This is a genomic window from Marinobacter sp. SS5-14b (assembly GCF_030541005.1).
Lineage (GTDB): Bacteria > Pseudomonadota > Gammaproteobacteria > Pseudomonadales > Oleiphilaceae > Marinobacter.
Genome location: NZ_JASSVM010000012.1, coordinates 1 through 48798, shown reverse-complemented (window position 1 = coordinate 48798; position 48798 = coordinate 1). Strand labels below are relative to the sequence as shown.

The 48798-nt window shown below is 52.7% G+C and carries 37 protein-coding genes and 1 pseudogene; 30 read left to right on the top strand and 8 right to left on the bottom strand.

What is annotated here, in order from left to right; all coding sequences use genetic code 11:
• The first annotated feature begins 100 nt into the window (after nt 1-100).
• Nucleotides 101-424, top strand: coding sequence for an oxidoreductase C-terminal domain-containing protein (locus tag QPL95_RS17510; protein ID WP_368389765.1), 324 nt, complete (start codon nt 101-103; stop codon nt 422-424).
• 133 nt (nt 425-557) lie between these two features.
• Nucleotides 558-824: an EAL domain-containing protein gene (locus QPL95_RS17505; RefSeq protein ID WP_081496573.1), complete on the top strand. Its 267-nt coding sequence runs from the start codon at nt 558-560 to the stop codon at nt 822-824.
• Nucleotides 825-981: 157 nt separating this feature from the next.
• Here the strand turns inward: QPL95_RS17505 and QPL95_RS17500 are convergent, their stop codons facing one another.
• On the bottom strand, nt 982-2133 hold the full coding sequence (locus QPL95_RS17500) for a PcfJ domain-containing protein (RefSeq protein WP_303292213.1): 1152 nt from the start codon (nt 2131-2133) through the stop codon (nt 982-984).
• A gap of 640 nt (nt 2134-2773) precedes the next feature.
• On the opposite strand from QPL95_RS17500, the gene QPL95_RS17495 reads away from it, so the two are divergent.
• Both QPL95_RS17495 and QPL95_RS17490 read left to right on the top strand, forming a co-directional pair.
• Nucleotides 2774-3457, top strand: coding sequence for a hypothetical protein (locus tag QPL95_RS17495; RefSeq protein ID WP_303292212.1), 684 nt, complete (start codon nt 2774-2776; stop codon nt 3455-3457).
• Nucleotides 3458-3487: 30 nt separating this feature from the next.
• Nucleotides 3488-4156: an SOS response-associated peptidase gene (locus QPL95_RS17490; RefSeq protein ID WP_303292211.1), complete on the top strand. Its 669-nt coding sequence runs from the start codon at nt 3488-3490 to the stop codon at nt 4154-4156.
• A 6-nt stretch (nt 4157-4162) separates the two neighbouring features.
• Here the strand turns inward: QPL95_RS17490 and QPL95_RS17485 are convergent, their stop codons facing one another.
• Together QPL95_RS17485 and QPL95_RS17480 are read right to left on the bottom strand one after the other, a co-directional pair.
• Nucleotides 4163-4342 (bottom strand): hypothetical protein, encoded by a 180-nt coding sequence (locus QPL95_RS17485; protein WP_278351268.1) that lies wholly within the window; start codon nt 4340-4342, stop codon nt 4163-4165.
• Complete coding sequence (locus tag QPL95_RS17480) at nt 4342-4767, bottom strand: hypothetical protein (protein WP_303292210.1); 426 nt, start codon at nt 4765-4767, stop codon at nt 4342-4344. The genes QPL95_RS17485 and QPL95_RS17480 overlap by 1 nt, the downstream gene beginning before the upstream one ends.
• A gap of 94 nt (nt 4768-4861) precedes the next feature.
• Between QPL95_RS17480 and QPL95_RS17475 the strand changes: the two genes are divergently transcribed.
• Entirely contained in the window at nt 4862-5869 is a 1008-nt protein-coding gene (locus tag QPL95_RS17475) for a YafY family protein (RefSeq protein ID WP_303292209.1), read from the top strand.
• 1 nt (nt 5870) lies between these two features.
• Here QPL95_RS17475 and QPL95_RS17470 read toward each other — a convergent pair whose 3' ends face one another.
• Genes QPL95_RS17470 through QPL95_RS17460 form a run of 3 tightly spaced genes read right to left on the bottom strand, consistent with a single transcriptional unit; the run spans nt 5871 to nt 7557 of the window.
• On the bottom strand, nt 5871-6215 hold the full coding sequence (locus QPL95_RS17470) for an SLOG family protein (protein WP_303292208.1): 345 nt from the start codon (nt 6213-6215) through the stop codon (nt 5871-5873).
• 46 nt (nt 6216-6261) lie between these two features.
• Nucleotides 6262-7209: a 5'-nucleotidase gene (locus QPL95_RS17465; protein ID WP_303292207.1), complete on the bottom strand. Its 948-nt coding sequence runs from the start codon at nt 7207-7209 to the stop codon at nt 6262-6264.
• Between the two features lie 15 nt (nt 7210-7224).
• Entirely contained in the window at nt 7225-7557 is a 333-nt protein-coding gene (locus QPL95_RS17460; RefSeq protein WP_303292206.1) for a hypothetical protein, read from the bottom strand.
• Nucleotides 7558-7662: 105 nt separating this feature from the next.
• Between QPL95_RS17460 and QPL95_RS17455 the strand changes: the two genes are divergently transcribed.
• The 19 genes from QPL95_RS17455 to QPL95_RS17365 all read left to right on the top strand — a co-directional run bounded on the left by QPL95_RS17455 (nt 7663) and on the right by QPL95_RS17365 (nt 43808).
• Nucleotides 7663-7935, top strand: coding sequence for a hypothetical protein (locus QPL95_RS17455; RefSeq protein ID WP_303292205.1), 273 nt, complete (start codon nt 7663-7665; stop codon nt 7933-7935).
• Nucleotides 7928-8515, top strand: a complete 588-nt coding sequence (locus tag QPL95_RS17450) for a hypothetical protein (protein WP_303292204.1) — start codon at nt 7928-7930, stop codon at nt 8513-8515. The genes QPL95_RS17455 and QPL95_RS17450 overlap by 8 nt, the downstream gene beginning before the upstream one ends.
• 125 nt (nt 8516-8640) lie before the next feature.
• The gene (locus QPL95_RS17445; RefSeq protein ID WP_303292203.1) at nt 8641-9573 is read left to right on the top strand and encodes a metallophosphoesterase; all 933 of its coding nucleotides are present in this window, start codon (nt 8641-8643) and stop codon (nt 9571-9573) included.
• A 43-nt stretch (nt 9574-9616) separates the two neighbouring features.
• Entirely contained in the window at nt 9617-10309 is a 693-nt protein-coding gene (locus QPL95_RS17440) for a hypothetical protein (protein WP_303292202.1), read from the top strand.
• A gap of 43 nt (nt 10310-10352) precedes the next feature.
• A complete protein-coding gene (locus QPL95_RS17435) occupies nt 10353-13493 on the top strand; it encodes an SNF2-related protein (RefSeq protein ID WP_303292201.1) in 3141 nt (1046 codons plus the stop codon).
• A 366-nt stretch (nt 13494-13859) separates the two neighbouring features.
• A complete protein-coding gene (locus QPL95_RS17430) occupies nt 13860-15152 on the top strand; it encodes a hypothetical protein (protein WP_303292200.1) in 1293 nt (430 codons plus the stop codon).
• A 151-nt stretch (nt 15153-15303) separates the two neighbouring features.
• The gene (locus QPL95_RS17425) at nt 15304-18273 is read left to right on the top strand and encodes a DEAD/DEAH box helicase (RefSeq protein WP_303292199.1); all 2970 of its coding nucleotides are present in this window, start codon (nt 15304-15306) and stop codon (nt 18271-18273) included.
• Nucleotides 18273-23513 (top strand): hypothetical protein, encoded by a 5241-nt coding sequence (locus QPL95_RS17420; RefSeq protein ID WP_303292198.1) that lies wholly within the window; start codon nt 18273-18275, stop codon nt 23511-23513. Before QPL95_RS17425 ends, QPL95_RS17420 begins: the two co-directional genes overlap by 1 nt.
• Nucleotides 23513-25438 (top strand): DUF262 domain-containing protein, encoded by a 1926-nt coding sequence (locus tag QPL95_RS17415; protein ID WP_303292197.1) that lies wholly within the window; start codon nt 23513-23515, stop codon nt 25436-25438. Before QPL95_RS17420 ends, QPL95_RS17415 begins: the two co-directional genes overlap by 1 nt.
• A gap of 57 nt (nt 25439-25495) precedes the next feature.
• Entirely contained in the window at nt 25496-26662 is a 1167-nt protein-coding gene (locus tag QPL95_RS17410; RefSeq protein WP_303292196.1) for an AAA family ATPase, read from the top strand.
• Entirely contained in the window at nt 26659-27102 is a 444-nt protein-coding gene (locus QPL95_RS17405; RefSeq protein WP_303292195.1) for a hypothetical protein, read from the top strand. The genes QPL95_RS17410 and QPL95_RS17405 overlap by 4 nt, the downstream gene beginning before the upstream one ends.
• 32 nt (nt 27103-27134) lie before the next feature.
• Nucleotides 27135-33776, top strand: coding sequence for a DEAD/DEAH box helicase (locus QPL95_RS17400; protein WP_303292194.1), 6642 nt, complete (start codon nt 27135-27137; stop codon nt 33774-33776).
• A 2-nt stretch (nt 33777-33778) separates the two neighbouring features.
• Nucleotides 33779-35836 carry a UvrD-helicase domain-containing protein gene (locus QPL95_RS17395; protein WP_303292193.1) on the top strand — a complete coding sequence of 686 codons (2058 nt, stop codon included), beginning with the start codon at nt 33779-33781 and terminating at the stop codon, nt 35834-35836.
• Complete coding sequence (locus QPL95_RS17390; RefSeq protein ID WP_303292192.1) at nt 35833-37050, top strand: lysozyme inhibitor LprI family protein; 1218 nt, start codon at nt 35833-35835, stop codon at nt 37048-37050. Before QPL95_RS17395 ends, QPL95_RS17390 begins: the two co-directional genes overlap by 4 nt.
• Before the next feature lie 140 nt (nt 37051-37190).
• A complete protein-coding gene (locus QPL95_RS17385) occupies nt 37191-38951 on the top strand; it encodes a DUF262 domain-containing protein (RefSeq protein ID WP_303292191.1) in 1761 nt (586 codons plus the stop codon).
• The gene (locus tag QPL95_RS17380; protein ID WP_303292190.1) at nt 38944-41454 is read left to right on the top strand and encodes a DUF262 domain-containing protein; all 2511 of its coding nucleotides are present in this window, start codon (nt 38944-38946) and stop codon (nt 41452-41454) included. The genes QPL95_RS17385 and QPL95_RS17380 overlap by 8 nt, the downstream gene beginning before the upstream one ends.
• Nucleotides 41455-41587: 133 nt before the next feature.
• Nucleotides 41588-41935 (top strand): hypothetical protein, encoded by a 348-nt coding sequence (locus QPL95_RS17375; RefSeq protein ID WP_303292189.1) that lies wholly within the window; start codon nt 41588-41590, stop codon nt 41933-41935.
• Nucleotides 41932-42699, top strand: a complete 768-nt coding sequence (locus tag QPL95_RS17370; RefSeq protein ID WP_303292187.1) for a hypothetical protein — start codon at nt 41932-41934, stop codon at nt 42697-42699. The genes QPL95_RS17375 and QPL95_RS17370 overlap by 4 nt, the downstream gene beginning before the upstream one ends.
• Nucleotides 42696-43808, top strand: a complete 1113-nt coding sequence (locus QPL95_RS17365; protein WP_303292186.1) for an ADP-ribosylglycohydrolase family protein — start codon at nt 42696-42698, stop codon at nt 43806-43808. The genes QPL95_RS17370 and QPL95_RS17365 overlap by 4 nt, the downstream gene beginning before the upstream one ends.
• Nucleotides 43809-44043: 235 nt before the next feature.
• Here QPL95_RS17365 and QPL95_RS17360 read toward each other — a convergent pair whose 3' ends face one another.
• Both QPL95_RS17360 and QPL95_RS17355 read right to left on the bottom strand, forming a co-directional pair.
• On the bottom strand, nt 44044-44628 hold the full coding sequence (locus QPL95_RS17360) for a metal-dependent hydrolase (RefSeq protein WP_303292185.1): 585 nt from the start codon (nt 44626-44628) through the stop codon (nt 44044-44046).
• Nucleotides 44629-44642: 14 nt separating this feature from the next.
• A complete protein-coding gene (locus QPL95_RS17355) occupies nt 44643-44786 on the bottom strand; it encodes a hypothetical protein (protein WP_291949127.1) in 144 nt (47 codons plus the stop codon).
• 286 nt (nt 44787-45072) lie between these two features.
• Here QPL95_RS17355 and QPL95_RS17350 point away from each other — a divergent pair, with 286 nt between their 5' ends.
• The 6 genes and pseudogenes from QPL95_RS17350 to QPL95_RS18565 form a co-directional block, all read left to right on the top strand.
• A complete protein-coding gene (locus QPL95_RS17350; RefSeq protein ID WP_303292184.1) occupies nt 45073-45312 on the top strand; it encodes a hypothetical protein in 240 nt (79 codons plus the stop codon).
• A 498-nt stretch (nt 45313-45810) separates the two neighbouring features.
• Nucleotides 45811-46497, top strand: a complete 687-nt coding sequence (locus tag QPL95_RS17345; protein ID WP_303292183.1) for a 3'-5' exonuclease — start codon at nt 45811-45813, stop codon at nt 46495-46497.
• A 24-nt stretch (nt 46498-46521) separates the two neighbouring features.
• Complete coding sequence (locus QPL95_RS17340; protein WP_291949133.1) at nt 46522-47154, top strand: metallophosphatase domain-containing protein; 633 nt, start codon at nt 46522-46524, stop codon at nt 47152-47154.
• A gap of 28 nt (nt 47155-47182) precedes the next feature.
• Nucleotides 47183-47422, top strand: coding sequence for a hypothetical protein (locus QPL95_RS17335; protein ID WP_273209217.1), 240 nt, complete (start codon nt 47183-47185; stop codon nt 47420-47422).
• A 4-nt stretch (nt 47423-47426) separates the two neighbouring features.
• A complete protein-coding gene (locus tag QPL95_RS17330) occupies nt 47427-47603 on the top strand; it encodes a hypothetical protein (RefSeq protein WP_303292182.1) in 177 nt (58 codons plus the stop codon).
• A 21-nt stretch (nt 47604-47624) separates the two neighbouring features.
• Nucleotides 47625-47741, top strand: a pseudogene (locus QPL95_RS18565) (antitoxin Xre/MbcA/ParS toxin-binding domain-containing protein); the annotation flags it as partial.
• Nucleotides 47742-48798 lie beyond the last annotated feature (1057 nt).

Here is a 48798-nt window from a genome sequence, read left to right as displayed (position 1 = left end):
GCGGCGTTGGTAGGGCTTGGTTACGCTTAAGTCGTTCATGTTAAGTGTCCACTAGAAAATAAGTGGACACTATCCTGACGGCGGCAGCGCCTGGCTCAAGATGGGATTACCGGACGCTTACACCAATACACCCATCCGAATAGAAACTATTCACAATGCCATGCTTCAAGCACAAATTGCGGCGGCTCATATTTGTGGTAAACCGTCTCCGCCTGCCTCTCCTCCTCGTTTTTGGTCAGATCTCAACGGCATGAAAGTCCAGTGTATTGGAATCGCCACTGGATACGACCGAATTCAGCGGCGTCCCACAGAGAGTGACAATGCCTGTGAATTCTGGCTCTTTTCCGGAGACCGGATGATCGCAGCTGAAACGGTCAATCTTCCCACCCGGCAAGCCAAGCTATCTAAAGCTCTCTCCGGGTAAGTGTAAGCGAGATGGGATGCAACTCATTCTCATCTCTGAGATTTCTATGTGTCGAGCCTCGTGACTGAGCATATCCAGCTGCAGGGGGATTCTGGCCCTCCCACAAGCTCTGCTGTAGAGCAGGAGATACAGAATCGCCCAGCCCAGCTGTGATGGCCACAGTGACCAGTCATTCACCCGGGGCTTACCTAACGACCAGGAAAGTGGAGCAATTGCCAAAGCGATTATTCAGATGGGACATAGCCTAGGACTCGATGTACTGGCCGAGGGAATTGAGACCAAAGAGCAAGAAAACCATCTCCGAATCCTTGGCTGTGATGCGGGACAAGGCTATCTATATGCTAAGCCGCTCTCAGTCAAAAGGTGCGAGGAGTACCTACAAGTTACTGACTGGGTTTAATTGGCCCGATGGTGGTCATCGAATCAATTTGGGATCACCGAACGCTTAGTGTGCGCCGGCGTTATCGCACCATCTGAACGTTCGCTTTGCGACCACGCTGTACATTGAATTTTTTCGCATCATTCAGGCTGCACACTGCAGATCTGGTCTGTGTTTCCTAACTTCTGCGATCAGTATTCACCCACCGCCGAATCCAATCCAAAGCACCTTCCGAAGGGCTGGAATTACACACCCCACGAACCTCGCCAAGCACCCACGTCTTGTTGTGGCACTCAAGCGATATGGTCAAGCGCTCCGGGTGGACCATCCGGTAAATGAACACTTCCCCGAGTGCGACCGGCACGTCATAGCTGCCTACGCAATGGCGCATGGTTGCCCCTTCTTCCAGAAGCTCCAGCCAGGAGCCCAACGGCTCTATAACATCGATTGGGGCAAGGGGCGGTTTCGGATAGTCGCCGTGCTTCTCAGAAAGCTCCTTCGCCAGGTCTTGGCGCTTCTCTTCGGAGTTTCGGTTGTTTGCCCGGTTAAAACGTTCAACTAAGCGGTCATGTTGGTCCTGAAGGGTTTCTCGGGAATGGATTGCTGCAAGGGCCTGTTCGTTACCGCCGGCCATGGCGAGCGAATCCCGAATCATCCGGCATAGCCAGGACAACTCCACTGCCGAGGTATGTTCATCCACCAGATTCAGCAATCCGGGCCATAACGGTTGTCGAATGCGATTCAGCAAACGAAGGTGGTTCACATGGAGGTGAGGGTGGTGCCGCATCAAGGCTAAGTACTCGGGGTTCTTAAGTGCGGCGCGAATATCTTCCAGCTCCCAAGGTAATAGGGGCGACAAGGCCAGGCGACGGACTAATCGAACGAGAGATTTGCTACCTGGCAGCCCAATTGCTTTAAGAATATTGGAACGCTTACCGGCCAGAAACGCGTTAAACCGCTCGAGTGACCAGGACTGTTTTCGCGCATGGTCGACCGCCAGGATAAACAGTAGAGGAGCATCCTCGACCAATTCCCGAGCCGCTGCAGAAGCCGCACAGGCCTGTGCGAGCACAAAGTCCATGGCGGGCATCAACGCAGTGACGGCCGATACACCTTTCGGCAGGGCATCACACAGGCGCCTTCCTTTATCATCTTCCAGCGTAAACAGGGGTAACCCGGGCGGCTCCAGGAACTGGCCCGACGCAATCTGACCTTCATCGTTATAGCTGGCCCAATGCAGGGGTTGCTCTGAATCCCAACGATTAACCTCAACCCGGATCGGGTAATTGAGTATCTGGCTCAGGTCGTAAACGATGCCGGGTGATTTCATGCCTACGTGATCCATATCTGTTCGAATAGAGCAAGATAATAAAGTAAAGCGACATACACAGTCGCTCAGTCTATCGATACTAGGTGGGAATGCTGGTTAAACGAGTAAGGCGACATGAATTTTACAAGTACGCTGCTTTTAGTTGCGGCCCCGGATATAGCTTTAACGTTTCCTGAGCCTCGCTTCCTCTTTGTGGATGACAAAAAGGCTAAGGCAATGTCCCACCTGAGTCTCGCTACGCAGTATTTGGCGGGCCCAGATCGCTGGCATGGAGTCGAGAGCTTTCTTTGGGAAGCAATGGGGTGGCTGGATGTTGCGTCGGAGAAACTTAAAGACAAAAGTCTGATCGTCGTCCTCTTGAATGACTCGGACTATGTCCGCGAAGAAAAGTGTGTATGTATGGTCGCTGTAGAGGACTCGCCATATTACTTGCTAACCATCTTTATCTCAGATAGTGCGGGTCAGTGCACTCGCACGGATGCAGCATACATCATAGAGTCTACGAGGTTTGCGAGCCTGAACATGGAGCGAAGCCAGCTGAACAGGTTTATCCAGGCATTGACCGCCGGCAGCTCTTTGACGTCCAATTGGGCTAACTTTCACGCAGTGTCTTCAATACTAGTTGAACAAGGACTGATCAATGGATAAGAACGAACACGAGGTTATAACGCTTAACTACCCAGAGAATCTGTATGGCGGCATAATGGTGTGTGGTTATAACTTTGGTTTTTCTCGAGAAGATGAAGTGAATGAAATGACTGGCATTCAGGAGGAGCGAGAAGAAAAGTCGTTCTTCTCGGATCCGGCAGTTAATGGTACCCGGTTTAGGAACAAATTAGTCGCGCTAATTCAAAGTTGGGGCGTGCCACTTCAGACAGATCCATGTCATGCATCTGGCTTTGAGCGGTCATTCTTCCAGACAAATTGGATTATGACCCAGACTCGTTCAATCACTGGCGCAGAAAAGATCGACATTGAAACGCTAGTCGAGAATTCTGAGAGCATCTTGAAATTGATTGAGCGTCGGGCCCCCCGAGTCATTCTCTTTGTGGGAAGCCAGCTCATCGAAGCGCTTAATGACATAAGGATTCGCGGTGATGTTGAGCGAATTTTGGGAGCTCGGCCGGGTAATGCTGTACATCACGTCTCGGATGTCCCTACGACTGGCCGGCAATTTAAAGTGCTTATCCAACAATTTCCGCATACAACAGTTGTTAGCATTCCCCATGTAACCGGTACCCAAGGCCTAAGGGACGACTACATGGAGGGTTTTGCTCCCTTGATGCGTGAAATATTGCTCGAAGAAAGTGTGGTGGAACAGTAACTGGAGCTGTGTCTCGAAGGGGGGTGATTAATGTGCGGTCGGTACAACGTAACCGACTCTCCGGAAGTCCAAACGCTGATGGAACAATTGGGGCTGCCCGGTGTCGCACCCAGACCCCAGCACAACGTCCCACCAGGCGGAATCGGCGAGTTTGTCATGGAAGCAGCGGATGACCGGTACCTGCTACCAGGGATCTGGTCGGTATTAATTGAGCCGAACCCGAACGGCTATGGTTTCCGGCCCAACCCGAAATTCCACACCTTCAATGCCCGCGGCGATCGGCTGACCAGCAGTCCACTTTGGAAAAAAGTGTATCCGACCAAGCGTTGCATTATTCCAGTCAGCGCATTTCACGAATGGAGAGGTAAGCAGGTCTACAACATTCACCCGCAGAATGAAGCCACGGCACTGGCGGGGCTCTGGCAATCCTGGCATTTCGGGGACGAGCAGGTGAATTCCTTCACCGTCATCACCCTGCCGCCGCACCCGAGGTTCAGCCACATCCACCCGAAAAGCATTCCGCTGATGCTGCGGCCGCAGGAGTTTGATTTGTGGCTGGATCCTGAGTTTCACGCGACGGATGCGTTTCAAGGGCTGATGAGAACCCATATCTCCGCCCCGCTGGTGTGTGAGCCGGTGCGGAGTACCCATATCCTAGAGCCGGTGGGTGATGTGGAGGTTATTCCCGCTGATGGTTAGTTGGTTTTAACGAACCCACCAGGAAATAAAAAACACCGGCGCAACCACCAGGATCGGAATCTTTAACCACACCGGGAAGGCTTCCCATTCCTCCCAACCGACACCGTGGTCATTGAAATAGCTGATGCACAGCATCGACACCACAACCCAGAGCACCGCACCCAACGCAGCTAAAATCAGAATCATCACGCACCTCGCTGGATGTTAAAGACAAACGTCATCGCATTGGCTTTGCTGATGGTTAGCACGTGAATGCTGGCGGCATCTTCGTGCATCTCCAGATTGAGCAACTCCAGCACAGAATTCGAATAGCGAAGCTCCTCAAACCATCGAGCATAGAAATGCTGAACCGCTGCGGAAAGATCATCTGACTGGGTGACGAGCTCACAGCGCAGCAGGGCATCGGGGCAATCGGGCTGCTCGCGAATGAACGATTGCTCGCTGAACAGCGGGTCGTTATGGATCAGGGCATTAAAGATGTCGTGCTGGAACCCCAGCATGGTGGAGTCGAAATCGTAGGTTTTTGGGGTAAACCCATGTTCTAGCAGGAGGGCGGCAAATTTGTGTTTGTTCAGGGCAGGGTTCCTTGTGTCGTTGGCAGAGTTGGCCATTGGCTTTACTTGACCAGCACAAGAATCTAGCATGACGTAGCGTCAGAATGTGTCGCTTAAGCTGTCGACTTCGAGAAAAGACAAGGATCCCGCCATGTCCAGCACTGCCGTTCGCTACCTCACCATGCTCCGGATGGTGCCCCGGTACCCAAGATCCATCACCACCACCGAACTGGCGAGCCGCCTGGAAGAGCAGGGCTTTTCGGTAACCATGCGCTCGATCCAGCGGGATCTGGAAAAGCTGAGTGGGGATTTCCCTTTGTTGGTTGATGAAAACTCCCGGCCTTACCGCTGGTCGTTCGACCGCAATGCGACCATGGACATCATACCGGCGCTGGATCTGCCGGCAGCCCTGACCTTTGAACTGGCGAAGGCCTACCTCTCACCAATGCTGCCGCCAAGGGCACTGTCCCACTTAAAGCCCCACTTCGATGAAGCCCACCGCACGTTGTTGCGTGAAAAGACCCCCCTGGGCCAGTGGCCAGACCGGGTGAGGGTGATCAATCGGGGGTTGGGAGGTGCGCGCCCGCCCGTTGATGCCGATGTTCTGGAAGCGGTCACCGAAGCCTTGCTCCGGGAATACCAGTGCAAACTCACCTACCAGGCTCGCAGCTGGCCGGAACCGGAAGAGATTGTGGTGCATCCGTTCGGGCTCATCTTCCGGGACCCGAATGTGTACCTGATCGGCACCATCGAAGGCAGGGAAGGGGTTCGCCAGCTGGTGCTGCACAGGGCTACGGCCGGTGAAGCAGTGGAAGAGCTCATCGAGCGCCCGGAAGATTTTGATCTGGATTTGTACATCCACTCCGGCGCCATGGGCATTCTGAAATCCGATGAGCCTGTGTATCTGAAGTTACGCTGCGACAAACCGGTGCTGAACCACCTGATCGAATCCCCACTGGGATTTGATCAGATCACCACCGAGATTGATGACCAGACCTTCGAAATGGCCGTCACCGTGGGCGACACCCAGGACCTTCGCTGGTGGCTCACCGCCCAGGCGGTGCATTGCGATATTCTGGAGCCGGCGTGGTTGCGGGAAGAGATTGAAGCCACGCTTAAGCAGGGGCTGAAGCGGACGCGAAGGACCGGTAACGCATGAGTCATTCCCCCACGGCTTCAACAATCACCGTTTTACCTTTGGCCCGTGCATAATTCAGGGCGGACGCGGTACCCCGGGATTTGCCATCCCAGAAGGCGATCACCAAATCAGCCGTATCGACGATGGTACGGTTACGAATCGGGCCGGCCCCACGGCCGTATTGTTTCCAGTCGGGTTTGATCACGGTAATAGGCAGCTTGTGTTCCCGGGCTAGTTGCTCCGCCAGAGCATCCGCGCCTTTTGCGCCGCCAGAGATGATGTGCGCGGGCAACCAGCGTTGGAGTACACGCTCCAGGCGATCGTAGTCATTAAAGTGGCGAGAACCAATAACGGCGATTTTGCGCATAGCGAGCTCCACAGGCTGGTAGACAGGACTGAGAGCTTAGCGCCAGTTAGCGACTATCCTTGTCGCTTTGAGCATGATTCGCCACCCCAAACGGAATATGTACCATCGGAACATTCCCCGCATCCGACTGCAGATGGCTGCGCTGGTCATCAAAGAACATATGGGGCTTCAGCACATTCAGAATGCGGTCTTTCTTCATGCCGCCCAGGAAGAAGACCTCATTGGCATCCACGCCCCAGTGTTCCAGGGTGGTAATCACACGTTCGTGAGCAGGGGCGCTACGAGCGGTGACGATGGCCGTGCGCAGGATGCGCTGGTAATCTGGATTGGCTTTCTGCGCCTCATCCTCCAGTTGCTGCAGCAGTGACAGCTTTCTGAACAGGTCAGCCAGCGGCCCCGGGCTGTGGGGAATGCGGGCCTTAGAGGTTTCGTGGGCGTGGAATGCTTCCAGCTCTCCACCTTTATAAACCCGCTCCGACGCATCATCGGCAATCACCCCATCGAAGTCGAAAGCAATACGCAGCTCGAAATCGTCCTCGTCATCCACCACAGGGGATGGCAGCACCGTGCCTGCCGGGTATTTGTAGTCGATGGCTTTCAGAACATCCTGTTCATTGGACGACAGGAACAGCGACGCATTGAACGCCGGAATGTAGGGGTAGGGCGATTTGCCCTCCAGAAACGCCGCTCGAGAGATATCCAGCCCATGGTGCTCAATCGACCGGAACACCCGTTTGCCAGTAATTGAAGAGTTGCGGGACAAGAGCACCACTTCTACCGGCGCGGTCTCCGGAAACCGTTTGTTGATGTTCAGGAACCGCCGAACAAATGGAAACGCCACCCCCTTGTCCAAGGGGACCTCCAGATGCTCTTCCTGGTAGTCCCGGTAGGCAATGGCACCCTGCTCCTGAAACACCCTGTCAGACTCAGACAGGTCAAACAGGGCGCTGGAGGCTACAGCGATGACGAGCTTTTCTTCTATGGGGTAGGGCAAAGCGAATTCTCCAATTCATCCTAAGCGGCGCGACGCTTCTACACGTGCAACGTCCCAGCTGGAATCGTCGGTAGGCAATCCGTTAACTCCCAGTGGTGGCACCCCGTGCTCTTTCCGTCGGGCGTTTACCTTCTCGGTGTAGTCCACACTCATAGGATTAATACCGCGGCGACGGTCGTTGGCGTCTGCGATGGAGTCCATCATGGCATCGTATTCTTCCGGGAAGAGTTCGTAGTGTACATCGTGGACCAGCTTGTTGAGCTCATCCAGCTTCCGGCACTCCTCCTCGGATAGACCCTCGCGTTCTGCGGTGCGCTTCTTGAGCATTTCTTTTTCGGCACGATTCATCGTTTTCTCCCTGTTCAGTTCAACTGCGATCAGTCTAGGCCAGTTGGGCGACACATATTGTCGCAGCCGTTCCTTAGAATGAACTTATCAACAAAGGAGGGATGAATGAGCACCCACTACACCGCTGAAAGCATCTCCCGTGCATTGTTCCACACAGATCCTATGCACACGTGCTGCGCAGAGAATGACTGCTTCGATGAGTACGACGCGGTGGCCCGGAGTGTCAGTGAGCATCTACAGAATGGTGAAGCCTTGGAACATGCCTTTGCCCGTGCGCTCGGAGCCTGGTTTTACGATGATGAGGGTCTTCCAGTGCAACCCGCTGTGATTAGGCTCGTCATTGAATGGCTTGAGAAAGAGGGACGACACCATGAGTGAACTTAGAACCGACCTGAAAGCCGGATTGAAGGGAAAGTCCCATGCCGCCATTCTGATAGCCATGGGCTACCGAAACCCGACTCCTGCGAACATCAAGCGCCTGGAGAACGTACTGGCCAGTAAACATCTTGGCCTCGAGGGAGGAGGATTTGACCTTAAATACAGTTCGGCAGAGTTTCTGCTGGCACTGAGTAAAGTGGCAGGTCTTAAGGGGCAGGAGGCTCACCATCGGATCAGCCACCTTGAGCAACCCCTCTCTGAAGAGTGGCATGCATTCAAGCCATATCTCTGGGTAGATACCAACTTCAAACGCACCAGCCAGCCGATCTTCGCCCTAGCCGCGTGTGAGTCATTCCGCCACCTGTTCTTTCCGAAGGGTTTCTGGCGGCTACCACTGGAGCAACAATTGGCCAAAGCGGGTGAAAAGATTCGTGAACACGTGCGCGAGACCACCGGCACTCTCGGTATCTGGGGCAAGATTGAAGCTTACTGGTTTGTCCCGGCGCCAGGCCAAGCCTATGTCCTGTCGACTGAAGGTGACGTGATTGGCGAAAAACACTTTGCAACATGTAAACAATAGTTACGTTTGTTGGAATTCGCTCCAACTTCACGCAGTATTGCTTATACTCGGAATGCAACGCAGCCTAACTTTTCTGAACTTGGCGGACCGGCTGCGCAGAGAGATTTACCAAACAAGGACGAAAGATGTACGACCTGATCGGCGATATTCACGGCCACGCCACTGAACTCAAAGCCCTCCTCGCCAAGATGGATTACCGCGAAACAGACGGCGTGTGGCAGCACCCCGAGCGCCAAGTTATTTTCCTGGGTGACTTTGTAGACCGCGGCCCGGAACAGGTAGAAACCGTCACCATTGCCCGAAACATGGTCGAGAATGGCCAAGCACTGGCGGTCATGGGCAACCACGAATTCAACGCAGTAGCCTGGGCTACGGAAGACCCGCAAAACCCTGGCGAATACCTTCGCCCCCATATCGAAAAGAACCTGAAGCAGCACAGAGCCTTTCTGGAGCAAGTAGGTGAGGGCAGCAAACTGCACCACAGCATGATCGAGTGGTTCAAATCCTTACCGGTGTATCTGGACTTGCCGGAATTTCGAGTAGTACACGCCTGCTGGCACCCGGAGCATCTTGCGGCCATAGCCAAGTACACCAATAAAGAAAATCGGTTACTTCCGACCGCTTGGGAGGAGGCAAGTCGAAAGGGCTCAGAGGCGTACGAGGCTGTTGAGACCCTGCTTAAAGGCTTGGAAATCCGGTTACCACCCGGACACCATTTCCACGACAAGGATGGTAATCCGAGATATGACATTCGAACTCGCTGGTGGCAGCAAGAGCAATTAACTTACCGAGATCTCGCCATGGTACCTGGGTCGGAGATCGCCAAGATTCCACATACTCCGGTTGAATCCGATGTACTACCGGGCTATGACGGTGAAAAACCGGTTTTTGTGGGGCATTACTGGATGTCTGGAACTCCAGAGCCTTTGAGTGAGCATGTTGTTTGCCTTGACTACAGCATTGCTGGAGAAGGTAAGGGGAAGCTCTGCGCATACCAGGTTAATGGAGAAGTGCAACTCGACGCAGATAGCTTTGTCTGGGTCGAAAGTAGCCGTTAAGAGATACTCTCAGATAACAGTTAGCCAATTGGCATAGGTGGACATGCAGACCTATCGTGAGTTGTTGAAAAGCCTTCGGCGATTACAGTCGTTACAGCAAGATAGCAATCGGATTAATAGGAAGGCGGAAGAAAAGCGGGAAGAACTGGCAGCGATCAGAAAAGAAGCTCGGGCCGTAACAAAACAGGCCGCCGAGCTCCACAGGGAAATTACAGCAGAGGTTTGTCAGCAAGCTCTGAATCGTCGTGAAGGGATTCCGGACGACCTGGACGAGTTCTGTTATGAAGTTGAAAAATGGATTAAAAGGGCTAAGCGGATCAGGAAGGAACAAAAGGTGGTTTATTTGGATGGCCGGGACCTGGACATACCGGATATGGACGTTCCTGGCGAGATAGAACCGCCAAAAGCTTGTTACCCCTGTAACGTTTTTCAGGCTGTGAGCTTAGCCATCGGAAACATGCGCCCGGAGTTAGAGGATGTAATCCGTGCCCGGTATGGCATCCACAGGAATGAGCGCCAAGGCCAAACGCCGGGGCTTATTACCTACCATTGGTACATTGCGCAGCAGCTAAATATCAGCCCAAGCACTGTAAGCCGGCGCCTTCGTGAAGCCAAAAGGTTCCTGTGCCATCCCTGCCGGTCGGATCCGCTTCGAGCGGCCATGGAAGCGAGGCCCCATAGAACAATATGTTGTGCCTCAGAATACCTTGTAAGGTCAGTTTTGGGAGCGGATTAACATGTTCGGGAATCTGGGTCCTGCATCTAAAAGGAGATAGCGCGTGATAGCTGAGTGGCCATCAGAAATAATAAAACCTGGTGATTCAGTTCGCCTGAAGAATGCCCCTGATCGCACCGGAACTGTTACCAGCCAGTTAGACGGTTCACCTCGCAGGCCCAGAGTCTATGTGAATTTCGACGGTGAAGGCTCGGAACCAGTTCTGTTCTCGAACCTTGAGCCAGTTGATGATAGGCCCATTGGTGAATACGAGCGTTTTCAACGAGGTTTGTTCGGGGGAGTGCGCCACCTTCGAAAAGAGATTACCTACCGCAGGCTAAGTGGAAAGCTCGCCAACCTGATATATAGCCTTAATACAACTAACACTCAGTTTTTCCCCTATCAGTTCAAACCAGTACTCCAGTTTCTTGACTCACCCAGCAACGGCCTGTTGATTGCCGACGAAGTTGGTCTCGGTAAAACGATCGAAGCCGGCCTGATCTGGACTGAATTAAGGGCGCGAGAGGATGCTCGGCGGTTACTCGTGGTTTGTCCTGCCATGCTCAGGGAGAAATGGGTAGAAGAGTTGGCGAACCGCTTTGGTGTAATGGCCCAATGTGTAGATGCAGGCGAATTGCTGACAAAACTCGAGTCAGTCAAGGCCCGACCCCACCAGGATTTTGCGTTGGTTGCTAGCATGCAAGGGCTAAGACCCCCTCGCGGGTTTGCGCAAGGTAACTCCAAGAACGGTGCTGCAAAACTTGGGCGCTACCTTGACGGTCTGGACGGAGATGACCCGCTTCTTGATTTAGTCATAATCGATGAAGCGCACTACCTTCGTAACGAATCTTCCCAGACAAACAAACTCGGCCAGCTTTTGCGGCCCGTCGCGTCTAACCTTGTACTTCTCTCAGCCACACCGATTCAGCTCAGAAATAAAGACCTGTTCAACCTGTTGAAGCTGCTTGATGAAGACTCATTCCCTTATGAGCATTCCTTCGAGGATACCCTGTACGCCAATGCACCGCTCAAGGACCTTCGTGAGAAAGTCCTTACGGGGGTAGCAACAACAGAGGACTTTGAGGAGGCGCTGAACCAAGCGCAATGGCGCTCTATGTTCGGTGAGAGCCTTCAACTTGAGCACCTCATAGAAAATCCTCCGACGGCCGATCAGCTTAAAGATCCCAGGTCCCGTTCAGAGTTGGCAGACCAGCTCGACAGAATCAATCCGCTCGGTAAAGTCATTACCCGAACACTTAAGCGAGAAGTTAACGAAAACCGAGTTATCAGAATGCCTCGCGCCGTTGTGGCACCAATGAGCTCGGTGGAGCGTGATTTCTACCAACAGGTAACCGAGGTTGTTCGGGAATACTGTGCAGACAATCAGCTGTCTACGGGCTTTATACTGACTACTCCTCAGAGGCAGATGACAAGCTGTATGGCAGCAGCTTGTCGAGGTTGGCAGGCCAACTTCGATAGCATGTTCGGGGACGATCTTGACGAGCTGCTATACGAACTTGATGGAGAAACAGAAGGTAGTAACGAGCCGCCGGCCTCAATGGGAGAGCTTGTTAAAACCCTTGCCTTGGTAGGAAAGAGTATTGGTAGTTATGAATCACTCAAAGCCTCGGATACCAAATACAATCAACTAATCAGTGCCTTGAAAGACTACTGGGCGCAGTACCCGGGCAAGAAAATTATATTGTTTGCATTCTACAAAGGCACTTTGAGATACCTTCACGAAAGATTATCTGAGGAAGGTATTGGCTCGCTGGTGCTTCATGGCGGCATGGACAAGAACGAAGTGATACGCCAGTTCCGTGGAGACGCGCAATACAACATCCTATTGTCATCTGAGGTTGCGGCCGAGGGTGTTGACCTTCAGTTCTCAAGTGTTCTGATCAACTACGACCTTCCCTGGAACCCGATGCGGATCGAGCAGCGAATCGGCCGTATCGACCGGATTGGCCAGGAAGAGGATCGTATACATATATGGAACATGATCTATGAGGACACTATAGATCAGCGTGTGTATGACCGGTTATTGGATCGGCTCGATATTTTCCGAAATGCTATGGGAAGTATGGAAACTATCCTTGGAGACCAGGTGCAGGCGCTAACCAAAGAGTTGTTGGGCCACAAGCTTACGCCGGAGCAAGAAGCCGAAAGGATTGAGCAAACGGCTGTTGCATTAGAAAAAAATCGGCAGGACCAGGAACGCCTGGAACGGGAAGCTGATCAGCTGATAGCCCATGGCGACTTTATCCAAAAAAAGGTTCGCGCTGCCAGAGAGCTTGGGCGTTATATCTCGGGAGAAGATCTCTACATCTATACCCGTGATTTCCTGAATGAGCGATACCCCGGGTCTTTCCTGATCCAGTCAGAAAACAATCCAGACTGGTACAGGTGTGAACTTTCCACCCAGGCCCGCGCAGAGTTTGGTGTCTTCCTCAAAAACCATCACCTTCAGGGTAAAACGCGGCTTCTGGAGCATAGCCCGCCGGAGTTGTTCTTCGACAACCAGCAGGCGCGGCCGATTAGCTCTGTTGAGCGTGTTACCCAAGATCATCCGCTGATTCGTTTCGTTACGAAGACGATTGAGCATGAAGGGGATGCTGCATCTGAATATCCCGCACATGCTATTTCAATTCCGTCTCTGGCTGTGCCAGGCGTAGAGCCGGGTATTTATGTTTATACCGTTGCTCGCTGGTCAGTGGGCGGTGCAATTGACACTGAAAAACTGGCCTATGTAGTTAAAGGGCTGGATGGCGAAACCCTGGATGAGGAGAGTGCAGAACTTCTGGTCAATACCTCCGCACTCAAAGGTGACGACTGGCGCTCTGTGAAGAATGAAATAGATACAGAAGAGGTGGCTGAACTCTTTGACGTTGCGAGAGTGGGGCTTGAGCACAGCTTCAGCGAATACCGGCAGCAGATGATTCGGGCCAACACAGACAGGGTCAGGATGATGGTAGCGAGCCTGGAAAAAGAACTAAAAACAAAAACAGCCAGAAGCCAGGAGCGGATAAACGACTACCGCCAAAGTGGAGATCCTAAAAAAATGAAAATGATTCGTCCGGAGGAAGGCAAGAAGGCGAAACTCAAGACCCGCCTGACTGACCGCATCAAAGAAATTCAGCTTCGGGAGAAGCTAACCGTGGGTAAAAAATCCATTGCAGCCGGAGTAGTCAAAGTCTCCGCATAAGGATGTGTTATGAGCATGAAAGACGCAATGGCGAAGGCCTACGAAAAAGCAGGAAAGAAACTGCCGGTCTCGCATAAAAAAAGAAACAAAAAAAGGCGTCCTTCCAAGGTGCGTGATCACAAACGCCCCGTTGAGGTTAAGCAGGAATGGAGCAAGGATTCAAAACCCGTTGTTCGCAGGCAACGGATATCCGAGGAAGGTCTAGATAGCCGCGCGCCAAAAGCTCCCCCGCAGCCCGCGAAGCCTGCCACCTACGAGGTAGATATCGCCCCGGATGCAGCCGCGACTTTCAGTGCCAATGATAACCGCTCAAGTCATTGCCTACTTGTGGAGAGTACCGAGAATCTGAGCGGAATGCTCGGAGTCATGAATGCAGCGGCACCGGAAGAGGAGTTATTTCTGGGCTTTGATTTGGGAACCTCATCCCTCAAGGCCGTCGTTGGTGATCGAAACCGTCGCGTGCACTACGCTGTTCCGTTCCGGGATGCCGTGGGAATTGATCAGTATCTGTTGCCCACTCGGCTTTATCAAACCAGTGGCGTCTATACGTTGGAGGGTGTGTCACAGCCCGACAACCAGAATCTCAAGTTGGATTTAATGGAAGATCCCACAAATAACCAGGCCCGACAGCGGCTGGTTGCATTCATAGCCCTTTCGCTACGCCAGATCAGCGCGTGGTTTCAGACAGCTCATGGTAAAACCTACGGTAGTTCGAATCTTTTGTGGTCTTTGAATTTGGGAGTGCCTGCAGCTGAGTCTGGCCGGCTTTCAGATGTGATGGAATTACTGGGGTGGGCTGGCTGGATCGCCGCGACATCAGAAGCTCCAATTGATGACGGGCTCATTGGTGATGCCATGGAGCGTGCGGAACAGCTGCTTAATGGGGAAGCAGATCCAGCACAGACAGAGGATGTAGAGGTCGGTACCGTTCCGGAAATTGCCGCCCAGATATACGGCTATGTTCGCTCCGATGCCTTTGACCGCAACGCTCAAAACCTGTTCATTCTGGCAGACGTCGGCGCCGGCACCGTAGATTGTGCCATGTTTAAAGTCCGGCCGGATAAACACAGCGAGGAATTCTTGTTCTACGAGAAATCGGTAGAGCCTTTGGGTGTAACCAGTCTCCACATACACAGATTGGAGTGGTGGCAGCAGGTATTCACTGAAGTGGAGCACGCGCCAGATAAGCTGGTGGATGCCATTGATGCAGAGCTGAAACAGATAGACGCAACCCGCCCGGTACCGGATAAGTTCAGTAAGTATTTTAACGGTGTTACCGTTAAGTCCTCTCCCAAAGGCCCACTTGGGCTTCACAACCCGGACGCGGAATTCGATCAACGCCTGAGGGCGCAGGTTCAGGACGGCACCTTGGAGAAAGGCAGGCAGACCGGCGGATGGCATGTAGAGGCCCTGAAAGACACGCCGTTTCTGCTTTCGGGTGGCGGTTCTCGTAACAAGTTCTACGAGCGAATCAAAGAGGGCCTTCGCCATCATCCTAGCCTTGGCTATCTGCGCTTGAACCCCAAGCCACTCGTTTTACCATCGAACATCAAGGCTCCCGGCTTGGCCCGGCAGGACTGGGATCGGCTCTCCGTAGCCTACGGTCTGAGTTTTGGCAGTGTGGGAAAAGCTACATTTGTACCAGCGGTTAGCACTTAGGCTCGCGGAGTTCTTCATTATTGGCACCAATGCGCCTAAATATGTCGCATTAGCAGGATATCTTTAGCATACGAAGCTTGGCCCCAAGCCCAAAAAAACGGAAGATGTCCCATAACTCATAAAGTTACGACTCCAGGTAAAGGATCTGACCTTGACAGTTTTCACCCCAGGCATGCGCGTAGAATGCCGAGACGCAGAGTGGCTCGTTACCCGAGTAGACGCAGCCGGCAGTAACCAGCACCAGATCGTATTCTGCACTGGCGTAGACGACCTAAACCGTGGCCACGAGGCTGCGTTCCTCACCCAGTTGGATCGGCTGAAGGAAGTCGACCCGCGCAAAACCGAGCTGGTGCGGGATGAAACCAAAGGCTATTCCACCGCGCGCTTGTTCCTGGAAGCCCAGTTGAGGCAAATGCCGCTGACAGACCCAGAGCCACACTTTGAAGACATGGGTGCGTTCACGCCCATGGATTACCAGAAAGAGGCCGTTTACCGGGCGCTCCAGCAAATGCGACCACGTTTGTTGCTGGCGGATCAGGTGGGCCTGGGTAAAACCATTGAAGTCGGCATGATCCTGAGCGAACTGATTCGCCGTGGGCAAGGGCAGCGCATTCTGGTGCTTGCGAAGAAATCCATGCTAACCCAGTTCCAGGCGGAACTTTGGAACCGCTTCGCGCTCCCGCTGGTGCGGATGGATTCCGATACCCTCTCTAAATTGCAGCTGAAGATCCCCGCGTCCAAGAACCCGTTTGAGGTGTATCACCGAATCATTATTTCTATAGATACCCTCAAAGACATCGGCCGGTACGCGCACTTTCTCGAAAACACCCGCTGGGATGTGGTGGTCATCGACGAAGCCCATAACGTATCCGGCGGCACCAATCCCGAGCGCCATTTGAGCTACCGCCTGGCACGGCGTTTGTCGCGGCGCACCAACAGCATGATTCTCACCACAGCCACCCCCCATAACGGTAAACGCGAAACCTTCGGGCGCCTGATCAGCCTGCTGGACCCGTCAGCGGTGCCAGACCCGAAGCTACAGGAATACGAAGCGGAGGATATCGCTCCCTTCTTCCTGATGCGGTTTAAGGAAGATGTGAAGGAAGAGGCCGGCAGTAACTTCTCCGAGCGGGAGGTTATTCCCTTGCCCCAAACCACGGTTCAGGCAAGTGAAGCTGAGGAGGATGTATACCAACAGCTGGCACATATCCGCCAACTGGTACTGGATAAGCAGATTGATGCCCAGGCCATTGTAAGTTGGGGGATGTACAAAAGCTTCCTCTCCAGCCCCGAAGCCTGTCGCTCCACGGCTGAGAAACGATTGGCTTATCTGCAAAAGTCCGATCCGGACAGCCGCGAAATTGAGGAGCTTGAAGAGCTGTTGCGCCGCCTGGAATATTTGAATGTCCAGCAGTCCGCCCGTTTCAAGCTCCTGGTCGAACAGTTGGCCGCCATGGGGTGGGATGGCAGTTCCAAAAGCCCGCGACTGCTGATCTTTACCGAAAGCCGTATAACCCAGGAATACCTTGCTCCAGCCTTGGCAAAGCACTTCGGGCAAAGCTTCAGCCCCAGGCAGGAAAAACAGCCAGAGCAAACGATTGCCGCGATTCACGGCGGCATGTCAGACAACGCACTGGCTGCCGCTGTTGAAGCCTTCGGTACGGGCAACAGCCCGGTTCGGTTGATGTTGGCCACAGATGTGGCATCCGAAGGTGTGAACCTGCACCACCAGTGCCACAACATCATCCATTACGATTTGCCCTGGTCCATCATCACGCTGATCCAGCGAAACGGGCGCATCGACCGTTTTGGTCAGAAGTATCCGCCCATCATTCGCTACCTGATGGTCGAGACCGAATCCGGGTTGCTGGAAGGGGACAGTGAGCTGTTCTCGCGCCTGGTCTCCAAGGTCGAGGAAATCAACCGTTCGACCCGTACCGGCGAAAGCGTATTGAAGCTATACGATGCCCGGAAGGAAGAAGAAACCTTCGGCGACAGCCTGGTGAAAGGGGATACCGATCTGCTGGATCGCGAAACCGGCGAAGCAGAAACCGGTGATCTCGAATCCACCCTGAAAGCCGCCAACGAGCTGGCCCATCAGGATTACGCCGACTTCCTGAGCCGTATGCTGGGTGGTGGTGAACCCGACGAGGATGAAGTCGAAGAGGCGGCCGCAAACACCGATAATTCCCGCATCCGGCTCCTCGACAACGGGCAATTCTTCGAACAGGGCTACCGTGTACTGAAAGAACAGATCGGTGGCCCGGACTGGCACCCTCTGGAACACACCGGGCAACAGATCATCTTCACACCACCAAAGGAGCTGGCCAAGCGTTTGGGTGCCCCATGGGTAGATTCAGAAATGGTCTACGGTGCCTCGGCCATGCCGGAAGAAGCCTGGCCAGATGACCAGCAGCTGTTCTTTACGGATAAACCCGAGCGGGTAGACCTGGCCATCAAGGCAGCCCTTGCCCAGAAAGGCCAGTGGTCCAAAGAACTGCTGCTTACCGAGCAGCACCCCGTTATGCAGTGGCTGGCGGAAAAACTGATGATGCTGCAGAAGCGCGGCGAAGCACCGTTGATTGCGTCCCCATTTTTGGAACCGGGCGAATTGCTGTTCTGCTTCATAGGGCAGGTCAGTTCCCGCGCCGGCACACCACTGATTGTTGATCCCCATGCGGTTTCATTCCGCAAGGGTGGCCAGTTCCAGATCCGGCCACTCAAAGAGGCGTTGGATGAAGTCAATTTCGAACAGCTGGCGAATACCGGTAAAACCGGCACCCTGCCAGACCACCTTCTGAAAAGCTTCCTGGGATCGGCGGTGGACCAGAGCGTTACCCACCTCAAGAAGCTAAAAGACCAGCGCAGAGCCCAGATCCGCCCAAGGCTGGATGAAGAGAACGCCCGCCTCAAACACTGGTTTGAACGCTGGGCCGAGCGCATTGATGCCCAGCTGGCCAACCTGCCGCCCGAAGGGCGTCGCGCCACACAGTTACGCCAGAAGCGCGAAGAAATGGAAAAGTACCTGGAAGACCGGCGCGAAAACTGGGAACAAACCCACTACCGCGCCACTGATGAAGCCACCACCCGCCTGGTACTGGTAGTAGAGGGAGTGAAGTAATGTCGTTGGATACCGCGATCAAGAACGTAGGCGACTACTACGCCGCCCATTACCTGGCAGATAAAAACGGCTTCAGCAAAGACATTGCTGACAAGGTCAAAGGCTGGAAAGAGCAGGGTAGCCAGTCTGCCCCGAGAAAACTGGCAGGCCTGAGCGAAACCTACTTCAAAGCCAAAACCGAAGCCCTCAATTACGACGACCCCCTGCTGCGGGTCCGGGCAGAGAACGACATCATCAATCGCTGGCACCCGGCTCTGCTGGAGGCCCTTGGCTACCAGCCCGAACCCTTCGGCCTGGTGCTGGAAAGCGAGCAGAAACAAATTCCTGTACTGCACCGCCTCAACCGCCACAACCAGCCCTGGTTGGTGATTGCAGAAGCCCCGTTCTGCCTGACCGACGGCGACAGTGATGAAGAACCGCTGGAACAGGATGTTATTGCCAGAACCCAGTATGTTGATGGCCTGCCCACGTTCCAGGGCAGCTGGGAAAAAGCCATTGCCCTGCTGCACAAGCAGGAAGATGCTCCGCGCTGGGTCATGCTGCTGGCAGGTGGTCGCATATACCTGTTCGATGCCCACACCTTTGCCCAGGGCCGTTACCTCTGGACTGACCTGGACGAGGCCTACGGCCGGCGCCAGGCAGCCACTTTCGAGGCCATTGCTGCGCTGCTGTCTGACGAAGCACTGGTGCCTCAGGGTGAAAGCGACGAAGTGCTGCATGAACGCCTGCGTGAAGGCAGCCTCAAAAGCACCCACGGAGTATCCGAGAAACTGCAGGGTGCCGTGCGCGATGCCATTGAGGCCATTGCCAATGGTTGGGTGGAAGCTCGCCGGCAGAACAACCTGGGTTATCGCCAGCTCAGTGAGCGGGAAGAACCGCTACCCAATGGCAGCCGGGAAATTACCGCCGAGCAGTTACGCCATGATGCATTGATTTATGTGTACCGCCTGCTTTTCTGCTTTTACGCCGAAGCCCGTGGCGGGGAACTGGGCATACTGCCCATCAATGACGATGTGTACCGCCTGGGCTACAGCCTGGAGTCCCTGCGCGACCTGGTGGATGCCAACGAACCCGGCACCACCACCGAGAACGGCACCTACATTGCTGAACACCTGCAGTGCCTGTTCCAGCTGATTTACGACGGCTTCGATCCGCAGCGGGACGGTACGGAAGAGGAAACCGATGAAAACCTTTTTGGCCAGGCCCCGAGGCAGGAAAGTCTGTTTGGTGCCCCTGCCGGTGAGCAGCTGTCGCTGACCGGCAACGGTGGCCGCCGATCCAAATATACCCCGGGCAAAGTCTTTGCCATCCAGCCACTGACAGCCACGCTGTTTGACCCTCAGGCAACGCCACTGCTAAGCCGGGTGAAACTACCAAACCGCATTCTGCACAAGGTCGTGCGCTGTCTCAGCCTCGGCACCTCTCAGCAAAGCAAACGCATCGGCCGCATTAACTATGCTGAGCTGGGCATTGTCCAGCTGGGCTCGGTCTATGAAGGGCTGCTGTCGTATAAGGGCTTCTTCGCCACAGAAGACCTGATCCAGGTGCACCAGAAGGCGAAGAATGGCAAACCCATGCTTGATAACGCCATCGATGCCAAGGTACCTACCTGGTTCGTTCCGGCCACGCGGGAAAGCGAATTCAAAGCCGGGGAAATTGTGCTGGAACACCGCACCGAGAAAACCCGAATCTACCGCACCGGCGAATTCATTCTGCACCTGAACGGCGTAGACCGGGTAAACAGCGCCTCTTACTACACCCCGGAAGTGCTTACCCGAACCCTGGTAGAAGAAGCCCTGAAAGAGCGACTGAAAGACTTCGGCCCAGAGCAAGCTGACGACATCCTCAGCCTGAAAATCTGCGAGCCGGCCATGGGGTCTGCCGCCTTCCTGGTGGAAGCCATCGATCAGCTGGCTCATCACTATCTGGAGCTGAAGCAGAAACAGCTGGGTAAAAACATCGACCCCAGCAACTACGAAGACGAACTGCGCCGGGTACGTCACTACATCGCTGTTCACAATGTCTATGGGGTCGATTTGAACCCGGTCGCAGTTGAGTTAGGGGCTCTGTCTCTCTGGCTCTCCACCATTCACCGCCTGAAAGTGGCCGATGGCGATGAAGACAGCCAGCCCCTGTTCCAGCCCGCCGCTACACCTTGGTTTGGCTTGCGCCTGCGAGCTGGTAACAGCCTGATCGGTGCCCGCCGCAGCGTCTGGAAAAAAGACCAGCTGTTGCGGGGCAAACACTACGGCAAGAATGCCGAGATCCCGCGTCAGCTCAAGCCCGGTGAAGGCCGCCAATCCGGCGAGATTTACCATTTCCTCGTGTGGGATGAAGACATGGCTCCGGCGGCCAGCGACAAGCTCATGAAGGAGCACTGGCCGGATGAATGTGACGCGATCAAGACATGGCGAAACAAACAGGTCAAAACCAAACTGTCAGTGGAGGAAGTGACTCGCCTAGAGCGCCTGAGCGAGCGCATCGATGAGCTCTGGAAAGACTACAGCATCGACCGCGAGCGGGCGCTAGCGGACACGGCCTGCACCTCCAGTGTATGGCCAACGCCCCAGAACAGTCTGGAATCCCTGCATAATGGCCCAACGCTCCGCCGCCAGGAAGGAATTAAAGCCAGCCTGGAAGCCGAAAGCGGAGCCTTCCAGCGCCTGAAGCTACTGATGGACAGCTGGTGCAGCTTCTACTTCTGGCCTCTGGACCAAAGCGACAATCTACCCTCCCGAGAGGCTTGGCTGGCGGCCGCCGAAGTTCTACTCGGCATTGGAACGGATGATCTGGCCACACGTGCCATGCTGGATATTCAACTGGGTGAGGAAATTGAGTTGGAGGCGCTGTTTCAGGCCAGCGAGCAGAAGCTGCCAGATGCGGAGCATCTGAGTGAGCTGGTGCCCTGGTTTGGGGTAGGGCGCACTGCTACGGCAGAGCAGAACTTTCATCACTGGGAGCTGATTTTTACTGAGGTTCTGGGGCCAAAGGTTCAGGAGGACGTGGCTCCGAATGGCTTTGATCTGATGTTTGGTAATCCGCCTTGGCTGAAGGTTAGCTGGAAAGACTCGCCGTTGCTGAGTGAGTTTGAGCCGCTGTTGGGTGTACGGGACGCTAAGTCCGCCACTTACAATCGCGAGCGTTCCAAGCTTCTCTTGAATGAAAGGCGTCTATTTACCTATCGCTCTGCTTTCGAAAGGGAGGAAGGCAGCAACGTATTTCTCAATGATATTACTCTCTATCCAGCCCTATCTGGAATTCAGACTAATCTCTACAAGAACTTTATTGAGCGAAGTTGGGAATTGCTTGGCGGGCAAGGTATTGCGGGATTGCTACATCCGGAAGGCGTCTTTGATGACGCGACAGGGGGTAGGTTTAGGGACTCGTATTACAAGCGGTTGAAAGCTCACTTCCAATTAAAGAATGAGTTGATCCTTTTTGATGAGGTTCACCACGTCCTAGCGTTCAGTATCAATATATATTCTGGAAGCGAAGGCGAAGTAGATTTTATTGCTATTTTCAATCTATTTGACCCGAAAACGATCATGCAATCCATGAAGGGAACGAAGGAGCTGGACCCCGTTCCTGGTATCAAAAATACGGAGGGAGGTTGGGAAACCCGGGGTCATCCGGAGCGAATTCTTAGGATTACAAAAAAAGAGCTTTTACTCTTTGCAGAACTCTTTGAAGAGCCCGGAACCTGTTGGAAGGAAGCAGGTCTCCCTCAGGTTCATAGTTCTCACCTATTAAAGGTCCTAGAAAAATTTTCTCTGGCACCACAGAGGTTGGGGCACTTAAAGGGCCAGTATATTGCGCTAGAAATGTTTCATGAAGCCAATGCCCAGCGTGACGGCATCATCACTCGCAAAGAGAATCCTAGCTTTCATCCTTCCAAAGCTGATGAATGGGTTATCTCTGGGCCCCATCTTTATGCAGGCACTCCATTCAACAAAACTCCAAGAACCGTTTGCACTGCCAATGGTCATTACGATGCTATCGATTTGGAAAATATTCCAAGCGATTATCTGCCCCGTGCGGTTTACCGTCCTGGAGATGAGAAAGGCGACCTTAGCTCGTTTCATAGCGCCATAGTGGAGTGGCCAAAGCCACGCAAACCAAGTAGCAACCACAACGGCCGGCAGCCTGGTTTTTGGCCCGTCGCTGATGACGAGGTCATCGCCTTTGAAGCCCTGCTGGGAGAGCCGCTAAAGCGCTATGGCGTCTCGACGAATCGCTCAGGCGCGCGTACAGCCCGCCAGTTTGGTTTTTTCTCCCGTTGGGAAGGGGATGTTGGAGGAGCAATTTCCTGGTTGAAGCATCAGAGCCCAGAAGACAACGCTCCAGAGTATCTGCGCCGCTTTGGTTCGATTCGTTTGGAGCAAACACTTCCAAACAAAGCTCAACTGAAGTATTTGCCCAAACCATTAACAGCATATCCGCGCTTTATGGTGCGGGATATGTGTCAGCCTGCAAACGAGCGTACTTTGATGGGCGCATTAATGCCTGCGGGTGCCACTGCACTTGGTTCGGTTCGTTCTTTAGCGATGTTAGAACGATACGATGTAATTCTTTTCAGTGGTTTCTGTTCCTCCATTGTGGCCGATTTTTTTATAAAGCTTAAGGGGCGCGGTCACGTAAAAAACTCAGACTTGGCTACCCTTGTGTTGCCGGTTAAGCCCGAGATCCGTGATGCAGTTGTGGCCAGAACCTTGGCGCTTCAGTGTCTTTCCAATCAGTTCGATGACTTCTACGAAGGTATCAACCTCAATTCTGCCGAGATGGATATGCTCTTTAGTGTCTTCAGTGGCACCTGCTTTGACATCAAAGAACGTCCGACCTTGCGAAATGACATGCAGCGTCGGTTGGCTCAGATCGAGATCGACACTTTATGCGCATTGGAGCTGAATCTGACTGAGGCTGAACTGATTCAAATTTTCAAGGTCCAGTTCCCAGTCATGAAAGTCTATGAAGAGGTAGACGAATACGATAATCAGGGTCAGCGACTGCCGAACACAGCACGTAAAGACGCAGGAGGCAAAGAAGTCCGCGCCGCTCGCGTAGACCACGACGGAGTTTCGCCGCTGACTGTTACTTGGGAAATCGATAACAGTAACCAAACCGTCACCAAAACCTTCTACCCACCATTTGCCCATGTCGACCGCATCGAGGATTACCGCACCGCTTACCGCGTGTTCTCTGAACGCCTCGGTCTGACTGATAACAACAAGGAGCCTGCCTGATGGATGCCAAGGCTAGAGACCTGAACCAGATTTTTGATGGAACCATTTCGTTCCAGATTCCGCTGTTCCAGCGCCCTTACGTGTGGAACAAAGAGAAGAACTGGGAGCCCCTGTGGGAAGACATACAGGGCTTGCTGGATTACGAGCTGCAATATGGCCGGCACCGCAAGCACTTCCTGGGGGCGGTGGTCCTGGAGCAGCTCAAGAATGTCGCAGGCTCCATTGAAACCCATCAGGTGATCGACGGGCAGCAACGTTTTACCACGCTGCAGCTGATCATGTTGGCTGCCCGGGATCTGGCCAAGGGCCTGGATAACGAGAAGTATTTTGATCGCTTCAATGACCTGGTGACCAACAAGGCTAGCAAGGTCGACTACGAACATGAGAAATACAAGGTGTGGCCTACCAATCGTGACAGGGATTCATTCAAGGCGCTGCATGAGTCGGGCGCGGTTGAGTCAGAACCCTTTGCGGATCTAACCCTGGAAACGCTCTTCTCTGGCAATCCCGTCGAACCTCATGGTAATCGAATGCAGGAAGGGTACCTCTACTTCTGCAAGCAGATTCGTGGTTGGCTATCGGGTGAGTTCGACGAAGCAGATGAGTTGGAGCAGGAGGTTAATCCCCAGGAACGTCTGGATGCACTATGGAAAGTGATCAGTGGTGGCTTGCAGGTTGTTGTCATCAACCTGGATGACGACGACGAATCCCAGGTGATTTTCGAAACCCTGAATGCCCGCGGCACGCAGCTGCTACCCGCGGATCTGGTCAAGAATTACCTTTTCCGCAAAGCTCAGGCGGATGTCCAGGATATCGAGGATTTGTACAAGCGCCACTGGTCGGCTTTCGACGACGATTTCTGGCGCAAGGAAGTGACCCAGGGCCGCGCCAAGCGCCCGCGTATCGATCTTTTCTTGCAACACTACCTCACCTTGATGATGCGTGAAGAAGTGCGCCCTGCGCATTTGTTTGAATCGTTCAAAGAATACGTGGAAAACCAGCAAGCGCTGGCGGACTTGCCAGAGGATAAGCAGCCGTCTAAGCCCAATCTATCCGTTCTGCCGGTAACCACCGAAGAGCAACTCAAAGCGCTTTCTCGCTATTCCCTGGCGTTCAAGACCTTTGCCGAACCACCGGCGAACTCCCGATTGGCCATGTTCCTCAAGCGCCTTGAAGCCGTAGACACGGCCACGGTCTATCCGTTGTTGCTGCTCGCTTGCGACCAACTGCTGCCAGCGCAACAGCTGGAGTTCGACCGATTCCTCACAGTGCTGGAATCCTTCCTGGTGCGCCGCATGGTATGTGGGCTGACTTCCAAGAACTACAACCGTTTGTTCCTGGATGTGATCAAAACCCTGGATAAGGAAGGTTCGCTCACCGCTGGTGCCTTGAAAGCTATCCTTCAGTCCAGCGATGGCGACAGCGTGCGCTTCCCGACGGACGAGGAATTCAAGACTAGCATTCTGAACCGGCCCATCTACCAGGCTCTGGCACAGTACAAAATTCGCGCCGTGCTGGAGGCCATTGATCAGGTACAGGCGGATCGCAAGAGCGAGAACCTGGAGCTGCCCAATGACCTTACCATCGAGCATGTGATGCCGGTGAAATGGGAGCTGAACTGGCCGATACCTGAAGAGCACCAGGCAGACCCGGAAGCCAAATTACAGTTCACCCAGCAACGGGATCAGGTGGTGCATACCCTGGGCAATCTCACCTTGATTACCGGCAGCCTGAATCCGTCGCTCTCCAACGGCAGCTGGCAGAAAAAGCGCCCGGAACTGGCCAAGTACAGCAAGCTGAACCTGAACCGGTATTTCTACCCAGTGCATGAAGGGGATGACCCGCTTGCAGATTGGAGCGAGGATTCCATTCGCGAACGCGGTCGGGTTCTGTTTCAGGCTGCCAGCAGTGTGTGGCCTTATTAATGCCTCAGCGACCTGGGTCGGGTACAGTAACGCTAAAGATTCTTTGGAAAAGTGACCATGAAACAATTACATGTTGAGCAACTGGCGCAGATAAGGAAGGCAAAAGTCGAGTTTGGCGACCTCACCTTGCTCGTTGGCCCCCAGGCCAGTGGTAAAAGTGTGTTTCTCCAGTTGTTCAAGCTGGTGAAGGATCATGGTCCGATCACTAAAACGCTCAAGCGGTATGGCTACAGTTACGAGCCCGGTGCCTCTGAGGGCACCAGCGACCCACTGCTAACCCTTATGTTCGGGGAGGGCATGGGGGCGATTTGGCGCAAGGAGTCGCTAGTGAAGCCGGATGGGAAGCCGGTTGATCTTACCGGGCTGCGTAAGGGCAACGGTAAAGAGCAGGAATCGGTGTTCTTTGTGCCGGCTCAGCGAGTGTTAACGCTGGATCAGGGCCGTCCTCGTAGTTTTGAGAGTTTTGCCGCACTGGATCCGTTTGTGGTGAAAAGTTTCAGTGAGAATTTGCGCAGGCTCATGGAGAAGGGGCTGGGCGGCCAGGACAACCAGCTGTTCCCGATCAAAAGCCGCCTGAAAGAAGTTCTGCGTGATCGCATTGATGACAGTATTTTCCACGGCGCAACCGTCACCCAGGAAGTTCACGACCTGAAAAAGCGCATTGTCATCAACGCGGGCGGTGCTACTTTGCCCTACATGGCATGGTCAGCCGGCCAGCGTGAGTTTATGCCTCTTCTGTTCAGCCTATATTGGCTGATGCCTTCGGCGGGCTCAGCCCGTCGCAAGGGCGTGGATTGGGTGGTGATTGAAGAGCCGGAGATGGGCCTTCACCCGCAGGCTATCCAATCCGTTTTGTTGATTTGCCTGGAGCTGATGCACCGGGGCTACAAGGTGGTGATTTCCACTCACTCCCCGCTGCTGCTTGAGGCGGCCTGGGCAATTCGAACGTTGCAGGACAACAAGGGCACGCCCGAAGCCTTATTTGAGCTGTTCGACCTGTCAAATTCGCCCGGCATGCGAGATGTGTTCAGCGCGGTGCTGTCTGACAAAGTGGTTAAGAGCTTTTACTTTGAGCCGGGTGAGAAGGGCGTCTCCACCCGGGATATTTCCTCTCTGGATCCGTTTTCTGAGGATGACTCCATTGCCGATTGGGGCGGAATAACCCAGTTCAGTAGTCGTGCTTCTGATGTGATCAGCCGGTTGATGCAGGAGGCTGATGAATGACCGTGGAAAAGGAATTTCCGAAGACGATAAAAAAGGATCTTGGAGAGGGAGCATATAAAAAAGGGTTACAGGCGCTGAAGGCTGCGGACCGAGCACTCGTAAAGCCCAGCAATGCGCGCCTTTGCCACGGCAGTGCCGATATCGACTCCAGCCTGGCGGCCCAGCAACCCCAAGCATCACGCTGGGATTATGTGATAGCTCACGATCAGATACTTAACTTTGTTGAAGTGCACCCCGCCCATACCTCGGAAGTGAGCCAGGTAATCAAGAAAAAAGAGTGGCTGATGGCTTGGTTGAAAACTGCCGAAACGGGCAAGCTGGATGCGCCTAGGCATTTTCATTGGGTAGCCAGTGGCAAAGTTGCCATTACTCGCAATAGCAAGCAGGCCCGCGCCGCAGCACAAAAGGGCCTCATGCCTGTTCGTCAGCTCGCTTTGTAAGCCTATAACAATCGATTTCAGGAAGTACGGTTATGTTACCCGCCACCTTGGCATTGGAAGTCAAAAAGCAGGTTCTCCACTATCTGGGTGCCACCTTTCACATTCGCCATTCTGAGACAGAAAGGGCGCTTGAGGCTTTTTTTACGCACCCGGATGAAGGCCTTTTCAAGGGGCCCTGGTTACAGCTGAAGCGGCCATTTCGGCTGGAGAAAGCGGATACCTCCAGCCTGTTTGACTTGCATGTGCCCTGGGTGCCGTTCAAGCATCAGGCCCAGAGTTGGCAGCGCCTGACTACTCGCGGTGGCAAGGTGCCTGCGCCGACCATTGTGACCACCGGAACCGGGTCCGGTAAGACGGAGTGCTTTCTGTATCCGCTGTTGGACCACTGCCTGCGGATGAAACAGGCCGGTAAGGATCAGGGCATTAAAGCGATTGTTCTCTACCCAATGAACGCGCTGGCGGCCGACCAGGCCAACCGTTTTGCTGAGGAGATTCTTACCTCTGACCAGCTGAGTTATGACCACAACGGCGAACGTAAGGCCCGTATTCGTGTGGGCATGTACACCGGGCGTATGACCCAGACTTCCAGCAAGGACGACGGGGCGGAGAAAGATACCTTTCAGGAAATGACGATTATTCCGGACCCTGCAGGTGGCGGAAAAATTGCCTATCGCTCGATAACTAACCGTGCGGCCATGCAGGAAAATCCCCCCGATATTCTGCTGACCAACTACAAGATGCTGGATTACCTGTTGCTGCGACCGAAAGACACCAGCATCTGGCGGTTCAATCAGGATGATCCTGAACTTCTGCAATATCTGGTGTTAGACGAGCTGCACACCTATGACGGTGCCCAAGGGGCCGATGTTGCCTGTTTGATTCGCCGTTTGAAGGAACGGTTCCAGATTCCCCAGGGCAAACTCTGCATGGTAGGCACCAGCGCGACAGTCGCTGGCGGCGATGATGAGCACGACATGGGGCCCATTTACAAACTCTGCGAGTTTGCCAGCACCCTGTTTGAGGAAGTCATTACCCATGATGTGGTGATCAAGGAGGACCGTTATCGCATTGAGGAAGTGGTTCGCACGCCTGTCCGGGATGTCGAAACCTATCCGCTCGCAGAAGATTGTGTGCCAGCACACCGAGAGGATGCCCAGAGCTACGCTCGCAGAGTGGCTGAGCTGTTTGGCGGACCGGCTTATCCGGTAGCGATAGATGACCCCAAGTGGCCTGAGTGGTCAACACAACATGACCAGCTGGCATCTTTCCTACCCAAACTGAAGCCGGAGGATTTGTGGGGCGTTGCGGTTGGGGAGTGGATTCGTAAACACCCGCTGTTTCATTTGTTGCTGAAGGTTACCGAAGCGGGCGCGGTGTCCTGGTTCGACCTGCTCCGCGAGATCAGTAAATCGGACATGACTTTCACGTTCCGTGCTGTGGGTGATACGCAGGCGCGGGGTGAAGTGTTGATGGCCTTTCTTGCCTTGGTAGCCCAGGCCCGTGAATTGCGTAGTGGCAAACCTTTCCCATTGGTACCGACCCAGGTGCAGTTGTGGCTGAGAGAGCTGCGTCGTATTGGCTCGCTGGTTAGCCAGCACCCAATGTTCACCTGGCTGGACAATAAGCTTCAGGAAGGTAAGAAGCAGCTGCCCATCGTACATTGTACTGAGTGTGGCGAGGTGGCCTGGGTGGGGCTGCGGGACCCGGATATGGATTCGGTCATCGGCCAGCATGGTATAAATGGCATGCAACTGCGGGACGATGTTCGGGAAATCTATGAAGCCTGGGGCTTTGAACGCGCACCATCTCCATCGCTGGTAATTCTGAGCCCCTGGCGAGACGGAGATGACCCTATATCAGCGTCCGGACAGCAGCAGTTGGATGCGGTGAAGTGGCATTTGGCCGCCAGTTCGCTGGTGGTTAGGGAAGGTCCGGGGCCGTGCCCCATTACGGACGAGAAAACCTTTCCGGTGAAAATGGTTCATGAACCGTACAGTCTGGAGAACGGTGCTCGCCGTGGTACTCGCCGGTGCCCGCACTGCCACGAAAATGAAAGCCTGATGTTCATCGGTAGCCGTGCGGCGACCATCTCCAGCGTGGCAATCGACGAGGTGTTCGGATCGGTTCTTAACAACGATCCCAAACTGCTGGCATTTACGGACAGTGTTCAGGATGCCAGCCATCGTGCCGGCTTTTTCTCGGCCCGTACCTACCACTTTACTCTGCGTACCGCCTTGCAACATGTGATTGATGAGGCGGGCGATGAGGGTGTTCCCTTGCCAGAGGTCGGCCAGCGTTTGATCGACTACTGGGGTGCCGATAGACCGGGCAGGCCCGGAACCGCCAAGCAGGCTTTGGAAACCCTGATTCCTACGGACTTGCGGGAATATGACGATTACGTGGATTTCCGCAATCGACTTGAAGCCAGAGAGATACCGCCCAAATTGCTGGGAGACATCACCCGGCGGCTGACCTGGGAAGCGACCAGCGAGTTCAGCCTGATGCTGACCCATGGCCGAACCATGGAGTTACATGCCAGTGCAACCCTGGGGTGGGTGCCAGAACTGGTGGAAGAAACGGTTTCACAGCTGAAAGCACGGCTGCCGGCCATCAGCCCCAAGCTGGAGGCTGTGTCGTCCGAAGACATAACACTTTGGGTGCTGGGTATTCTGCACCGGCAACGAGAGCGGGGTGGTTTGTACCACCCGTATCTTGGCAGCTATGCGGCCCAGAGGTTCTGGGGTAAATATCCGTTCGGTAAAACCATTGCTGGCCGGGAAACCTATCCCCCTCAGGGCAAATACAAACCCCGGCTGATGTGCACGCAGCCGAACAAAGATCACGATCATATCCTGGCACCGGCTAAGCCTCACCAGATGTTGCCCTGGCACCTGAAATGGGCTAGGAAGGTTATGGAGTTGCCGGGTATAGACGACGCCACTCTGGTGGATCTTGTTAATGCCTTCCTGAAGACCGGAGACAGCACCGGTTTGCTTCGCGAAGTGCATGCGGATGGCGAACAGCATTTTTACGCCATTAATGATCAGGCGGCTCGCCTGTACCCAAACGGAGAGAAGCTGATTGCGCCCAACCGGGGCTATAAGCTGTTTCGGCCGGAATGGGAGGCGCGCTTATGGACTGGCGCGGCGAGCCTGGCTTATCTCGACGACGAGGGTTACTACGAGCCCGGTGAGCTGACGGACAGGGAAGGTTACTACCGTACTCGTTACCGGAAAGGGGCGTTACGCCGGGTGTTTGCCCACGAGCATACCGGACTTCTTGCAACGGCAGAGCGGGAGGCGCTGGAGTATTCGTTCAACAAGGGAAGCCATGCGGATGATCCCAACGTTCTGACGGCTACATCTACCTTGGAGATGGGTATCGACATTGGTGATTTGTCGACCACGATGTTGTGTTCCATCCCTCCGACTACGGCTAGTTACCTGCAGCGCATCGGGCGGGCGGGGCGTAAAACCGGTACAGCGCTGGTGCTTAGTGTCATTAACCAGAGGCCTCACGATCTTTTCTTTTATTCCAGGCCGGACGCGCTGATTTCAGGGGATATCGAGCCGCCTGGTTGCTGGCTGGATGCCAGCGCCGTTTTGGTTCGCCAGTACTTGGCATTTTGTTTTGATCAGGGGGTTCGGGAAGGAATTCTGGCTGATCTCCCGGCTACCGGTAAACAGCTGATTGATGAGATTATCGAAACCAAGTCGGGCCATATTCCAGAGTTATTGGCCTGGGTTCTCGAAAACGAGCAGACCCTTCAAACCCGATTCCTTGAGCGCTTTAAATCTAATGCCAAGGACGATACTCAGCAGCGATTCCTCGCCGAATCCCGGACGGAGCGCTTACGGGAGCGTATTGAGAAAGCTTCCGCCGAATTCCGTCAGCAGCGGCTGTTGCTTGAGAACGCCAAGCGGCGTTTAAGAGCGCAAAAGGAAAAGCTGGACGGGGCTGTTGATAACGCAGATTTGCTGGAGATTGAGAGAGAGGAACGAATTCTCAATGCTCGTCAGCTGAAGATGAACCAGATAAGTGCGCTGGAAGTGCTGACGGAACATGGGTTGTTGCCCAACTACGCATTCCCGGAGCGCGGCGTACGATTCTCCGGGGCCGTGTTCCATCGCAAGCCTAAGGGTACTGCTGGTGACCACGAATTACGCGTTCGTGAGCCGTTTGAGCTGGTACGCGGCGGCTCCGCTGCGATTCGTGAGCTGGCTCCCTGGAACCATTTCTATACCCATAGCCATCGGTTTGACATTCAGCAGATTGAAATCGGCTCCAAGAGCGAACCCTTGATAACCGAGTGGGGTGTTTGTGGCCAATGTGGCCATATGCGGATGACGGACGATATCAATCGCCCAGAGGCTGTTCCCGCGTGTCCACAATGTGGTTTCGACGGCATTGAAGGGCAAACAGTCAAAGGCCAGCAGGCTAATTTCCTGGAATTCTCGCGTTCCCAGGCGATTTCTTACATGGAGTTTTATGACAGCCTTTCCGGCGACAAAGGCGATGAGCGCGAGAACGAGGTGTACCAGTTGGTCAATTCCTTCGACCAAACGGTCGAGCAGGCTAGCGGGGCTGTTGCAAATGACAAACTGCCCTTTGGTATTGAGTACCGCGCTGCGATGGTGCTGCGCGAGGTCAATGCGGGCTTCAAGGACCAGCACCGTGACCTGGCTTTTGGCAATGATGTAAAAGTGTCCAGCGAAGGTTTCGTCGTCTGTGCGGACTGCGGTGTCGCCGTGAAACCGGGAGAAACCAGAGATAAGGTTAACCACCGCAGAAGCTGCTCCGGCCATCGAGAGACTCAAAAGCGTAAGCGCGAAGGGCGCATGGAGGACGCTTACAGATGGGAAAAAGTTTTTTTGTACAGAGAGTTGCGTTCTGAGGCCATCCGGTTGTTGCTTCCGGATGTGGAGCCTGAAGACCTGTCGACCCTTGAAGCTGCAATTTATCTTGGGATGCGTTTGCGCTTTCAGGGCGACCCTGGGCACCTTCTGGTGAAACAGCAGATAGTTCCGAACCTGAACGACGGAACTACCCAGAACTATCTGGTTTTGATGGATGCCGTGCCGGGTGGTACTGGCTTTCTTAAAGAGCTGTTCCAGACTCGCGATGATGCAGACCGTTCTGGTGAAGGGGTTATGGAAGTGCTGCGGCTTGCTTTGGCAGAGCTGGAGACGTGTCGTTGCCGTGAGTTGCATCAGACCGAAGACGATACGGATGGTTGTTACCGGTGCCTGCGGACCTACCACATGCAGTTCCGTGCCGATGAGATATCCCGTGAGCGAGGCATTCGCCTGCTGAAGAAACTCATTGCTGCCGGTATGGAACGCGAAACAAAGGCAGAGCTGGACGAAGTTAAGCCGAAAGCCCAGTTTGAGAGTGTTCTGGAAAAAAGGTTTGTTACCAAGCTACAGGATTGGGTGCAGGAGAATGGCAAGCCAGACGACTGGCGCGATGAGCTTATCGGTGGCGCAACCGGATTCCGCTTTACATTGGGGGATGGTCGGCTCTGGTCTCTTCAATTGCAGCCACAGTTGGGCAGTCCGCAAGGTGTGGCTGTGCAGTGTCAGCCAGACTTCCTACTGACTGCGGATGATGAAGTTTGCCGACCGGTGGCGATTTTCCTTGATGGTTTCGAGCCTCACGTTAAACCGACTGAGCCGACTTCGGGCTTAGCTGATGATATACGTAAACGACGATCGGTATTGGAGAGCCAGGGGTATTGGGTGTGGTCCATCAGTTGGGACGATCTGAGCGAGGAGAATGGCGAGCGGTTCCGTTATCTTGATAGGCAGGTCACCGATGTTATTTTGCCCAAACGCATTGACGATATTGGAGGTAAGGCGGCTCTTCGCTCTATAAGCGGGCATGCATTCAGCCAATTCAAAGCGTTTCTGCGGGTGCCAAATGATGATACCTGGCGAAAGGTTGGTCAGGAGACATTGGGCTTCACGCTGATGCTGATGGCGGGTCAAGGCATTGGGCAAGATGCCCGGGAAACATCTGAAAAGTTGCAGATGTGGAGGCAGGGATATCCCGTGCCAGCACCCGGAAAAGTTGATAATCCGGAGTGGACGTGGATCGCTCAGAATTTGAGTATCAGCAACGATTTGTTTGCTTACGGGCTTTCGGAGCAGTTGATTCAGTCGGATTACACCAACCTATACAGTGAGCTGCGTCTGGGGGATTCAGAGGCGGAGCGTTCAGGTACCGAAACCTTCAAACTGCGTTGGCGACGCTTCCACGCATTGATGAACTTGTTCCAGTTCATGGGCAATGTGATGTTCTATACCACGTCTGAGGTGGAGGATGGGGTAATCCCAGAGCCTACACTGACGCCTCAGGTAAGTTTGGATGAGCAATGGCAGGAGCTGCTGGACGATGCCATTGTGCCGGTTAAAAAATTGATACCACATCTCGCCGCAGCGAGTGTTGAGCTGCCGGAAAGTGAATACTACAGCGATGATCTGTCTGATATTTATTTTGCAGAACTGGCATGGCCAGAGGCGGCCGTACCCATTGCCATTCTGGCAGGGACTCAGGAAGAGTTCGTTGGTCAGTGGCAAGGAGCCGGATGGCAGGCGATAACTCTGAAAGATATCGAAGAGCGCGGGGAGCAGTGGTGTATTGACCAGCTGCCGAAACAAAAAGGAGGAGAATAAACATGGCCAAGATGATGCTGCACCGGGATGTGCTGAAAAATTTCGGCAAGCTTCCAGCGAAAGTTCAGAAAAAAGTTTACGAGCTCACTTATAAATTCGAGAGTGATAGTACGCAGGCAAGTATTCACCTTGAGCCCATTGAGGCTGCAAAGGATAAGAAAGTACGGAGCGCCAGGGTGGGGTTGGATTACCGGGCCATCGTGATCGCTCCGGAAAAGGGTGATACCTATCTGCTCATGCACATCGACCACCATGATGAAGCCTATCAATGGTGCATGAACAAGCAGTTCGAAGCACACATGGCACTAGGTACTTTTCAAGTGTTCGATGTGGAGCTGGCGGAGCAATCTGTTCACGACGCAGAGACCGCTGAATATGAAGCTGAAACTGAAACAGAGGCCTACGTCCTCCAGAAACTCTCCGATAAAGAACTTTTTCAGGCGGGGGTTCCGGAAGCGTTGATTCCGGCAGTTCGAGCGGTGCGTAACGATGACGATTTTGAACGTCTTTCGGATTACCTGCCTCCGGAGGCTGGGCAGATTCTATTCGGCATTGCCGCCGGAATGACCTTGGATGATGCTCTCAATGAGATGCTCGGCGGCCTGGACGAGATCCAGAAGCCAACTACTCCAGGTGACTTTAGCCATCTGGCTGATATGACCAATATGGATTTGGTGTTGGTCCAAGGCGAGGAGCACCTTCAGGAGATCCTCAGCGAAGACATCGAAGAGTGGCGAATATTTCTGCATCCGTATCAGCGCAAATTGGTGGAGTGGAATACCAAAGGGCCCATGAAGATTTTTGGTGCCGCTGGGACAGGCAAAACGGTTGCGTTGATGCATCGGGCAGCGTGGTTGGCAAATCAATGTGTTGATGATGATAAAGTTTTGATTACCACTTACACCACGAACCTGTCGGTCACCATCAAGGGTCTGATGGAAAAGCTGGCTCCAAGCGTGGTTGAAAAGATTGAGGTAACAAACCTTCACCAACTGGCTCGGACCATTTGTTTCCGTGCCCAGGGTCAAGCAAAGATTGCAGAACCAGATGATTTGAAATCTGTGTGGAAGCAGGTGATGACATCTCCGGTTGCTTCGGGCCTGGAGTTTACTCCTGATTTTGTACGAGAAGAGTTCGAACAAGTAATTGACCCGATGGGGATCACCTCTGAAGACGATTACCTCACGATGGTTCGTTCTGGTCGGCCGGTTCTCAAGCGGAAACAGCGCCGCCAGATCTGGAAGCTGTTTGTTGAGGCCAGACGGCAACTGGAGTACCGCCGACTTGTGACGTTTGACGGTTTGATCCATCAGGCGAGATTGGTAGCCGAGAAAGGCGAATTTCCGGGTTACCGCTATGTGCTCGTAGATGAGACTCAGGACTTTGGACTTGAGGCACTACGTCTCATCGCCGCTATCAGCCCTTTAAAGGAAGGCTTGAACAACCCCTTATGTGTTGTGGGCGATGGTCACCAGAGAATTTACAACACGGTTCCAGTGCCCATGAGCAGAGCTGGGATTGATGTTCGTGGGCGTTCACGGAGATTGAAGATCAACTACCGTACCAGTGAGGAGATCAGGAACTGGGCTCACGGTGTTCTCCAAGGTATGTCGATTGACGATCTGGATGGCGAGGATGTGGCTACTCAGGGTGATCGCTCGGTGTTCCATGGGCCGAAACCCCAGCTGGTCAAATGCGCAAGCGACGGAGAAATGGTCGACGCTGTAGTGACCTGGGTTAAGGGCTTGACTGAGTCCGGTGATATCGCAACCCATGAAATCTGCCTGACCCCACCGAATTCCAAAGTGATTAATGCTCTGGAGAGTAATGGCTTAGGAACCGTTGAATTGAAAGCCCGTCAGGCCGACCCCGGCCAGGAGGAGGGTGGCATCCGGTTTGGTACGAAAAAGAGAATTAAAGGTCTGGAATTTAAGGCAGTCGCGATTCTTGATTTCGGGGATAGCGAAAACGTGCTGGAACGGTTTGAGAACTATGTTGCGGCTACGCGGGCGAGGCAGCAGTTGCTGGTTGTTGCAAAAACTACAGGGGAAAAGGAATGATAAAGCGATTGTTAAGATGCTTTGTCGCTACTGTTTTCTTTATATCGGCGGGCGTGCAGGCTGACTCGCCTATTACATCAATCAGCTTTTCTGAGGGGTATGATCTCAAGGATATATATATCCAAGATCATCAGCTACTTGTCCGGGAGTTGGCACTCGGTGATTCTCCAATAGGGGAAAAATTGGCAGTTATTGCCGGGCATCCAGCGAAAGACGAGTTAGTGAGTAAGTTGAAGGTGTATCTCAGGTCGCTGACTGATGTTCAAGAAAAGCCGGACCTATTACTTACGCTGGCCTATGCCATGATGGTTAACAATCCCAATGATACTGAAACGCCGAGACTGCTGCTCAGCTTGGCGTATCCCGATTATTCAGATAAGCAATCCATGCTGATGTTGGAGTCTTTGGTTCTGGGGCAGAAGTGGTTTAACTCTGATGATTGGGGGAATATTTACCGACTGGTTAGCCAATACCAGAGTTTGGAAGATAGCTTGATCAAAGATGTTAACTCTTCGGTTGCCAACGAGTTTATTCGGTATCTCGGGCTGTACGAAGAATACTGCCAAGACTGTGAGCCTGCTATTGGCCCGTCTTTTTCATGCTCGAACACCTCCAAGCTTTCTCAAGTGGAAAAACAGATTTGTGGCAGTAGTCAATTGTCACGAGCAGATCGCGTTTTGGCTAACATCTATAATTTTGTGCAAGCAGAGATTGAGCATGATGAACTCAGGACCAGTCAATTGAATTGGCTGAATAAACGAGCCAAATGTGACGATGAGCAGTGTATTTATTCTGAATATTCAGAGCGGATTGCAGAGCTTGTCAGCATGGTCACTGTTGAAAAACTTGTATTCTATGCAGATTCTACGCACGAAAATGACCCGCAAACGATGCGCGAGATCCAGCAGGCCGAAAAGACAAAAATGGAAATAGCATCTGAGGAGATGGATGCGTACTTGGCTGAGGCTCTTATTGCAGAGGGAGAGCTGAAGAATGCTATTCAAAATGCACAGAGTCTATGGGAACAGTACGCAAATGCCCATTGTGATGCTGTGTACGAAAGGTGGAGCGGTGGGTCTGTTCGGTTTTTTGAATATTATCGCTGCCATAAAGAATTGATACATGAGAGAACCCATGTAATTTGGAAAGAATTTCTTACATACCCAGATAAAACGCAGCCAGTTCTTCCGGATCCGAAGAAATGGGATGAGTAAGACTTGTGGACCGATTGCCAGCTTCGGGTGAGGTAAGTGGACAATATTTTCTTAAGTAACGATAAGAAATGAAGCAGAGGCTGCGGGTAGAAATTAAATAGGGTAGGCAGCTAAACTAATGGCAAGGGAAATAAGTTGATATGAATGATGTTCTGGTTCAGGAGAAACTCTGCTTAAAGAATATCTACGAACTCTTGGGGGAGCATTTCTACATACCAGCTTATCAGCGTGGTTATCGCTGGTCCGAGATTCAGGTTAAGGAGCTGTTAGACGATATCTGGGAATTCAGTCAGCAAACATCGAGCGAAAAGTCAGCTTTCTACTGCCTGCAACCCATCGTAGTGGTGAAGCGGGACCATCACTGGGAGTTAGTAGATGGCCAGCAGCGCCTGACAACCCTGTACATCATTCTCCATTACCTTGAAAAAGAGCATCTTCGGCGGGAGCTTCAAGAGGCTTACAAAAAGCCTCTGTATACGCTTGAATACGAGACCCGCTCGGAAAGTGCGAGCTTTCTAAAGAACATCCGACCGGCAGAAGAAACCAATAATATTGATTTTTTCCACATAGCCCGCGCCTATGAAGCGGTATCAGAATGGTTCGACGGTAGAGATTTTAACGAAAACAATGCCTTTCTTTCGGTCCTGTTAGCCAAGCCAGAGACAGCTCAGTCGGTTAAAGTAATTTGGTACGACCTGACTGATGAGTGTGTTGGCAATGATTATGCGGTGGATGTGTTTTCCCGCATCAACATTGGAAAAATCCCTCTGACCAATGCGGAGCTGGTCAGGGCCCTTTTCCTACAGCGCCATCACTTTGATGCCGATCAGGCACAACTTAAGCAAATTCAGATTGCATCAGAGTGGGACAGTATAGAGAAACAACTGCAAGCGCCCGATTTCTGGTACTTCATTCACCGCTCAGATTCTGGCGAACGTTACGAAACCCGCATTGAATTCATTTTCGATTTGATGAAAGGAAAAAAGGTTGGCGCCGAGAATTACTTCACCTTCCATAAGTTCAATGCTGATTTTAACGAGGGCAGCGCTGATATCGGTACCCTTTGGAAGGGCATCAAAGATTATTTTCTAACCTTCGACGAGTGGTATCGCGATCGGGAGCTGTTCCACCTAATTGGGTTCTTGGTGGAATGTGGAGAGGATGTTGTCACGCTCAAGAAAGCCTCCGATCAACCAGGCACCTCTAAAACAGCTTTCAAAAACTATCTGAAAGATAGAATCCGCGAGCGGGTGCGCTGTGAATTGACTGAATTGAATTACGGTGATCCGCTCATTAAGAGAGTGCTATTGCTCTTCAATATCCAGACGTTATTGGCGACAAAGGAAGCGGATATCCGCTTTCCGTTTGATCGCTATAAGCGCGAAAATTGGGACATTGAGCATATCCGTTCGCAAACCGATACGGTGCCCATTGGCTCCAGCCGCATTGCCTGGCTTGAAGATATGCTGGGCTACTTCCAGCACGCAAAGCTACCAACTGACACAGACAGGCAAAAGTTCGTAGAGGATATAGAGCGTCTGCTGAAGCAGACAAAGCTGGATGAAGATGATTTTGAAGGCTTGTATGGCGAGATTTGCAATCATTTCGGCCATGACGATGTAGGGTGGGCCGACAGCCTCGGGAATTTAGCCTTGCTGGATGCAAACACCAATCGAAGCTACAAGAACGCTCTGTATCCCGTGAAGCGCACACGCATCATTGAAAACGACATGCGTGGAATATTTGTTCCAATCTGTACCAAGAACGTATTTTTGAAGTTTTATAGCCGTTCGTCTAGCGACCTGCTGTATTGGCAAGAGTCGGATGCTAATGACTACCTAGCAGCTATTGAAGAATCCCTATCCGAATATCTTCCCAAGCAAGGAGGCCTGGATGCCTAGTCAGGATATTGTGCACCAATCGGGAGAGCGTCTTAGCTTTTTTCAGCTTATCAGCAAAAAGCGGCTTCGGGTCGAAATTCCGATAATACAGCGTGACTATGCTCAGGGTCGCCCAAATCAGAAAGCCGTCCGTAAAGCGTTTTTGGACGCACTTTACGGTTATCTGAAAAAAGGGACACCGCTTCGAGACCTCGATTTCGTCTATGGGAGCATCGTGGCCGACGATATTAAACTAGAGAAAACTGAGAAACACCCCGTGGCAGGGCGGTTTGTGCCGCTGGATGGGCAACAGCGACTGACCACTCTCTTTTTACTGCACTGGTATCTTGCACAAATTTCCGGGAGAGCTGAGTTTCTAAGAAGCGCCTTAAGCGTTAAGGGGCGCTCACTGTTCACTTATGAAACTAGGACCAGTTCGAGTGAGTTTTGCGATGCATTGATAGCCAACGATATCCAGATCAAGGATTTGCTCTGTAACGAAACAGGCACTGGGAGCATTGAGGCCACCATTCGGGACACCGGTTGGTTTTATCTTTCGTGGAGCAGTGACCCCACCATTCGATCTATGCTGACAATGCTTGATGCAATACATGACCGCTTTGATGGCTGTACGGAGTTCTTTGATCTACTAGTGGATGATGAGGTCCCGGTGATCACCTTCCTGTTTTTGAACTTGCAGGAGTTTAAACTCACCGATGATCTCTACATCAAGATGAACGCCAGGGGAAAGCCTCTCACCCAGTTCGAAAATTTTAAGGCCCGTCTCGAGAAGAAAGTAAAGTCATTTAGCTCACCATGGCCGGAATACCGGCTCGGATTTCAGGACCGGCCCGTTTCCGGTTACGAGTACTTTATCCACAAGATCGATACCGACTGGGCGGATCTTTTCTGGAGCTACCGTAACGAGGCTTCAACTGACAATACCTACGACGATGAGCTAATGAATTTTATAGCTCTGGTGATCGCGAACTTCCATATTCTTGACCAGAGTCTCGAGAGAGACTTTTTTGGAGTAGGGGGGAGTTTGAAGAGCTGGTCGTTTACGGATTACGACGATCATAACTGCGTTTCGCAGAGACTTATCGTTCACCTGATTGCGATGTTTGACCTCCTGCACCGTGGTAGCCTGAACGAAGGCAAGATAACTCCGTACCTAGAGCCCAATCCGTACTACTCGGAAGAAGAAACCTTTAAAGCTGTTATCAAAAACACCACCAGCTATCCCGAGAAACTGCGTTTTTACGGATTTTATCGTGCAGTGGGGAACGGGCTCCGACAGGACGAATTGTTGTCCTGGATGAGGGTGATCTTTAACTTAACAGAAAACACAATCATCAATACCCTTGATGATTATTACCAGTTGCTGGGTTCCATTCGTGATTTAGCTGAGCAAGATACTCCAATATTGGAGCTATTGTGCCGCGATATTGATGTAGAAGGCTTTCTAGGGGCTCAAGTCACTGAAGAAAAGATAAAAGCGCATTTAATTTCTAAGTCTCCGGAATGGCGTTCGGAGATAGTGGCCATCGAAAACCACCCGTTCTTTCGAGGACAAGTCGGTTTCATCCTGAAATTCTCTGGGATTGTCGATTATTACTCGAAGCATGGTGATACAAATTGGAATGGCTCGGGCCAACAATATTTGGATGAATTCCGCCGGTATGCTAGGTCTGCCTCTGCTGTATTTTCAGCGATCAGAGATAGCTCTGCCAGAATAGACTATTCTTGGGAAAGAGCCGTGCTAACCAAAGGCGTTTATTTTACTACGACTACTGCCGACCGGTTTAATTTGTTAAGCACTCGTTTAGCCAAAAACAACATTGAACGAGACCATAGTTGGAAGAGACTGCTTCGTCTCCCTTATAACGACGGAGATCCTTGGGATCGCAGGCAAAGCTTCGTCAGAGATGTTTTCGATGACCCGAAGTTTGATGCGGATGATGTACAGGGGTCGTTGGAAAAAATTTGCGCTGCTGCAATGGAGGTCTCACCGATTAAGGATTGGCGGAGCTTGCTGATTAGCATGCCGGAACTTTTCAGAATTTGTAATCAAGGATTTATTGTCAGGAACAACAAAGAGGTAGTGCTGTTACACGAGTCGCAGCGAAACCACTACCACACCGAGCTATATTCCAAATTTCTTGAGTTAAAAATTTCGTCTGAGAATCTAGATTTAAGACCGTTTCAGTCGATTGATTATCACGCCGACAGAAGTTCAGAAGCCCTTACTTATATTTTGTTCTCGGGATTCCGACTGGATGGTAAGGATTATCAATTGAAAGTATGGTATCAAGGTCATCAATACCAGTTTCTTTTTTCAGCAATAGGTGATGGCGCCTCTTCTTTGGAGGTCGTTTCTGCAATGAAGCCTCTTGGATTCCATGCCGAAGAGAGTCTAGACGACGCCCCCGTCAAGTATCTGTCTCGCTTTGACTCACCCGGATCTGCCCAGGAAGCGATAATAGAGTTGTGCGCATTGTTGAGGCGCTTAACTGATGGATAACGTTGCCCGTATGTATATTCCTTCAAGCAGGCTATGGCATTAAGCGACATTGGTTGTCGGAAAGCTGATGTAGCGTCTAGCTTCACTACTACTGCGAAACTGACGCTTTTGCACTGTTTGATGAGGATTAGCCATGCCCAATTACGATGGAGATTTTGAACAAACCCGCCTCTCGATGTTGGCGGAACAGCATCGAGACATCGTTGGCTCAAAAGGTGAAGTAATCTTTTGTGCAGATGATGAAAACCGGTTGAGCGGCACGTCATGGACCATAGAGGATGAGATTTTGGATCAGGTCTCAGGCTCTGGTTTCAAAATTCAGCTCATGGAGTTGCTCGATAGCTTCCTGGTTTACCGTGCCGAATGTGAGCAATGCCCGCGCAATGAGGGCATCGTTCGAATTGGCAACGGCGGATTGACTATTGAGTGGTTGCCGGATGGATCGACCCACCTCTCCAGCTACCGGGGTGCTGAGTATTGAAAGAACTGATTAGTGACTATGAAAGAATACTCGCAGGAGTGAAGTCTGAGTATTTTGACCTGACACAAGACAAATACTCGGGTGTGTTTCTACCGCTCCCTTTTGAGGAATATTGGGGAAGTCACCCGAAGGTGATGCTGGTCGGGCGTGAAACCGCAGGTTGGAACACCAAAAACGGTAGAAACACTATTCGACGCGTAATCAAGGCGAATGAGCGTGGGGCCACGAGGGAGATCGTTAGCGAGGCTGTGGATCGATACTCTAATCATCTCGAACTCAGTGCCAGCGGTCGTGTTGTCACCAAGACGAGCAGTCGCTTCAAGCAATATTATTTCCGGTTGGCGAGAGAGCTGGATCTGGATGCCAAAGCTCTGGTGTACGCGAACCTCTTTGCCTGGGATTACGATGGTCGGTCACCGATAGGCCGACCTGCCGGTGAGCTTTCAGAGGTGGTCAGGCTTTCCAATCAGTTGCTTGCGGCGCAGATCAAACAGCTCAAACCGCACTTCATTATTTTTGCCACCGGGTACGATCAGGTTGATCCAATCATTCGAAGCCTATTCAATGATCATTTCGACGGTTATGAAAACGTTGATCCAGTGATACCCAGGAAACTTTGGGGGTTCCACGGCGGCGGTAGTGTTTGTTTTCGGATTGCTCATCCGCGGGCCACGCATGGGCATGGTGAATACAGAGAGGAAGTTATAGCGAGAGTTAAGCGCTCTCTCGAGAATGCTTTACCAACCCAGGATGCAGCAAGATGATGGATCAATCGCAAAGGTCACCTCTTATCGACTGTGATGCGAGCATGAGTGACCACTACATCGCCTGCCTCCTCGGCGGCGCCATAGGCGATGCCCTCGGTGCCGCCGTTGAGTTCATATCCCGCGCTGAAATTCTGAGCCGCTTTGGCCCTGACGGCATAACCGACTACGCCCCGGCCTATGGTGGCAAAGGCAAGATAACCGACGATACCCAAATGACTCTGTTCACCGCAGAAGGCCTGTTGCGGGGGCGAATGCGGGGAATAAGTAAAGGCATTGCAGGTTTCGACCACACAGTTGCCAATGCCTATCTGCGCTGGTTGGTAACACAGGGCCACGAGTGTCGTGCGGTAACCACAGAGAAAGACGGCTGGTTGTTTCAACAGCGAGAGCTGCACAGCCAGCGTGCTCCCGGAATGACGTGCCTGAGTGCGCTGCGGGATTACCCGGGCGTTCCAGAGACCCCCGGCAATGACAGTAAGGGTTGTGGCGGGGTAATGCGGGTGGCTCCGGTAGGGCTTTACTGGCGGACCTTCAACGGTAACTCCGGCCTGGAAAGGGCATTTGAAGATGGGTGTATGTGCGCCGGCCTCACCCACGGCCATCCCAGCGGGTATCTGACCGGTGGCGTACTGGCTGTTTTGATCTTTGAGTTATTGAACGACAAAACTCTGCTGGATGCTCTGGCTGCCGCCAAGACATTACTGGTTGCAGAGCGCGGTCACGAAGAGACATTGGCGGCTCTGGATAAGGCGGTTGAACTGAGCCAATCCGACAAGCCACACCATATCGCTATCCAGGAACTCGGCGAAGGCTGGGTCGCAGAGGAAGCACTGGCGATTTCTGTTTATTGCGCCCTGGTGGCTGAAAGTTTGGAGCAGGGCATTGTGCTGGCGGTGAATCACGATGGGGATTCAGACTCCACGGGGGCTATCACCGGGAATATTCTTGGCGCCATGCACGGCACCGGTGTGATTCCGCATCGGTGGCTGGAGCCGTTGGAGCTTCGGGAGGTTATTGAGCCCGTTGCGTCCGATTTGTGGACGTGCCAGGAGTGGCATTCCTATATGGAGGACGATGGGCTTTGGGAGCGGTATCCGGGAAGTTAACGAGGCCAATATCTATCAATATTGTGAGGCTGTGGTGTCCTGCCACCCAACGATCAGCGATAATGTCAGGGTGATACCTTTCTTCGCTCCACTAAAGCATCAGGGCGCCACCTATAAGTGTGAGTCCCTCCCTGCAATGAATTCAGAGCCTTCCTATACATATATCGACCCCCATCGGCTAATGCGCATCTTTGGAGCTGAGTCTGCGACGCTCCATTTAGCTATCTGTCGTGGTTCACCGATTAAAGCGTCGCCAAAAATGTATAGCAAAAAAAACGGCACCGCCGGCCAGCCCGCTGTAAAAACAGAATTTATGAAGTGCATCGACCGTGATCAACTGCAGGAAAGCGTTATCGGTTGTCACCGGGAGGAAAGGCTGAACGTCAGCGTGCATGATGCTGTCCAGGAGAACATGGCTGAGAGTTCCGATGAAAGCTGAGAAAAATGCAACCGGCCATCTGATGACAACATCTCGCTCCGGATTTAGAGCGAGAACATAAAGCCCTATTTCGGAGAGATATTTACCGGAGAGTGCCGATACAACAGCAAGCAAACTTGCACCGACGTATGTGTGAGAAAAACCATGAAGTGTGCCTTCTCCTGTTATCAGAACAAGTAATGGCTGGATGTCCATGACGATTTGGGCCCAACCAAAAACCATCAAACTGAAACTTCCTTGCAAAAGGGCCTTTGCTGCTATTCCTGGCCCCATGTGGATTGGCGTGAAAGGCACGAATGCTCCCAGTTTTGGAGTTGGTTTTTTGAAGAGGTGATTAGATTTAAGGCAGTCAGCTTCAATTCTCAGAATACTTGCAGACAAATATCCGGTGCCAGTCAGTGGTGGTCTGTGTGCCGATGCTCCAGCTTAGCTTTTGCCCAGGCTTCTAAGGACTCTGCTTTCCAGTAACCAATAATTCCGATGGCCAAGAGCGACAATACAAAGCTTCCATAGCCGATGAGGGCGGCTGCCATGTTCATACTGCCTCCAAATTTGCCCAGATTTGTTGTTGAATCATACCTGCCCGGAGATGTCTCTGGCGAGTGTTTCAACTTCGGAGGGATCATGGCCTGAGGCGAGAACCCCTTGGGCTTAAGCAGCGGTTGCCGAGCGTCAGATCACCGTTCTCAGTGGTCATAAGCCGATTCAGGGTAAGCGGGTTCACTCCTGGGCCAATGTTCTGCAAAATGATCTGAAGCTGGGGGAGGGTGGCCTCCTCTGGTAAGCCTTGAGGTTTGATGCAGGCAACACGGAGCATGTCCCGAGATGAAAACAAAGCGACCAACGGAAAAAGAACTACTGGAAGGCCTCAATCCCCACACCGCCCATGCCGATGAGCTCGCCGAGCCGTTGCCTCAGGAGCTTACACCTCTGGAGCGCCTCAAAGGTTCTGTCAAACGCTATGATCGGCCGACCGACCCGGTTTGGGACGAGTGGTTTGACTCTGAAGGCGTCAGTGACGACTTTATGGAGGATCGAGAGCAGCCCAAGAATGGACGAACATAATGGCCCTCGCAGAGCGATAATAATGCCGATTCCATATATTACCGGCCTAACGGCACTTTGTACTCTCCACTCTCCACTCTCCACTCGGGGCGCTTGAAACCTTTCTGGCACAACTTGGGGCACCCGGTGTCTGGCCAGATAAAGCGTGGGGACGCCATGCGGAACTGGTTGAGCGCAGAGCCCTCGCGTAGCTGAACTATTTCAGCGCTTTCTCCTTGAGAATTCCGGGCTCTTATCAATGCTGGTGTTTTTTGATCGGCATTGCTAGCCTGTAACCATATGTTGTTGTTGGTAAAAGGCAATATACCTACATGTGGTATTTATTGATGAACATGCGACTGACCCCGCACCGATTTTTTGCTGCCAATCCGCCCGGGGTGGATTGGGTACAAAGCGTGATGGGCAACCAGCTCCGGATTGATACTCTGGCAAAAACCGGTCAGGTGCCGTTGATGCCGGTTCACCAAGTGTTGGATAGAGTGACAAAGGTGCTGCGACATGAATAACGGCAAACTGCTGATCGTAGATCTCGAGGCCACCTGCTGGGATTCCCGGTTAAACCCGGAGGGCGAGCCACAAAGTGTCCACAATATGGAAATTATTGAGTTCGGTTGCGCCGTGGCCATACGGCAAGGGGAGTTGCTGGACAGTCGGTCGTTTCTTGTGCGCCCTGTGGAGACTCCGCTGCTCAGTGAATTCTGCACCGAACTGACAGGGATCAGCCAACCGATGGTGGATGACGCGCCCGTCTATTCAAATGCTATCGAGGCGATGGATGAGTGGCTTGGTGTCCCAGCGGAAGAGTTCATCTGGTGCAGTTGGGGCAACTACGATCGTCTGCATATCAAAGCTCAAGGTGCACGTATGGGCGCGGTGCCTGTCTTCATGGGGTATCCGCATCTGAACCTGAAGAGGATTTGGCGACGCACCACCGGACAAAAGAGAAAAAATGGCCTTGCCCACGCACTGGCCTATCACAACCTGACCTTTGAGGGGCACCACCACCGCGGTGTAGACGATGCGCGCAACATGGCCAGAGTACTACTACCCTATATGGATTGGTCGCTGGAAAGCGACCTATTGACTCCGCCCGAGTCGCTGCCGCTAAAAGGATATATTCAATCAAAGAAGGTCGTGACAATTGAAGAAATGGATCGAGCGATTCGGGATAAAGCCGGGAGTTAACACCTTGCCAATAGAGGTGGGAGTATGAAGCTGGTTTGCATATCCGACACCCACAGTCTGCACCGTCGTATTCCGGAGATTCCCGATGGCGACGTGCTTGTTCATGCGGGCGACAGCCTGGGACAGGGAACACTGGAGAACATCGAAGAGCTCAATGACTGGCTCGGAACGCTGCCGCATCGCCATAAGATTGTGATTGCAGGCAATCACGACTGGGCCTTTCAGGAGACGCCAGATCTGGCCAGGCAGGCTTTGACCAACGCCATATACCTGGAAAACAGCGGCGTCGAGATTGAAGGCATACGATTTTGGGGATCCCCCTGGACGCCGACTTTCATGGATTGGGCGTTCATGCTGGAGCGTGGTGAGCCGCTGTACGAAAATTGGCAAGGCATTCCGGACAACACCGATGTTCTCATCACCCACGGCCCGCCTCACGGCATTGGAGATGAGGTCAACCTGGGGTTCAAATGCCAGAATGTCGGATGCGTTGATTTGCTTCACCGAATCCAGCAACTCTCACTCAAAGCGCACATCTTTGGCCATATCCACGAGGGCTACGGGGAATACTGGCGGGGAAGCACGAGACTGATCAATGCCAGCACCTGTACCGCTCGCTACGAACCCAAAAATGAGCCTGTCGTGGTAGAGATATGACAAGGTCGTATTTGACCAAGGAGTTTGAATGACAGCGGAAGAACTGATTGAACATCTGAAATTACTGCCGCCGGAAACGCCTGTGCTGGTTGAGGGTTACGAAACGGGGTTCGACGATATTGTCGAGCTCACCTCAGAACAGGTTGTCCGGTACCGACGTGCTCAGGAGTGGGATGGTGAATACCAACCACTCGACAGGTTCTCCAGCCAAGAGACTGGAGCGATGCAAGCCGCGGTGATACGCGGCCGAAAAGGAAATCGAAGGTAAGACGATGACAGATCGTAAACGCTACAGCTTGAGTGATCTGGTGGCCCAGTGTGACCTGAGTGCCCCAATGCCAGAGGCACTTCGAGAGTGGGATCAGATGGTGCCAGTTGGCCTGGAGCAGGAAATCACACAGCAAGCGGCGGATGTTATTCTCCAGGCGATACGGGTTTTTGAATCCTAGGAGCTTGCGTTCAAGTGGCTACAGAGCCCTGTTCCGGCGCTCGATGGTGAGAAACCTTTCGACCTGCTGGGTACTGATGAGGGCTGCTCCTTAGTAGCTTCTGCGATTCAGAAAATTGCGTGGGGAGACTTCAGTTGATGCATGCTGTCGGCCAACCTTGATATTGGTTGAGGATGCTGTCGTTCAATCAAGGTAAGCGCGGATATCCGTCAAGATATTTTCGCGTCATGGAATAAGCCAGCCATCTCGGGCCTCTGAAGGTGATGATTTGTCTTGATGGAATGGCTTAATGACTCTTTAAAAGCCGGGGTCTCAGAAAAGTAACCGGCCGCCGGGTTGCGTCAAGACGGATTTTTGTAAATTAAGTCTGAGGCAGAAGACTCAGATATTTCGAGGATTTCCCGCCGAACCTGGCACTTGATCTCAGCAGCAAGCAGGCAATGAGTGACGCCGGCGCGGCTAGGGCCGCCGAGAACATCAAAAGCAATACGAAGAAGTTACCCCACATACATAGCCCCTCATGCAGTTTTTGGATGTTGAATCCCTGATTTTCATTCTGGGATTAGTCAAGCATGTTCTCCCATGCCGTCTGGTCTTACGCCCTAAATGAATAGTGTTGGATCTCATAGTAACGATTTACTTTAGTTGAGTAAGTCAGATAAACCCTCCTGATTTTCCTTCTGTGTGCTGAAAGGCGAGCAAAAAACACACCTTTCCGGCGACACAGGGCCTTTTATCTCTGAAAAAATGGGTATCGGTGCTGCTCATGTTTGTCATCAACGTCGCTTAGATGGCCTGACTTTACCGTCGTTCCGAGCTTCTTGCCCGATTCGAGTCTGGAGCATGGTAGAAGAGTGGCTGAAAAGTAATCGTCTCCGCTTGCAGGTCGACAGAAGTGCATTGATAGCTAAGCGGGATGGAGAAGTTCGGAGGCTAATAAGTTATGGCTAGAATAGATTTTTACGCACCCATCGATACCACAATTCCGGTAGGGCTCTGCAACTCGGCTACATCATTAACTCCAGTCAACCAAAGTGGACTACCTGCATCCTCCCCCTTACGGATCCGGCAAAACCGGAGTCTGTCAACGTAGATGTCGCGTTTAAGTCATCAGCTCTTTAACAATTGGCCGCCTTTTCCGGGTTCAGAGTGACTGATTCCGGCAAGCTGAAGTTTCGGATATCACCAGACCAGC

Bases quoted from the DNA above. Each gene is read 5' to 3' on its own strand.
- QPL95_RS17510 (WP_368389765.1), top strand. From the start codon at position 101: ATGGGATTACCGGACGCTTACACCAATACACCCATCCGAATAGAAACT.
- QPL95_RS17500 (WP_303292213.1), bottom strand. From the start codon at position 2,133: ATGAAATCACCCGGCATCGTTTACGACCTGAGCCAGATACTCAATTAC.
- QPL95_RS17495 (WP_303292212.1), top strand. From the start codon at position 2,774: ATGGATAAGAACGAACACGAGGTTATAACGCTTAACTACCCAGAGAAT.
- QPL95_RS17490 (WP_303292211.1), top strand. From the start codon at position 3,488: ATGTGCGGTCGGTACAACGTAACCGACTCTCCGGAAGTCCAAACGCTG.
- QPL95_RS17485 (WP_278351268.1), bottom strand. From the start codon at position 4,342: ATGATTCTGATTTTAGCTGCGTTGGGTGCGGTGCTCTGGGTTGTGGTG.
- QPL95_RS17480 (WP_303292210.1), bottom strand. From the start codon at position 4,767: ATGGCCAACTCTGCCAACGACACAAGGAACCCTGCCCTGAACAAACAC.
- QPL95_RS17475 (WP_303292209.1), top strand. From the start codon at position 4,862: ATGTCCAGCACTGCCGTTCGCTACCTCACCATGCTCCGGATGGTGCCC.
- QPL95_RS17470 (WP_303292208.1), bottom strand. From the start codon at position 6,215: ATGCGCAAAATCGCCGTTATTGGTTCTCGCCACTTTAATGACTACGAT.
- QPL95_RS17460 (WP_303292206.1), bottom strand. From the start codon at position 7,557: ATGAATCGTGCCGAAAAAGAAATGCTCAAGAAGCGCACCGCAGAACGC.
- QPL95_RS17455 (WP_303292205.1), top strand. From the start codon at position 7,663: ATGAGCACCCACTACACCGCTGAAAGCATCTCCCGTGCATTGTTCCAC.
- QPL95_RS17450 (WP_303292204.1), top strand. From the start codon at position 7,928: ATGAGTGAACTTAGAACCGACCTGAAAGCCGGATTGAAGGGAAAGTCC.
- QPL95_RS17445 (WP_303292203.1), top strand. From the start codon at position 8,641: ATGTACGACCTGATCGGCGATATTCACGGCCACGCCACTGAACTCAAA.
- QPL95_RS17440 (WP_303292202.1), top strand. From the start codon at position 9,617: ATGCAGACCTATCGTGAGTTGTTGAAAAGCCTTCGGCGATTACAGTCG.
- QPL95_RS17430 (WP_303292200.1), top strand. From the start codon at position 13,860: ATGAATGCAGCGGCACCGGAAGAGGAGTTATTTCTGGGCTTTGATTTG.
- QPL95_RS17420 (WP_303292198.1), top strand. From the start codon at position 18,273: ATGTCGTTGGATACCGCGATCAAGAACGTAGGCGACTACTACGCCGCC.
- QPL95_RS17415 (WP_303292197.1), top strand. From the start codon at position 23,513: ATGGATGCCAAGGCTAGAGACCTGAACCAGATTTTTGATGGAACCATT.
- QPL95_RS17410 (WP_303292196.1), top strand. From the start codon at position 25,496: ATGAAACAATTACATGTTGAGCAACTGGCGCAGATAAGGAAGGCAAAA.
- QPL95_RS17405 (WP_303292195.1), top strand. From the start codon at position 26,659: ATGACCGTGGAAAAGGAATTTCCGAAGACGATAAAAAAGGATCTTGGA.
- QPL95_RS17400 (WP_303292194.1), top strand. From the start codon at position 27,135: ATGTTACCCGCCACCTTGGCATTGGAAGTCAAAAAGCAGGTTCTCCAC.
- QPL95_RS17395 (WP_303292193.1), top strand. From the start codon at position 33,779: ATGGCCAAGATGATGCTGCACCGGGATGTGCTGAAAAATTTCGGCAAG.
- QPL95_RS17390 (WP_303292192.1), top strand. From the start codon at position 35,833: ATGATAAAGCGATTGTTAAGATGCTTTGTCGCTACTGTTTTCTTTATA.
- QPL95_RS17385 (WP_303292191.1), top strand. From the start codon at position 37,191: ATGAATGATGTTCTGGTTCAGGAGAAACTCTGCTTAAAGAATATCTAC.
- QPL95_RS17380 (WP_303292190.1), top strand. From the start codon at position 38,944: ATGCCTAGTCAGGATATTGTGCACCAATCGGGAGAGCGTCTTAGCTTT.
- QPL95_RS17375 (WP_303292189.1), top strand. From the start codon at position 41,588: ATGCCCAATTACGATGGAGATTTTGAACAAACCCGCCTCTCGATGTTG.
- QPL95_RS17365 (WP_303292186.1), top strand. From the start codon at position 42,696: ATGATGGATCAATCGCAAAGGTCACCTCTTATCGACTGTGATGCGAGC.
- QPL95_RS17355 (WP_291949127.1), bottom strand. From the start codon at position 44,786: ATGAACATGGCAGCCGCCCTCATCGGCTATGGAAGCTTTGTATTGTCG.
- QPL95_RS17350 (WP_303292184.1), top strand. From the start codon at position 45,073: ATGAAAACAAAGCGACCAACGGAAAAAGAACTACTGGAAGGCCTCAAT.
- QPL95_RS17345 (WP_303292183.1), top strand. From the start codon at position 45,811: ATGAATAACGGCAAACTGCTGATCGTAGATCTCGAGGCCACCTGCTGG.
- QPL95_RS17340 (WP_291949133.1), top strand. From the start codon at position 46,522: ATGAAGCTGGTTTGCATATCCGACACCCACAGTCTGCACCGTCGTATT.
- QPL95_RS17335 (WP_273209217.1), top strand. From the start codon at position 47,183: ATGACAGCGGAAGAACTGATTGAACATCTGAAATTACTGCCGCCGGAA.
- QPL95_RS17330 (WP_303292182.1), top strand. From the start codon at position 47,427: ATGACAGATCGTAAACGCTACAGCTTGAGTGATCTGGTGGCCCAGTGT.